44 protein-coding genes, 2 tRNA genes and 3 pseudogenes (2 of these 49 only partly in view) are annotated in these 42,375 nt (G+C 70.8%); 34 read left to right on the top strand and 15 right to left on the bottom strand.

Annotated elements, in window-relative coordinates:
- Position 1 carries a 1-nt sliver of a 4-hydroxy-2-oxovalerate aldolase gene (gene dmpG, locus ACPFP2_RS17745; RefSeq protein WP_424090279.1) on the top strand. The gene continues 1,127 nt to the left of window position 1, outside the view, so a 1-nt sliver of its 1,128-nt coding sequence is all that appears in the window; the start codon falls outside the window, past its left edge; the stop codon is cut by the window's left edge — 1 of its three bases falls inside, at position 1.
- Positions 1 to 771: the 3' portion of a 2-keto-4-pentenoate hydratase gene (locus ACPFP2_RS17750; protein WP_424090280.1), read on the top strand. Its footprint begins 3 nt before the window's first position; only the last 771 of its 774 coding nucleotides appear in the window; its start codon lies off the left edge, out of view; its stop codon occupies positions 769 to 771. Before dmpG ends, ACPFP2_RS17750 begins: the two co-directional genes overlap by 4 nt.
- On the top strand, positions 771 to 1,199 hold the full coding sequence (locus ACPFP2_RS17755; RefSeq protein WP_088979341.1) for a RidA family protein: 429 nt from the start codon (positions 771 to 773) through the stop codon (positions 1,197 to 1,199). The genes ACPFP2_RS17750 and ACPFP2_RS17755 overlap by 1 nt, the downstream gene beginning before the upstream one ends.
- A complete protein-coding gene (locus ACPFP2_RS17760; protein WP_424090281.1) occupies positions 1,196 to 1,720 on the top strand; it encodes a 3-hydroxyanthranilate 3,4-dioxygenase in 525 nt (174 codons plus the stop codon). The genes ACPFP2_RS17755 and ACPFP2_RS17760 overlap by 4 nt, the downstream gene beginning before the upstream one ends.
- Positions 1,720 to 2,730 carry an amidohydrolase family protein gene (locus tag ACPFP2_RS17765; RefSeq protein ID WP_424090282.1) on the top strand — a complete coding sequence of 337 codons (1,011 nt, stop codon included), beginning with the start codon at positions 1,720 to 1,722 and terminating at the stop codon, positions 2,728 to 2,730. The genes ACPFP2_RS17760 and ACPFP2_RS17765 overlap by 1 nt, the downstream gene beginning before the upstream one ends.
- A gap of 28 nt (positions 2,731 to 2,758) precedes the next feature.
- Positions 2,759 to 2,977, top strand: coding sequence for a type II toxin-antitoxin system VapB family antitoxin (locus ACPFP2_RS17770; protein WP_424090283.1), 219 nt, complete (start codon positions 2,759 to 2,761; stop codon positions 2,975 to 2,977).
- The gene (locus ACPFP2_RS17775; protein ID WP_424090284.1) at positions 2,974 to 3,402 is read left to right on the top strand and encodes a PIN domain-containing protein; all 429 of its coding nucleotides are present in this window, start codon (positions 2,974 to 2,976) and stop codon (positions 3,400 to 3,402) included. The genes ACPFP2_RS17770 and ACPFP2_RS17775 overlap by 4 nt, the downstream gene beginning before the upstream one ends.
- Before the next feature lie 77 nt (positions 3,403 to 3,479).
- Here ACPFP2_RS17775 and ACPFP2_RS17780 read toward each other — a convergent pair whose 3' ends face one another.
- Entirely contained in the window at positions 3,480 to 4,364 is an 885-nt protein-coding gene (locus ACPFP2_RS17780) for a dienelactone hydrolase family protein (RefSeq protein ID WP_424090329.1), read from the bottom strand.
- 285 nt (positions 4,365 to 4,649) lie between these two features.
- On the opposite strand from ACPFP2_RS17780, the gene ACPFP2_RS17785 reads away from it, so the two are divergent.
- The 3 genes from ACPFP2_RS17785 to ACPFP2_RS17795 are packed head-to-tail and all read left to right on the top strand — an operon-like array spanning position 4,650 to position 6,870.
- On the top strand, positions 4,650 to 6,113 hold the full coding sequence (locus ACPFP2_RS17785) for an amidase (protein ID WP_424090285.1): 1,464 nt from the start codon (positions 4,650 to 4,652) through the stop codon (positions 6,111 to 6,113).
- 54 nt (positions 6,114 to 6,167) lie between these two features.
- Positions 6,168 to 6,470, top strand: a complete 303-nt coding sequence (locus tag ACPFP2_RS17790) for a hypothetical protein (RefSeq protein ID WP_424090286.1) — start codon at positions 6,168 to 6,170, stop codon at positions 6,468 to 6,470.
- Positions 6,457 to 6,870, top strand: a complete 414-nt coding sequence (locus ACPFP2_RS17795; RefSeq protein WP_424090287.1) for a DUF5130 family protein — start codon at positions 6,457 to 6,459, stop codon at positions 6,868 to 6,870. The genes ACPFP2_RS17790 and ACPFP2_RS17795 overlap by 14 nt, the downstream gene beginning before the upstream one ends.
- A 67-nt stretch (positions 6,871 to 6,937) precedes the next feature.
- On the opposite strand, the pseudogene ACPFP2_RS17800 reads toward ACPFP2_RS17795, so the two are convergent.
- Together ACPFP2_RS17800 and pepN are read right to left on the bottom strand one after the other, a co-directional pair.
- A pseudogene (locus ACPFP2_RS17800) lies at positions 6,938 to 7,500 on the bottom strand (Uma2 family endonuclease).
- A gap of 81 nt (positions 7,501 to 7,581) precedes the next feature.
- The gene (pepN, locus tag ACPFP2_RS17805) at positions 7,582 to 10,128 is read right to left on the bottom strand and encodes an aminopeptidase N (RefSeq protein ID WP_424090288.1); all 2,547 of its coding nucleotides are present in this window, start codon (positions 10,126 to 10,128) and stop codon (positions 7,582 to 7,584) included.
- Positions 10,129 to 10,374: 246 nt separating this feature from the next.
- Between pepN and ACPFP2_RS17810 the strand changes: the two genes are divergently transcribed.
- The 4 genes from ACPFP2_RS17810 to ACPFP2_RS17825 all read left to right on the top strand — a co-directional run bounded on the left by ACPFP2_RS17810 (position 10,375) and on the right by ACPFP2_RS17825 (position 13,355).
- Positions 10,375 to 10,974, top strand: a complete 600-nt coding sequence (locus ACPFP2_RS17810; RefSeq protein WP_424090330.1) for a disulfide bond formation protein DsbA — start codon at positions 10,375 to 10,377, stop codon at positions 10,972 to 10,974.
- A gap of 259 nt (positions 10,975 to 11,233) precedes the next feature.
- Positions 11,234 to 11,542: a hypothetical protein gene (locus tag ACPFP2_RS17815; RefSeq protein WP_424090289.1), complete on the top strand. Its 309-nt coding sequence runs from the start codon at positions 11,234 to 11,236 to the stop codon at positions 11,540 to 11,542.
- 71 nt (positions 11,543 to 11,613) lie between these two features.
- The gene (locus ACPFP2_RS17820) at positions 11,614 to 12,816 is read left to right on the top strand and encodes a DUF1015 family protein (protein ID WP_424090290.1); all 1,203 of its coding nucleotides are present in this window, start codon (positions 11,614 to 11,616) and stop codon (positions 12,814 to 12,816) included.
- Positions 12,817 to 12,887: 71 nt separating this feature from the next.
- Positions 12,888 to 13,355: a ribose-5-phosphate isomerase gene (locus tag ACPFP2_RS17825; protein ID WP_424090291.1), complete on the top strand. Its 468-nt coding sequence runs from the start codon at positions 12,888 to 12,890 to the stop codon at positions 13,353 to 13,355.
- Between the two features lie 39 nt (positions 13,356 to 13,394).
- Here the strand turns inward: ACPFP2_RS17825 and ACPFP2_RS17830 are convergent, their stop codons facing one another.
- Together ACPFP2_RS17830 and ACPFP2_RS17835 are read right to left on the bottom strand one after the other, a co-directional pair.
- Positions 13,395 to 13,727: a hypothetical protein gene (locus tag ACPFP2_RS17830; protein WP_424090292.1), complete on the bottom strand. Its 333-nt coding sequence runs from the start codon at positions 13,725 to 13,727 to the stop codon at positions 13,395 to 13,397.
- 51 nt (positions 13,728 to 13,778) lie between these two features.
- A complete protein-coding gene (locus tag ACPFP2_RS17835; RefSeq protein ID WP_424090293.1) occupies positions 13,779 to 15,014 on the bottom strand; it encodes a GNAT family N-acetyltransferase in 1,236 nt (411 codons plus the stop codon).
- A gap of 101 nt (positions 15,015 to 15,115) precedes the next feature.
- On the opposite strand from ACPFP2_RS17835, the gene ACPFP2_RS17840 reads away from it, so the two are divergent.
- Both ACPFP2_RS17840 and ACPFP2_RS17845 read left to right on the top strand, forming a co-directional pair.
- Positions 15,116 to 15,655, top strand: a complete 540-nt coding sequence (locus ACPFP2_RS17840) for a hypothetical protein (RefSeq protein ID WP_424090294.1) — start codon at positions 15,116 to 15,118, stop codon at positions 15,653 to 15,655.
- A 313-nt stretch (positions 15,656 to 15,968) separates the two neighbouring features.
- The gene (locus tag ACPFP2_RS17845) at positions 15,969 to 16,766 is read left to right on the top strand and encodes a S1 family peptidase (protein WP_424090295.1); all 798 of its coding nucleotides are present in this window, start codon (positions 15,969 to 15,971) and stop codon (positions 16,764 to 16,766) included.
- Positions 16,767 to 17,029: 263 nt separating this feature from the next.
- Here the strand turns inward: ACPFP2_RS17845 and ACPFP2_RS17850 are convergent, their stop codons facing one another.
- Together ACPFP2_RS17850 and ACPFP2_RS17855 are read right to left on the bottom strand one after the other, a co-directional pair.
- On the bottom strand, positions 17,030 to 19,906 hold the full coding sequence (locus ACPFP2_RS17850) for an Hsp70 family protein (RefSeq protein WP_424090296.1): 2,877 nt from the start codon (positions 19,904 to 19,906) through the stop codon (positions 17,030 to 17,032).
- Positions 19,907 to 20,119: 213 nt separating this feature from the next.
- On the bottom strand, positions 20,120 to 20,305 hold the full coding sequence (locus ACPFP2_RS17855) for a hypothetical protein (RefSeq protein WP_424090297.1): 186 nt from the start codon (positions 20,303 to 20,305) through the stop codon (positions 20,120 to 20,122).
- 130 nt (positions 20,306 to 20,435) lie between these two features.
- On the opposite strand from ACPFP2_RS17855, the gene ACPFP2_RS17860 reads away from it, so the two are divergent.
- From ACPFP2_RS17860 to ACPFP2_RS17870, 3 genes are all read left to right on the top strand, one after another.
- Complete coding sequence (locus ACPFP2_RS17860; protein ID WP_424090298.1) at positions 20,436 to 20,939, top strand: DUF4760 domain-containing protein; 504 nt, start codon at positions 20,436 to 20,438, stop codon at positions 20,937 to 20,939.
- A 983-nt stretch (positions 20,940 to 21,922) separates the two neighbouring features.
- A complete protein-coding gene (locus tag ACPFP2_RS17865; protein ID WP_424090299.1) occupies positions 21,923 to 22,156 on the top strand; it encodes a hypothetical protein in 234 nt (77 codons plus the stop codon).
- A 161-nt stretch (positions 22,157 to 22,317) separates the two neighbouring features.
- Positions 22,318 to 23,232 (top strand): hypothetical protein, encoded by a 915-nt coding sequence (locus tag ACPFP2_RS17870; RefSeq protein ID WP_424090300.1) that lies wholly within the window; start codon positions 22,318 to 22,320, stop codon positions 23,230 to 23,232.
- A gap of 76 nt (positions 23,233 to 23,308) precedes the next feature.
- Here the strand turns inward: ACPFP2_RS17870 and ACPFP2_RS17875 are convergent, their stop codons facing one another.
- The 5 genes and pseudogenes from ACPFP2_RS17875 to ACPFP2_RS17895 all read right to left on the bottom strand — a co-directional run.
- On the bottom strand, positions 23,309 to 23,962 hold the full coding sequence (locus ACPFP2_RS17875) for an MAE_28990/MAE_18760 family HEPN-like nuclease (RefSeq protein WP_424090301.1): 654 nt from the start codon (positions 23,960 to 23,962) through the stop codon (positions 23,309 to 23,311).
- A gap of 39 nt (positions 23,963 to 24,001) precedes the next feature.
- Positions 24,002 to 25,102 (bottom strand): DUF262 domain-containing protein, encoded by a 1,101-nt coding sequence (locus ACPFP2_RS17880; protein ID WP_424090302.1) that lies wholly within the window; start codon positions 25,100 to 25,102, stop codon positions 24,002 to 24,004.
- Between the two features lie 194 nt (positions 25,103 to 25,296).
- Positions 25,297 to 25,767 carry an NUDIX domain-containing protein gene (locus tag ACPFP2_RS17885; protein ID WP_424090303.1) on the bottom strand — a complete coding sequence of 157 codons (471 nt, stop codon included), beginning with the start codon at positions 25,765 to 25,767 and terminating at the stop codon, positions 25,297 to 25,299.
- 21 nt (positions 25,768 to 25,788) lie between these two features.
- Positions 25,789 to 26,499, bottom strand: coding sequence for an XRE family transcriptional regulator (locus tag ACPFP2_RS17890; protein ID WP_424090304.1), 711 nt, complete (start codon positions 26,497 to 26,499; stop codon positions 25,789 to 25,791).
- A gap of 368 nt (positions 26,500 to 26,867) precedes the next feature.
- A pseudogene (locus ACPFP2_RS17895) lies at positions 26,868 to 27,011 on the bottom strand (helix-turn-helix domain-containing protein); the annotation flags it as partial.
- Between the two features lie 383 nt (positions 27,012 to 27,394).
- Here ACPFP2_RS17895 and ACPFP2_RS17900 point away from each other — a divergent pair.
- From ACPFP2_RS17900 to ACPFP2_RS17910, 3 genes are all read left to right on the top strand, one after another.
- Positions 27,395 to 27,652 carry a hypothetical protein gene (locus ACPFP2_RS17900; protein WP_424090305.1) on the top strand — a complete coding sequence of 86 codons (258 nt, stop codon included), beginning with the start codon at positions 27,395 to 27,397 and terminating at the stop codon, positions 27,650 to 27,652.
- Between the two features lie 22 nt (positions 27,653 to 27,674).
- On the top strand, positions 27,675 to 27,884 hold the full coding sequence (locus ACPFP2_RS17905; RefSeq protein WP_424090306.1) for a hypothetical protein: 210 nt from the start codon (positions 27,675 to 27,677) through the stop codon (positions 27,882 to 27,884).
- Between the two features lie 349 nt (positions 27,885 to 28,233).
- Positions 28,234 to 28,959, top strand: a complete 726-nt coding sequence (locus tag ACPFP2_RS17910) for a GntR family transcriptional regulator (RefSeq protein WP_424090307.1) — start codon at positions 28,234 to 28,236, stop codon at positions 28,957 to 28,959.
- On the opposite strand, the gene ACPFP2_RS17915 is transcribed toward ACPFP2_RS17910, so the two are convergent.
- Positions 28,944 to 29,423 carry a hypothetical protein gene (locus tag ACPFP2_RS17915; RefSeq protein WP_424090308.1) on the bottom strand — a complete coding sequence of 160 codons (480 nt, stop codon included), beginning with the start codon at positions 29,421 to 29,423 and terminating at the stop codon, positions 28,944 to 28,946. The two genes, ACPFP2_RS17910 and ACPFP2_RS17915, sit on opposite strands and share 16 nt — an antisense overlap.
- 149 nt (positions 29,424 to 29,572) lie before the next feature.
- Between ACPFP2_RS17915 and ACPFP2_RS17920 the strand changes: the two genes are divergently transcribed.
- From ACPFP2_RS17920 to ACPFP2_RS17945, 6 genes and pseudogenes are all read left to right on the top strand, one after another.
- Positions 29,573 to 30,001 (top strand): hypothetical protein, encoded by a 429-nt coding sequence (locus tag ACPFP2_RS17920; RefSeq protein ID WP_424090309.1) that lies wholly within the window; start codon positions 29,573 to 29,575, stop codon positions 29,999 to 30,001.
- A gap of 430 nt (positions 30,002 to 30,431) precedes the next feature.
- Positions 30,432 to 31,820, top strand: coding sequence for an FtsK/SpoIIIE domain-containing protein (locus ACPFP2_RS17925; protein WP_424090310.1), 1,389 nt, complete (start codon positions 30,432 to 30,434; stop codon positions 31,818 to 31,820).
- The gene (locus tag ACPFP2_RS17930; protein ID WP_424090311.1) at positions 31,817 to 32,374 is read left to right on the top strand and encodes a DUF2637 domain-containing protein; all 558 of its coding nucleotides are present in this window, start codon (positions 31,817 to 31,819) and stop codon (positions 32,372 to 32,374) included. Before ACPFP2_RS17925 ends, ACPFP2_RS17930 begins: the two co-directional genes overlap by 4 nt.
- 77 nt (positions 32,375 to 32,451) lie before the next feature.
- Positions 32,452 to 34,245 (top strand): annotated as a pseudogene (locus ACPFP2_RS17935) (replication initiator).
- A 20-nt stretch (positions 34,246 to 34,265) separates the two neighbouring features.
- Positions 34,266 to 34,484 carry a helix-turn-helix domain-containing protein gene (locus ACPFP2_RS17940; RefSeq protein ID WP_424090312.1) on the top strand — a complete coding sequence of 73 codons (219 nt, stop codon included), beginning with the start codon at positions 34,266 to 34,268 and terminating at the stop codon, positions 34,482 to 34,484.
- Entirely contained in the window at positions 34,484 to 35,776 is a 1,293-nt protein-coding gene (locus tag ACPFP2_RS17945) for a tyrosine-type recombinase/integrase (protein ID WP_424090313.1), read from the top strand. The genes ACPFP2_RS17940 and ACPFP2_RS17945 overlap by 1 nt, the downstream gene beginning before the upstream one ends.
- 54 nt (positions 35,777 to 35,830) lie before the next feature.
- Here ACPFP2_RS17945 and ACPFP2_RS17950 read toward each other — a convergent pair.
- A tRNA-Gly gene (locus tag ACPFP2_RS17950) sits at positions 35,831 to 35,904 on the bottom strand.
- Positions 35,905 to 36,140: 236 nt separating this feature from the next.
- Between ACPFP2_RS17950 and ACPFP2_RS17955 the strand changes: the two genes are divergently transcribed.
- From ACPFP2_RS17955 to ACPFP2_RS17980, 6 genes are all read left to right on the top strand, one after another.
- Positions 36,141 to 36,214, top strand: a tRNA-Pro gene (locus ACPFP2_RS17955).
- Positions 36,215 to 36,354: 140 nt separating this feature from the next.
- Entirely contained in the window at positions 36,355 to 37,701 is a 1,347-nt protein-coding gene (tig, locus tag ACPFP2_RS17960) for a trigger factor (RefSeq protein WP_424090314.1), read from the top strand.
- Positions 37,702 to 37,875: 174 nt separating this feature from the next.
- Positions 37,876 to 38,517, top strand: coding sequence for an ATP-dependent Clp protease proteolytic subunit (locus ACPFP2_RS17965; RefSeq protein WP_424090315.1), 642 nt, complete (start codon positions 37,876 to 37,878; stop codon positions 38,515 to 38,517).
- A gap of 14 nt (positions 38,518 to 38,531) precedes the next feature.
- Positions 38,532 to 39,194, top strand: a complete 663-nt coding sequence (locus tag ACPFP2_RS17970) for an ATP-dependent Clp protease proteolytic subunit (protein WP_091301299.1) — start codon at positions 38,532 to 38,534, stop codon at positions 39,192 to 39,194.
- Between the two features lie 209 nt (positions 39,195 to 39,403).
- The gene (clpX, locus tag ACPFP2_RS17975; protein ID WP_424090316.1) at positions 39,404 to 40,699 is read left to right on the top strand and encodes an ATP-dependent Clp protease ATP-binding subunit ClpX; all 1,296 of its coding nucleotides are present in this window, start codon (positions 39,404 to 39,406) and stop codon (positions 40,697 to 40,699) included.
- A 194-nt stretch (positions 40,700 to 40,893) separates the two neighbouring features.
- Positions 40,894 to 41,691, top strand: coding sequence for a carbon-nitrogen hydrolase family protein (locus tag ACPFP2_RS17980; RefSeq protein ID WP_424090317.1), 798 nt, complete (start codon positions 40,894 to 40,896; stop codon positions 41,689 to 41,691).
- Between the two features lie 24 nt (positions 41,692 to 41,715).
- Here ACPFP2_RS17980 and ACPFP2_RS17985 read toward each other — a convergent pair whose 3' ends face one another.
- On the bottom strand, positions 41,716 to 41,943 hold the full coding sequence (locus ACPFP2_RS17985) for a hypothetical protein (protein ID WP_424090318.1): 228 nt from the start codon (positions 41,941 to 41,943) through the stop codon (positions 41,716 to 41,718).
- Positions 41,944 to 42,375: the final 432 nt, after the last annotated feature.

The raw sequence follows: 42,375 nt of genomic DNA on the forward strand, positions 1-42,375 counted from the left end.
ATCGGGCCGGACGTCGCGGGCATCGCCGAGAAGCTGGGCGCGGCCGCCGACACCGCCACCGCGGTGCCGCAGCTCGCCGCCGAGACGGGCCTCGACGTCGACGCCGCGTACGCGGTGCAGACGGCGCTGATCCAGCGTCGCGTCGACCGGGGCGAGCGGGTGGTCGGGCTGAAGATGGGGCTGACCAGCCGGGCGAAGATGGCGCAGATGGGCGTGGACGAGGTGATCTGGGGCCGGCTCACCGACGTGATGCGGGTGCCCGACGGCGGCACGGTCGACGTCGCCGACTTCATCCACCCCCGGGTCGAGCCGGAGGTGGCGTTCCTGCTGGACCGCCTCCCCGACCCGGGTGAGCCGGTCGGCGCGTTCACCGACGCGGTCCGCGCGGTGGCCCCGGCGATCGAACTGATCGACTCCCGGTTCGCCGACTTCTCCTTCTCGCTGCCGGACGTCGTGGCCGACAACACCTCGGCCGCCGCCTTCGTGGTGGGGCCGTGGTCGCCGGTGCCGGACGGGCTGGACAACCTCGGGGTGCTGCTGGAGATCGACGGGCGGGTCGCGCAGACCGGGTCCACCGCGGCGATCCTCGGCGATCCGCGCCGGGCCCTCGACGAGGGCATCCGGCTCGCCGGGCGGCACGGGGTGCGGCTGCGGCAGGGCTGGGTCTTCCTGGCCGGCGCCGCCACCGCGGCCGTGCCGCTGCGTCCGGGCGCCCACGTCCGTGCCGTGGTGGAGAAGCTCGGCACCGCGTCGCTGCGGGCCTCGTCGTGATCGGGAGCGAGGCCCGGGTGGTGGCCGGCAAGGCCGTGCCGCGCGGGGCGTTCCCGCACGTCAAGGTCGCGGGCGGGTTCGTCTTCGTCTCGGGTACGTCGTCCCGGCGGCCGGACAACACCTTCGCCGGGGTGCGGGTGGACGAGTTCGGCACCACGGACCTCGACATCCGCGAGCAGACCCGGGCCGTCATCGGCAACGTCCGGGACCTGCTCCGGTCGGTGGGCGCGGACCTCACCGACCTCGTCCAGGTGACCTCGTACCTGGTCAACATGAACGACTTCGGTGGGTACAACGAGGTGTGGGCGGAGTTCTTCGACGCCACCGGGCCGACCCGGACGACCGTGGCGGTGCACCAGCTTCCGCACCCGCACCTGCTGATCGAGATCCAGGCCGTGGCCCTTCTTCCGTCAGGAGGTCAGTCGTGAGTGAGATCGCGGAGCCGTTCAGCTTTCCCGGGTGGATCGCGGAGAACCAGCACCTGCTCAAGCCGCCGGTGGGCAACCGGGAGATGTTCCCGGGCTCGGACGACTTCATCGTGATGGTGGTCGGCGGGCCCAACCAGCGCACCGACTTCCACGTCGACCCGTACGAGGAGTTCTTCTACCAGGTCAAGGGCAACATGCACATCAACCTGATGACCCCGGAGGGGCCGCGTACGGTGCATGTGCGCGAGGGCCAGATGTGGATGCTGCCGCGCGACACGCCGCACTCGCCGCAGCGGCCGGAGGCCGGCTCGATCGGCGTGGTGGTCGAGCGGGTCCGCGAGGAGGGCACGCTGGAGAAGTTCCAGTGGTACTGCCCGGAGTGCGGGCACAAGGTGCACGAGGTGGAGCTCCAGGTCCGCGACATCGCCGCCGACCTGCCGCCGGTGTTCCAGGCGTTCTACGCCGACGAGTCCGCCCGCACCTGCGACGACTGTGGCGCGCTGCATCCGGGCAAGGGCTGATGGGCGGACCGGTGGTGGACGTGCACACGCACGTCGTACCGAAGGGGTGGCCGGATCTCGCCGCGGCGTGCGGCGGGTCCGGCTGGCCCTGGTTGCGGGTGGACTCGGAGCGCGCCGCCATGATCATGGTGGGGGAGTCGGAGTTCCGGCCGGTCGGCGCGCAGTGCTGGGACGCCGACACCCGGCTGGCCGACATGGCCGCCGACGGCGTCGACGTGCAGGTGGTCTCGCCCACCCCGGTCTTCTTCGGCTACGACCGTCCCGCCGACCAGGCGGTCAAGGTGGCCCGGATCTTCAACGACCTCACGCTGGAGGTCACCGCGGCGGGCGGCGGGCGGCTGGTGCCGTTCTGCCAGGTGCCGTTGCAGGACCCGGACGCGGCTTGCGCCGAGTTGGACCGCTGCCTGGCGGCGGGGCACGCGGGCGTGGAGATCGGCAACCACGTCGGCGACCGCGACCTGGACGACGCGGGGATCGTGCAGTTCCTGACCCACTGCGCCCAGGTGGGCGCGCCGGTCTTCGTGCACCCGTGGGACATGCCCGGTGGGCCCCGGCTGGACCGGTGGATGGCCCGCTGGTTGACCGGCATGCCCGCCGAGACCCACCTGTCGGTGCTGGCGATGATCCTCGGCGGCGTCTTCGACCGGGTGCCGGAGACGCTGCGGATCTGCTTCGCGCACGGCGGGGGCAGCTTCCCGTTCTGGGTGGGGCGGGCCGACAACGCCTGGCACCGCCGCGGTGACCTGGTACGCGGTGTCTCCGCCGCGCCGCCCAGCTCCTATCTGGACCGGTTCTGCGTGGACTCGGTGGTCTTCGAGCCGGCCGCGCTGCGGCTGCTGGTCGACACGATGGGCGTCGACCGGGTGCTGCTCGGCAGCGACTATCCGTACCCGCTGGGGGAGCGGCCGGTGGGCCGGGTGGTGCATCGGGCGGACTTCCTCACCGACGCGCAGCGCGGCATGCTGCTCGGCGGCAACGCGCTGCGCTTCCTCGACACGAGCGGTATATAACCAGCAGGCGGAGATATATACTGCTTCGGTGAAGACTGTCATTGATCTCGACGACGAACTGCTCGAACGGGCCAGGCGTGAACTCGGCACCAAGAGCAAGAAGGACACCATCCATGCCGCCCTGCGGCTGGTGGCGGAGCGGAGCAGGCGAGTCGAGGCGATCCGTGAACTGCTCTCGATCGACCGTGACTGGACCGGCCTGCTGGAGGATGACAAGACTCCCCGGGGTGAGCAGGACGCGGCGTGAACCCACCTGCTGGGCTGTACCTGATAGACACGTCGGCGTGGGGCCGACTCCGGCAACCCGTCGTGTGGAAGCGCATCGCGACCATCCTCGAGGAGGGGCTTGCGGCGACCTGCGTACCGCTCGATCTGGAGGACGGGCGGAGTGTCCGCGACTTCCGTGACGCGATGGCGGTGCGGGCGCGTCGGGCGGAACTGATGGTCGACCTTCCGATCACGTCGGCGGTGGCCACCAGGGCGCGGGACCTGCAACTGGCGCTCACGTCCCGAGGACACCATCGCGCCGCCAGCCCGGTGGACGTGTTGGTCGCCGCCGCTGCCGCCGAGTACTCGGCCACCGTCCTGCACTACGACCGTGACTTCGACCTGTTGGCCGAGGTGGGCGGGCCCCGGTCGGAGTGGGTCGCCCCACCCGGCACCCTCGCCTGACCGCACCCTGGCTCGCCCGTGCGTGCGCCGCCCGGGTGCCGGACCCGTCACCCGGCTGACGGGTCCGGCTCGGGTGCTCAGGAGTGCGGGCAGGTGTCCCGGTACTCCTGGATCGCCGTGCCCCGGGGCGCGGGGCAGAGGAACTGCTCGTAGCGGGTGTCGTCGTCGACGAACCGCTTGAGCCAGGAGATGCTGTACTTCGCCACCGTCACGTTCGCCGACGTGGGCGCGGAGTGGCTGGCCGCGTTCAACTCCAGGTACGCCTTGTCGAGGGTGGCGGGCAGGCTGGTGTAGAAGGGCTCCGAGTGCGAGGAGACCGGGGCCACCGAGTCGTTCTCGGCTCCGACGACCAGCGTCGGGACCCGTACCGACGACCAGTTCTTCACGGTGTGCCAGCCGGTCAGCGGGATCGCCGCCTGCAGGGTCGGCCGGGTGTTCGCCGCGGACAGGCTGCCCCCGCCGCCCATCGAGTGACCCATCACGGCGAGCCGGTTGCGGTCGATGCGGGTGCGGACGGAGCTGGCGGTGGTGAGGTGGTCCAGGGCGGCCAGCAGTTGGGTGCCCCGGCTGGCCGGCTGGTCGTAGCGGGACAGGGTGTCGATGGTGATGACGACGAAGCCCTGCGAGGCCAGCCGGGGGCCGAGCCAGGCGACGCTCGACTGCGTCGCGGTGAAGCCGGGTGAGATCGCCACCGCGCCGAAGGTCCCCTCGGCGGTGCTGGTGGGGTAGTAGACGGTGCCGCCGCGGAAGCCGCTGACGCTGGAGGCGGCGATCGTGGTCTGGGCGGTGGCGAACGGGCCACGGGTCGCCTCGATGCTGGCCACGGTGGGGTTCGGGCCGCGCTGGTACGGGTTGAGCGCGGCCGGGGTGACGTCGGGTGCGGCGGTGCCGGCGGCCGGTGCGGCGGTGAGCCCGACGCCGACCAGGGCGAGGGCCAGCAGCGGCCGGAGGGCGTGGCGGATCCGTCGGCGTTCCGGCCGGGGCCGGACCTCGGGGGTGTGGAAGGCGGGGACGGGTTGCACGTCGGTTGCTCCCTGCGGCAGTGGGTGGCGGGTGGTCCGCCGTGGGGACCACCGGATCGATATCGATCGACGTTGATCGGTCTGGTCATCGTCCGCGCCCGCGCCCGGCGACCGGCAATCCCGGCCGGGTCATGTCAGGGAGATATGGGGTGAGCCGCCGGCGCGACGTGCCGCCGCCGGTCGTGTCGTACGGCCAACCGCACGTCGAGACGGCAGGATGACGGGATGGCCGAGCCGCACGACCTGACCGCGCTGGAGCAGGCGGCCGCCGTGGCGCGGGGCGAGCTCTCCAGCGTGGAACTGGTCACGCACCACCTGGCCAGGGTGGCCGCGCTCGGCGACACCGTCGGCGCGTTCGTCACCGTCACGTCCGAGCGGGCGCTCGCCGACGCCCGTGCCGCCGACGCGGCGCCGCCCGCGCGGCGCGGGCCGCTGCACGGCGTACCGACCGCGGTCAAGGACCTGACCCTCACCGCCGGGGTGCGCACCACGTTCGGCTCGGCCGCCTTCACCGACTTCGTCCCGCCGCTGGACGCCGACGTGGTCCGGCTGATGGCCGCCGCCGGGCTGGTCAGCCTCGGCAAGACCACCACCTCCGAGCTGGGCTGCTCGCTCTACTCCGAGGGGCTGGTCGCGCCGCCCGCCCGTAACCCGTGGGACCTGGCCTGCACCGCCGGTGGGTCCAGCGGCGGCGCGGCCGCCGCGGTGGCCAGCGGGCTGGTCCCGGTCGCCCAGGGCTCCGACGGCGGCGGATCGCTGCGCATCCCCGCCTCCCTCTGCGGCCTGGTCGGCTACAAGCCCAGCCGCGGCCTGGTCTCCGGCGGGCCGGTCGGCTTCGGCGCGTTCGGCCTGCCCACCAACGGCCCGATCGGGCGTACGGTCGCCGACGTCGCCGCGCTGCTGGACGTCATGGCGGAGCCGGTGCCCGGCGAGCCGTACCTGCCGCCGCCCCGGCCGCCGGGCGGCTACCTCGCCGCCGCCCGCCGGGCCACGCCCGGGCGGCTGCGGATCGGACGGTTCACCGCGCCGATGCTCGCCGACGAGCCGGTCCACCCCGACTGCCGGGCCGCCGTCGACCGGGCCGCCGACCTGCTCACCGCCGCCGGCCACGAGGTGGTCGAGGTGCCCCCGCCGCTCGGCCCGGCGGTCTGGCCGCTCTTCGAGACCCTCTGGTACGTGCTGGCGCTCGCCCCGGTGCCGCCCGAGCGGGAGGCCCTGCTGCTGCCGTTGACCCGCCACCTGCGCTCCCGGGGCGCGGCGGTCGGCGCCGGCGCGCTGATGGCCACCCTCGGTGAGATCCAGGCCCAGGTACGCCTCGGCGCCCGCCGCGGGACCGGCTGCGACCTGCTGCTCTGCCCCACCCTGGCCGCGCCGCAGGCCCCGCTCGGCTGGTTCACCGCCGACGGCGACCCGGCCGCCGATTTCGACCGGCAGCGGCGGTTCTCGCCGTTCTGCGCCGTCTTCAACGTCACGGGCGAGCCGTCCGTCTCGCTGCCGATCGGGCGGACCGCGACGGATCTGCCGGTCGGGGTGCTGTTGACCGGTCGCTACGGCGACGACGCCCGGCTGATCGCCACCGCCGCGCAACTGGAACACTGCAGTGACGGATGGGATCGGCACCCCGCAATCTGGCGGGGCGTCGACTCCGCTAACGTGAATGGCAGCGGAGTCGGGGGGTCGACACCATGATCGTCCTTCCGAACCGGATGCTCTGGTTTCTCTTTCCGCCTGGGGGCGTTGGGATTGTCTGTCACTGAGACTGCGCTGATCTTCGCCGGCATCCCCGCAGCGGTGGTGCTGGTGATCGCCGGGCTGGTCTTCGCCGGCAACCGCGGCGGCGGCGGTGGCGCCAAGCGCTACCGGCCGGGCCGCCGCTTCGACTTCACGCCGGTCTGGTTCCTCGGCCGTCCGGAGCAGTTGGCCGACTCGGCCGGCACCGCGCTGGCCGCGGGCGCGCAGGCGCCGGCGCTGACCAGCCACAAGCTCGAGAAGGCCGGCGTCGAGGCGCCGGCCGGTGGAACCGGAGGCGCAAGTGACCGTTGGTGAGAAGCGGGCCGAGGCCGGGACGGGTACCCCGCCCGAGGTGCTGGACGGGCCGTTCTCGACCCGTCAGCTGCTCCGCATCGACGAGGCGCTGCGTCTGGCCGACCACGGTACCGGCCTGGTCTTCTCGGTCTACGTGGGCGGCCTCGACGAGCCGATCCGCGAGCACGCCGAGCGGCTGCACCGCCAGCTCGCCGAGCCGGACAAGTCCGTGCTGGTGGCCGTGTCGCCCAACCAGCGTCAGCTGGAGATCGTCACCGGCCGGCACGCCCGCAAGCGCATCCCCGACACGTACGCCAAGCTCGCCGCGCTGTCCATGGTGGCGGCGTTCGGCGGCGGCGACCTGGCCGGCGGCATCATCCAGGGCCTCGACCAGCTCGCCAGCCACGCCGGCAAGGGCTGAGCCCGCACACCTCGTACGACGAAGCCCGGCCCGCGGAACTCGCGGGCCGGGCTTCCTCGTGTCCCGGTCAGCGGGGCCAGGCGCTCGGATCGAGCCGCATCGGCCACGGCTCGTCGATCTGCACCGGATCGTCCGGCCCGATCGTGCCGACGAGGTTGTAGTGGACGTCCTTGACCAACTCGTAGCGGTAGACCACGGGGCCGAAGTCGCCGCGCTCGACTCGCCAGTAGTGCGGGATGCCGGCCTCGGCGCAGAGCGGGGGCTTGGTCAACCGGTCGTGCCGCCGGCTGTTCGGCGACTCCACTTCGACGACCAAGGACACGTTCGTCGACTCCGCCCACATCTGGTTCCGAGGGGCGCCGGGCTTGAGTACGGTGACGTCCGGGATCAGGTTGCCCCCGGCACCCGTACCCCGATTTCACGGATCACCCGCCGGCCGTCCGGGACAGCCTGTCGCAACGTCATCCGGATGTCGTCCGCGAGTTCGTGGTGTTCCGGCCCGGCGGGTGGGGTCACGTGCAGGCTCCCGTCGATGATCTCGTAGCGGTTACCGTCCTCCGGAAGACCGGACAGGTCCTGCTCCTGCCACGGTCGCTCGGGTGGGCGCCACTCGTAGGTCGGTTGTGCCATCACGTCCACCTCCTCAGCCCACGATAACGGCCGGGGCCGGCCTGGGCTCCCGCCCACGCCGGCCCCGGCCGGGTACTGCCGTCAGGCGCTCTGCGCGTCGCGGGCGCGGGCCCGCAGCGCGCGGACCACGCCGTCGCGGCCCTCGGCGACCAGCCGGCGCAGCGACGCCGGGTGCCCCTCCTGCGCCAGCCAGGCGTCGGTGGCCGCCACCGTCTCCTCCTCGACCAGGTAGGCGGGGTAGGCGAGCTGCACGAACTCCTGCGCCGGCTCGCTGTCGCGCTGCGCCCAGACCTGCGCCACCGTGGCGAAGTACCGCTCCCGGTACGGCGCGGTCAGCTCCACCTGCGCCGCGTGGGTGAAGCCCTGCAACAGCGCCCGGTTACGCCAGTTCGGCAGCGCCTCCGGCCCGGTCAGCTGCGCCCACACCGTCGCCTTGTTCTCCGGGGTCGGCACCAGCGCGTGCGCGTACGCGGCCTCCCGCTCGCCGCTGGCCGTCCGGTCGCCGGCCAGTTCGGCCTCGATCTCGGACGCGCCGGCCGCCCCGTTGGCCACCAGCGCCTCGAGGACCGTCCAGCGCAGCTCGGTGTCGATGGTCAGCCCGGCCGGCACGTCGTTGCCGTTCAGCCAGCCGCGCAGCGTCGCCAGGTCCTCCGCCGAGCGGGCCGCCGAGGCGTACGCGCGCGCCCAGGCGAGCTGGAAGCCGCTGCCCGGCTCGGCGGCCGCCAGCGTCGCCCGCGCGGTGCGGGAGAGCTGCGCCCAGCCGGTGGGCGCCCACGCCGGGTCGGCGTAGTAGGTGAGGGTGGTGCTCGCCTGCCGCAGGGTGGCGGTGACCAGGTTGATGTCGGTCTCGGCGGGCAGACCGGCCAGCACCAGCGCGACGTAGTCGCGGGCGGAGAGTTCCGCGTCCCGGACCATGTCCCAGGCGGCCGTCCAGCACAGCGCCCGGGCCAGCGACGACTCGAAGCCGCCGATGTGCTGCACCACCGTCGACATCGACCGCTCGTCGAGCCGCAGCTTCGTGTACGTCAGGTCGTCGTCGTTGAGCAGCAACACGTCCGCGGCCGGCTTGCCGTGCAGGACGGAGAGTTCGGTCCGGTCGCCGGTCACGTCCACCTCGACCCGCTCCCGGCGGACCAGCCGCCCGTCGGTCAGGTCGTAGAGGCCCACCCCGATCCGGTGGGTACGCAGCGTCGGGTGCCCGGCCGGCGCCTCCTGGCGCACCAGCACCCGCTCGTACGCGCCGTCCGCACCGATCGTCACCTCGGGGCGCAGCGTGTTGACCTGCGCGGTCTCCAGCCACTGCGCGGCGAACTTGCGCAGCTCGCGGCCGGAGGCGGTCTCCAGCTCGGTGAGCAGGTCGTCGAAGGTGGCGTTGCCCCAGGCGTGCTTGCCGAAGTACGCGCGCAGGCCGGCCAGGAACGGCTCCTCGCCCACGTACGCCACGAGCTGCTTGAGCACGCTGGCGCCCTTGGCGTACGTGATGCCGTCGAAGTTGACCTCGACCGCCTCCAGGTCCGGCATCTCGCAGTAGACCGGGTGGGTGGAGGAGAGCTGGTCCTGCCGGTAGCCCCAGTTCTTGCGGATGGACAGGAACGTCGTCCACGCCTCGGAGAAGCGGGTGGCGTGGGTGTTGCACCAGTGGCTGGCCCACTCGGCGAACGACTCGTTGAGCCACAGGTCGTTCCACCAGCGCATGGTGACCAGGTCACCGAACCACATGTGCGCCAGCTCGTGCAGGATCGTGTTGGCCCGCTGCTCGTACTCGAAGTCGGTGACCTGCGAGCGGAACAGGTAGTGCGACTCGGCATGGGTGACGCAGCCGAAGTTCTCCATCGCGCCGGCGTTGAAGTCCGGCACCCAGAGCTGGTCGTACTTGGGCAGCGGGTAGCGCACCCCGAACTGCTCGTGGAAGAAGTCGAAGCCCTGCTTGGTGATGAGGAACAGGTCGTCGGCGTCCAGGTGCGGCGCCATCGAGGCCCGGCAGAAGACACCCAGGTCGATGCCGTCGTGACTGTCGCGCACCTCGTGGTACGGCCCGGCGCAGAGCGCGGTGATGTAGGTGCTCATCCGCGCGGAGGAGGTGAAGTGCACCGTCTTGAGCGCCTCGCCGGCCGGCTCCTCGCGCTGCACCGGCATGTTGGACACCACCCGCCAGTGCTCCGGGACGGTGGCGTGCCAGGTGTAGACGCTCTTCAGGTCGGGCTGGTCGAAGCAGGCGAAGACCTTCTGCGCGTCGGCCGTCTCGAACTGGCTGTAGAGGTACGTCTCCCCGTCGACCGGGTCCACCGTGCGGTGCAGGCCCTGCCCACTGTTGGAGTACGCGAAGTCCGCGTCCACGACGAGGGTGTTCTCGGCGGCCAGCCCGGTCAGGGTCAGCCCCTTCTCGGCCGACCAGCCGGAGAGGTCGACGGGCGCGCCGTTCAACGTCGCCGACCGCACCGACTCGGCGGCGGCCTCGATGAACGTGCCGGCGCCCGGCTCGGTGCAACGGAACCGGACCTCGGTCACCGACCGGAAGGTGCGGCCCTCGGCCTGCACCGCGGTCGACAGGTCCAGGCTGATGTCGTACCCGGTCACGTCGAGCAGGCGGGCCCGCTCGGTGGCCTCGACCTGGGTCAGGTTTCGCACTCCCGGCACTGTTCGTCTCCATCCCACTCTCGCCGCCTCGCGGCTGCGCCAGCCCGCCGGCCGCTCGTGGTGGCCGGCCCGAGCCGAGTCTTCCATGCACCGACGCCCCTCGGTGGTCGAGGTCACGCTCTCATTCGTTGAACGGTCGATGGTTGTCGGGGTGAGGATCGGGAACTACGGGCGCCGGTGCCGTCGGCGCTCCCGTCGTGAAGGGACCTCACTGTGACCGAGCGTGCCACTGTCGACATGTGGTTCGACCCGCTGTGCCCGTGGGCCTGGATCACCTCCCGTTGGCTGCTGGAGGTGGAGCAGGTCCGGGACGTGGAGATCCGCTTCCACGTGATGAGCCTGTCGGTGCTCAACGAGGGCCGGGACCTGCCCGAGGAGTACGTCGACCTGATGCGCCAGGGCTGGGGGCCGGTGCGGGTCTGCATCGCCGTGGAGCAGGCGCACGGCGGTGCGCCGCTGGCGAAGCTCTACACCGCCATGGGCACCCGGATCCACCTCGGCAAGGAGCCGCTCGGCCGGGAGATGATCGTCGGGGCGCTCACCGACGTCGGGCTGGACGCCTCGTTCGCCGACGCCGCCGAGTCGGGCGAGTACGACGAGGCGCTGCGGGCCAGCCACGAGGCGGGCATGCGGCCGGTCGGCACCGACGTCGGCACCCCGGTCGTGCACGCCCCCGGTCCGGACGGCGGCACGGTGGCCTTCTTCGGCCCGGTGGTCACCCCGGCACCGAAGGGGGAGGCCGCCGGCCGGCTCTGGGACGGGGTGCTGCTGGTCGCCGGCACCCCCGGCTTCTACGAGCTGAAGCGCTCCCGCGAACTCGGCCCGATCTTCGACTGACCGTGGCGAGGGAATGGGGTCGCCCGGTCGGGCGTGACTCTCCGGCCGGGCGAGGTCGCCGTCCTGCCGCCGATCCGGCCGGGTGACCCCGTTCCCGACCCGGCCGGGCGTCGGCACGCCGCCGTCCGGCTTCCGCCCCGGCTGTGCTGACCGGGGCACGGCACGCACGTCACCCGACCGGTGGCGGGGTCGTTTGACCCGGTGTCCCCCGCAGCGGCCCGCCGCGGCCGCACCCGGCCGACCCGGAGGCGCACACCCGATGGCCAAGCACCGCCGCCCGCCCACCGACGACCTGCCGACCGGGGAGGAGGTGGTCGGCGACGCCGCGTACTGGTCGGTCGACGACTGCCGCTGGCCCACGGTCCGGCCGCACCTGCCCGACGACATGGTCGACCTGCTCGCTCCGCCGATCGTGGTCGGCGTCGCCCGGGTCCCGATCACCTCCCGCGCCACCCCGCCCGCCACCGGCCCGGCCCGGCCGGGGCACCCCGTCGGCCCGGCCCGTCGGCCGGCGTCCGGCCTCGCCGGGCGGCACCGGCGGGCCAGGGAACAGGCCGAGCACGGGTGACCGGTTCATCTGGTGGACCGGGCGTGGGGTCCGCGTCGCACCAGCGGCCGACGCCGGTAGCGTCATCTCCCATGACGGTCGTGCATCCGATCGCCCGGGCCTGGATCACCACTGGCGGCACCGGCGCGCAGAACTACGACGAGTTCGCCGACGACGCGGAGATCACCGCGATCATCGAGGCGAACCCGCACAGTGCCCTCGGCATCGAGATGCCCCACCGGGCGCCGGAGAGCCTCGGGAAGTCCTTCCTCGACGCGCTTCCCGACGCGGTGGCCCGGCTCGCCGAGGCGAAGGCCGACGGCAGCTACACCCCGGCCGAGCAGGCCGTGGTCCTCTACCGGATCAGCGCGCCGGGGGAGGAGCCGGCGTACGGCCTCTTCGCGATGGTCGACACCGACCAGATCTCCACCAGCGCCGACGAGCCGGGCCTGGTCATCCGCAACGAGGACGTCTTCATCGCGAAGGTCCGGGAGCGGGTGGCGCTCGCCGAGGCGCTCGGGCACCTGCTCTCGCCCGTACTGCTGCTCCAGACCGGGCGGGGCGACGAGCTGCACGCCGCCCTCGCGGCGGCGACCGAGTCGGCCGGCGCGCCGGCCGCGACCGACACCGACCAGGCCGGGCGCACGCACGCCATCTGGCTGCTCGGCCCCGGCCCGGAGCAGGACGCGCTGACCGCGCTGGCCGGCGGTGGCGAGCTGGTGGTCGCGGACGGCAACCACCGCAGCCTGGCCGCGCAGACCGGTGGCCTGCCGCGCTTCCTCGCCGTGGTCACCACCCCGGCGTCGGTCGCCATCCAGCCCTACAACCGGCTGGTCAGCGAGCTGACCACCACCCCGGACGAGCTGCTCGACCGGCTCCGCGCCGCCGGCGCGGAGATCACCGCGATCGACGACCCGGTCGAGGTCCCGGCCGCCGGTGGCACCGTCCACCTCCGCCTCGCCGGCCAGGGGTACGCGGTCCGGCTGCCGCACGACGGCGGCGCCGGCCGGCTGGAGAACCTCGACCACGCGCTGGTCGAGCGGCTGCTGCTGCGCGAGGCGCTCGGCCTCGACCCCGGCGACAAGCGGATCACCTACGTCGGCGGCGACTACCCGGCGGGCTGGCTCACCGGTGAGGTCGACGCCGGCCGGGCCGAGTTGGCGATCCTCATCGCCCCGGTGACCGTGGACGACTTCGTCGCGGTGAACCTGGCCCGGGAGAAGATGCCGCGCAAGAGCACCTGGTTCACCCCGAAGGCGCGCGGCGGCCTGGTCGTCGCCGAGCTGCCCCGCTGAGCGTGTGACGAATCCGCCCCGGCACGCCGCCCGCTCGGCGTGCCGGGAAGCGGCCTGACAGACTGCGCGGTATGCGCGTCTACCTGGGATCCGACCACGCCGGTTTCGAGTTGAAGGTGCACCTGGCCAACCATCTGGCCAAGCAGGGGTACGAGGTGGTCGACGTCGGCCCGCACGCCTTCGACCCGGACGACGACTACCCGGCGTTCTGCCTGCACACCGGCCGACGGGTGGTCGACGACCCGGGCAGTCTCGGGGTGGTCATCGGCGGCTCCGGCAACGGCGAGCAGATCGCCGCCAACAAGGTCGCCGGCGTCCGCGCCGCGCTGGCCTGGAACATCGACACCGCCCAGCTCGGCCGGGAGCACAACGACGCCAACGTGGTGGCCGTCGGCGCCCGTCAGCACACCCTGGACGAGGCGACCGCCATCGTCGAGGCGTTCCTCACCACGCCGTTCTCCGGCAACGAGCGGCATTCCCGCCGGATCGAGCAGGTCGCCGCGTACGAGCGCACCCGCGAGCTTCCCGAACTGCCGTGAGCCCGCCGACCCGGCCGGTCCCGCCCAGGGCCGGTCGGGTCACCGACCCGAGCGGGGCAGATCCTCCCGGGGCACCCAGTTCCGCCGGATGATCACCAGTCGGGCCTCGGCCTCGGCCAGGTCCCCCTCGCCCGGCCGGGCGGCGTCCCGGGCCCGCATCGCCGCGCGGACGCCCACCTGCGACGCCCCGGAGCCGACCAGGCCCCGCAGCCCCCGCTCACCCTCGTCGCCGCCCGTCGGGCCCCGGCGGGCCCGAGGGGCGGGCGTCTGGTCGTGCACCTCGGCCGTGGTCGCGGTCGGGCCGTCGCTCTCCCCGGTCACGCCCTCGGGCTGGTGCCGCAGCCGGCGTCGCCGGCGCTCCACATCCGCCATCAGCCGACCGTACCGCCCCGGAGGCCGGCGGGCACCGGGGTCGGGCCCGGCTCAGAAGATGTCCATCGGCGCGGGGGCGCGGTGCCAGCCGAAGGCCGGACCGGCGGCGGCGAGCGTGCCGGGGCGCAGCTCCCGCACCCGGCCCGCGGCGGCCAGCGCGGTCAGCCCGGCCCCGCCGAGGTAGAGCTCGCCGAGGCAGCGCACGTCGCAGGCCAGCTCCGCCGGGTCGTCGGTACGGGCACAGGTCGCCCCCTGCGGGCCGCCGGTGAGCCGCCAGCGGCCGGTGTTCTCCGGCAGCAGGGTGTCGGTCACCTCGACCACCAGGTCCACCGCGGTGGCGTACCGGCGGGCGGCCAGCGCGGCGGGGACGTCGACCACCCGTACCCAGAGCGCGTCCAGCAGCTGTGGCCCGAGCTGGCGCGGCTCGTCGACCAGGCGCAGCAGCGGATCGTCCACGGCGGCGCGGAAGTAGGTGAGCCGCCGAGTCAGGTCGACCGAGAGCAGCGTCCGCCAGAGCGCCAGGTACGCGTCCGGGCCGGCGGCCACCACCTCGTCGACCTGGACCAGCCCGGTCGGTCCGGTCCGCTGCCACTCCTGCCTGCTGCGCCACAGCGCGTACCCGTCCAGCCCGTCCGGCCCGTCGTGCAGCAGCGCCCGGCGTGCCGTCGCGCCGCCCCGCTCGCCGGGCGGGTCGTTGAGCACGTACCGCCACCAGCGTTCGTCCCGGTCCGACCAGCCGGGGCGGTCGACGCGCAGCCGGTCGTACAGCCGGGCCAGCTCGGGCTGCACGGCCGCCGGCGCGGCCAGGCGCAGCGTGCCCGGGGCGGACGTCGGCTCCGGCAGCCGCAGCTCGGTGGTGGCCGGGCAGTCCAGGCTGAGGCGTTGCGCGGCCAGGCCGTAGCCGAACCGGGGATAGATGCGCCCCTCGCTGGCCCAGAGCACGGCGACCGGCTCCCGGCCGGCGTCGTGGATCTCCCGCAGCTGCCGGTGCATCAGCGTGCGGAGCAGGCCCCGGCGGCGGTGCGTGGTCGCCACCGCCACCATCGTCACGTGCGCGGCCGGCACGGTCGCGCCGGGCACGGTCAGCGCCCGGGTGAAGGCGGCGGCGTGGGCCATCAGGTTCCCGCCGTCCCGGGCCAGCAGCGACCGGTCCGGCTCGAAGACGCCCCGTGCCACCTCGCGGGACTCGGCGTTGTAGGGATCGTGGAAAGCGTCGCCGAGCAGTTCGGCGACGTCGTCGAAGTCCGCCGCCGTCGCGACGCGGACCTCCGGTGTCGGCTGGGTCACTACATGTGTCTATCCGATCATCGTGGGGGCGGCGACCCCTTTGCCGGCTGGCTACCCTCGTAGGCGGAGGCCGGTAACCCGGTCAGGGGGAGGACGACGAGATGGCAGACCAGACACAGCCGTGGGCCGAGCGGACCGTCGAGGTGCCGCCGCAGCCCGGTGTCGGGGTGCCGCCGCAGCGGGACGCGTTCCGCCGGGGCGTCGCCTCGGTCGGGCAGCGCCGCACGCCCCGCACCGAGCCGTTCCCGGTGGTGGGTCACGACGAGCACGCCTGGTCCGGGTCCGAGACGCACCGCCGGCCGATGAGCTGGTACGTCGCCCAGTGGCGTCGGGGCCGGGAGTGGAGCGTCGCCGGGGCGCTCTTCGCGTTCGTGTGCTGGGGGATCTGGGCCATCTCCGGCCGGGGCAACCTGGGCGCGCCCCTGCTGACCTTCGTGTTGAGCCTGCTCGTCGCGGTCGGTCTGTTCTTCCTCGCCCGGCTGCTCGGCCAGGTGATCTGGGAGCGGCAGCTCGGGCGGATCCGGCGCAGCGCACGCGGCGCGCACCTGGTGACGGCGGTCTTCCTGGTCGGTGTCGGGGTCGCCTACCTCCAGCAGACCGCGTGGGTCGTCCGCTTCTGGAACTTCATCACCGGCGGCTGACCGCTCCGGCCGGTGCACTTTCTCACCGGCCGCGGCGCTCTCGACGGCGGTACGGGCGGGCGGGTCGGCTTGCGCCGGGCCCGCCCGCGCGTCCGGTCGCGGGTCTGCCGCGACGCCGGTCGTTCTCCTCCAGGGCGGCGGCTGTCTTACCCCGCCGGAGCAGGTTCATCCGTGCCCGGGCCGGTCGACCCGCCGTCCCGGGCGACAGTCGTATGATCACAACAGTATGTTGAAGTTCATCTATGTCTGGTTCTAGGCTCCCGCCAACGAACCGGTGCTCCCACGGGGTGCGCCGCCGAAGGTTGGAGGCCCAGTGAACCGTTGGCGCAGACTCATCGGCCGGATGGCCGCCGCGATGGTGGCGGTGACCGCCGGATCCCTGGTGCTGGCCGCCCCGGCCACCGCCGCGCCCACCAGCGACGTCACCCCGTACGTCGTCGGCGGCACCCGGGCCGCGCAGGGCGAGTTCCCGTTCATGGTCCGGCTCTCGATGGGGTGCGGCGGGGCCCTCTACAGCCCCCGCCTGGTGCTCACCGCCGCCCACTGCGTGGGCCGTACCGGGACGAACACCAGCATCACCGCGACCCTCGGCGTGGTCGACCTGCAGTCGAGCAGCCGGATCCAGGTCCGGTCCAACTACGTCTACCGGGCCCCCGGCTACAACGGCAGCGGCAAGGACTGGGCGCTCATCCGGCTCGCCACCCCGGTCACCAGCCTGCCCACCCTGCGCATCGCCACCACCACCGCGTACGACAGCGGCACCTTCACCGTCGCCGGCTGGGGTGCGGCCCGCGAGGGCGGCCCGCAGCAGCGGTACCTGCTCAAGGCCAACGTGCCCTTCGTCAGCGACGCGAGCTGCGCCGCCTCCTACGGCGGCGACCTCATCCCGGCCGAGGAGATCTGCGCCGGCTACGCCGGCGGCGGGGTCGACACCTGCCAGGGTGACTCCGGTGGCCCGATGTTCCGCCGGGACGCCAACAACGCGTGGATCCAGGTCGGCATCGTCAGCTGGGGCAACGGCTGCGCCCGCCCCAACTACCCGGGCGTCTACACCCAGGTGAGCACCTTCGCCCCGCAGATCGCCTCGGCCGCCGCCAGCCTCGGCGGCTGAGCCGCCCGCCCCGGCCGGTCGAGCCCGTCCCGCCGGGCCGCCCGCCGGCCGGGGCGCGGCGAACACGGACCGGTGCGCCACCGACGGTCACTCCCGTCACCGGCGCACCGGTCCGCTGCGCGTGTGTCGGCCGAGCCGGTCAGGACCGGGCGTCGTGCCCCTCCGCGTCCGCCTTCGGGGAGGCCACCCGGGCCGCCGCCGGCGGTCTTCCGCGACCTCGGCGCGCGGGATGACGTGCCGCCGGCCGCCCCGCACAACCTGGCTCAGTCCACGAACCGGTACAGCACGAAGTCCTTCCCCGCGCCGCAGGCGATCACCTCGGCGTTCCACGAGCAGGACTCGCTGCGGACGTCCTTGAGCTCTCCCAGTTCGGTCAGCGCGCCGGCGGCCGACACCCCGGCGAGGCTGCGGTCGTCCTCGGCGCTGCTCGGCGGGTCGGCGAAGACCAGCAGATTCCCGGCGTCCACCCGGCCCGCCACGCCGTCCCGGTCCCGCAGCACCGCCTTCCCGTCGGCGTCGAACAGGGTGAAGCTGCTCGGGTAGTCCCGCTCGGCCAGCAGGTGCTCGCCGAGCGGGACGAGCGCCGTGGCCTTCGGGGCGGCCCAGCGCCGGCTGCCCTCGCCCTCGGTGGCCACCACCACCTCGGTCCGCTCCGCCTCGCCGGCCGGCGACTCCAGCAGGCAGGCCCGGTGCTCGCCGCAGACGACCAGCGTCTTCACCCGGCGCCGGTCGTCCGGCGCGGTGTAGAGCACCGACGGCTCGCCGAGGCTGCCGAGGTCGTACGAGAGCAGCCGGGTGTCCTCGGTGACGTACAGCCGGTCGTCGCGGGCCGCCACCGGGTCGTCGACGTCGGCGACGTTCGGCCGGCGGCGCAGCACCTTCCCGCTGTCCATGTCGATCACCCGGACCGAGCGGTCCGCGCCCACCTGCACGAGCCGGTCGGCGTCACCGAGCCAGGGCGCCCGGGGCGAGCCGCCGAAATGGGCGGGACCACCCAGCGCCTCCTCGGTGCCGACCGGCACGACCCGGGTACGGGCGCCGTAGTCGGTACGCGGGTTGTCCTGGTGCCACCGCTGCGTGCCGTCGCTCAGCCGCAGCCCGACCAGCCGGTCGCCGGTCCGGTCCAGCCACACCACCGTGTCCCGGCCGAGGAACAGTTCGTCGTCGCCCCGGACGCTGTGCCGCCAGCGCTCCTCGCCGGAGCCGGCGTCGAGCACCACCAGGTCGCGCGGGGTGCTGTCGCCGCTGGCTTCGGCGAGCAGCGCGACCGCACCCGGCAGGGCCCGGATGCCGTCCCACCGGTCCGCGCCGGTGCGGGTGGGCACGCGCCAGCGCTCCCGGCCGGTGCCGGCGTCGACCGACACCACCTCCAGCCGGTCGTCGTCGCGCTGGTGGGCGAGGTAGGCGCGGTCGTCCAGGACGGCGGTGAACATCGCCGTCGGCCGCTCCGCCCCCGCCGTCGGCCGGGCCACCTCGCTCAGGGTGCGGAACTCCAGCGCCGGGTAGCGGTCCCGGATCACCCAGAGCACCGTCGCGGCCACCACGCCGGCCAGCGCGAGACCCGCGCCGGCCGCGATCCACAGACGTCGCCGGCCGCGCCCGGCCGGGCCGGACGCGGGGGAGACCGGCGACCCCGACCCGGGTACGCCCGGCCGCCCGGGGCCACCCTGACCGAGTACGCCCGGCGCGCCGTGCCCGGGTGAGGCAGGCGGTGCCGGGGCGGGGGCGGGCGGGTGCCAGCCGGGCACGTCGCCGGCGGGCGGTGCGGCGTACCCCGGTGCGGCCCCGGCGGGCGTCACCGGCGGGGTGTGCCCAGCGGGCGCGGCGGCGAGGATGTCGCCGGGTACGGCGGCCAGGGTGCCGTACGGTCCGGCGGCGGGAGCCGGTTCGGGCCGGGTGCCGTGCGGGCCGGCGGCGGGTTCGGGTCGGGTGCCGTGCGGGCCCGCTGGCGGCGGCACCACGGGCGGCGGCGGGATCGCGCCGGCCGGGCGGGTGGCCTGCCGGGGCAGCGGCAGGTCGGTCAGCGCCCCTTCGGCGACCGGCAGTTCGGGCTGTTCCAGCACGGTCGGCGCGACGCCCAGCTCGGCGTGCAGCATCCGGGCCACCAGCGGCACCCGGGACGATCCGCCGACCAGGAAGAGCCCGGCGAGTTGCCCGGGAGTCAGCCCCGCCGAGGCGACCACGTCCCGGGTCGCGGCGACGGCCCGGGCCAGCAGGGGAGTGGCGAGGCGTTCCAGGTCGTCCCGGGTCAGCCGGACCGCCGCCTCCACCCCCGGTACGGCCACCGGCGCGACCTCGGCCCGGGAGAGCATCTCCTTCGCCCCGCGGACGTTGTCCCAGAGCTGCTGCCGGTCCCGCCGGTCGGTGGTGGTTGCCGGGTCGGTCAGCCGTGCCCACCGCTCGGGATGCGCGGGGGCGACCAACTCGCCGAGCCGCTGCACCAGGGCGGCGTCCAGGTCCAGCCCACCGAGGTCGGGCACCCCGCCGTCGGCGATCACGGTGAAGCCGGAGTCGCCCCACGGGTCGGCGCCCTCGTTGCGCACCACCGCGACGTCGAGGGTCCCGCCGCCGAAGTCGAACACCGCGACCGCCCCGCCGACCGGCACCGGCCGGCGCAGCACCTGGGTGTAGTAGCGGGCGGCGGCCACCGGCTCGCGCAGCAGACGGGTGCCGGGCGCGATCGGCCCGGACAGGGTGTGCTCGGCTGCCGTGGGCCAGCCGGCCAGCGCCAGCGCCTCGTGCAGCACCTGCCGGCGCGGCGCCGACCAGGCCGCCGGGTAGGTGACCACCGCCGGGGGCAGGAAACCGGTCGCCGCCACCGCCGACTCGGCCACCACGTGCAGCGTCGCGGCCAGCAGCTCCGCCGGGGGGTACGCCCGGCCGCCCAACTCGACGGTCTCGTCGTCCACCCGGCGCTTCGGGTTCGGCTCGTAGCCGGCCGGGTCGGCCTGCGCCAGCCGCTGCGCGTCCCGGCCGACGTGCAGCCGGCCGTCGACGTCGGCGTACACCCCGGAGGGGAGGATCGGGTGCCCGTCCACCAGCAGCGGCCGGGTCCGGCCGTCCGGCCGGCGCAGCACCGCCACCGTGTTGGACGTGCCGAGGTCGACGCCGAGGGCGAACCCGTCCTGCTGGCCTGCCACCGGTCGATACCTCCACGCCGACGAGGGATGCCGCAGCGCATCGTACGCAGCCCGCGCCCGCCGTCCGGGCCCGCCGGGTTCACCGACGCCGGACGGTGATCGCACCGGTACGGATGGCGGCGGGCCGCACCCGCGGCTCGCGCTGCCGGCGCAGCGTCGGGGGCTGCGCGGGCATCGACCAGGGCGTCACCGTCGATGCGTCCCGGCGTCCGGTCAGTGGTTCGGGCCGCGCGAGGCGCCCTGCCGGATCGCCACGCCGATCATCAGGCCACCGACCACGATCAGCGGGGGCCCGACGAAGTACGCGAACGGTGCGCCGAAGACGCCGACAACGGTCGTCGCCGCTCCGACGGCGACAAGTCCGCCGCCGACGGCGAGGCGCACGGCACGATGCGTCATGCCGTGATTCAAGCAGCCCACCGCCACCCGGCAGTCGAACGTCGGCGAGGTGCTTCCCTCCGCAGCCGATTCGGGCACGTCTTGACTTGAACTCCGACAATCGGATCAACTGTCCGTAACGGAGGATTCAGTGGAAGTTGCTGCCCTGGTCTTTTCGGTCCTGGCGCTTGCTGTGTCAGTTCTGATGACGCGACGCCAACTGACACTTGCCCGGCACAACAACTCTTTACCTGTCTTGATCGACCTGTTTCGGGAGCATCGCAGCGACCGGCTGGCCGACGCTCGGCGCTTCGTGCATTCGGGCTTGGACAAGTGCGACCTGAGCCAGGGATTCGCCGGGTTGCCCGAAGAAGAGCGCGAGATGGTTCGTGACCTGGCGTGGTACTACGACAATCTCGGGGCCCTGGTCTTGCATGAAGTCGTCGATGTAGAGATTGTGGCGGGATATCTCGGCGGCTCTGTTGTGGCGGTCTGGGAGAAGATCAGCCCACTCATTGAGGCGGAGAGGTTGAAGCGGGCAGACGATCCGGACCCTCGACGATGGCAGGAATACTTCGAGAACCTGAGGTTCTTGGTGCAGGAGGTTCCGCCGAGCAAGGCACGAGGATCTCGTGCGCTATGGAGACTGGGCTAGCTACCCGGTTGCCCGGTCACGCACGTCCCGGTAGAACTCCAGCTGTCCTACCAGAAGTGAGCCCAGGTCGACTGCCATCTGCACCTCCGGTGGTCGAAATCTCCCGCACAGTACCGACACGATTCGATCGGCGAGCGGCGGCGCTACCGGCACGCCATTGGCACGCAAGGTCGAATAACGCGGGAACGACTACGGCCCAGGCTCGGCTGGAGCGCCGTTGGCCTGGGCCGTAGTTGGTGGAGCGGGCGACGGGAATCGAACCCGCACCGTCAGTTTGGAAGATCGTTCTCGGCTGTTGTGATCTGTCCGGGCTGCCTGTTCAACGGGGCTTCCGTCGTGCCCGATCATGACCGCTGAGGACCCCTTGGGACACGGCTTACTGGCACGTGGTTGGCACGGCCGCGCGGTATGCGCCGCTGTCCGGCGGTGTGCGGCTTAACGCTTCGGGCCTCTTGGGCCGGGGGCGGCCTGCCGTGCCGCCGGCTTTTCGCCCGCCTAGACCCAGACACACGGTGGCAAGCCGCGAAGCGGCGCGGCAGCGATCGCCCCGCCCCTCGGCGCGGCCGACCACCCGGCGATCGTCACGGCCTGCCTGTCACCGTCTGCCCGGATGCCCGTGGACTAGCGATCCCCGGTGGCCCACGTCGTCCGAGTCGCGGCTCTGCACGACGGCATCGACCACCTATGGTGGTCCTGTGACGCGCATCCCACCGTGAGGAGACATCGCCGATGGCCCGCCGTGAACGCGCCGAAACCCTGTCGGCCGGTCTCGGCTGGCTGCCCGCCACCGTGTGTGACCCTTGCCGTCTTGTGGCCGGCGTTCAACGACGCCCTGTAGGCGGCGCCCTTGTCGGGCTTGGTGGCGTGGGCGGCGATCGGGGTGTAGTGGCTCGTCCAGAAGCAGGGCATGGTCGTCAACCACCTGCACTGGCGTGGCATTGAAGTGCCAGCGGGTGACAGCGAGCACGAGAGGCCGTGACGGGATGGAGAAGCTGTCTTCGGGCGGATGGGCGCCGGTTCGCAAGACTGGCCGTGAGAGCGAAAACGACTGGGTGAACCTACGGCAGGCGTACGGACTTCGGGTGGTGAACGAGGGCGGGCGTTATCTGATCGCCGCCGACTATCCGAACGGGTTGGTACTGACGGATCTGGTGGAGCCGACGGCCGAGTGGAAGGCGGTGGAGGCGCTGCGCCGCCTTGTGGAGGAACTTCGCTGAACGCGCGGGCCATGGCAGAACGCGTAGCTTCTGGTCCGTCCGCGCCGGCCGATGCCGGCCGAAGGCCGCCAGCAGGCCGAGGGCGGATGGACCGGCGCCGCGCTCACGCGGCGCCTTGATCCTAAAGAGAAGAAATCGGCAGTAGGAAAGAGTGGGGAGCAATGACCTCCAAACGTATTAACCCTGCCGTTTTTCCTCCGCTCAAGGAGGCGCTTACCCTGGCCTTCTGGTTCAAGCCCGACCTGCGAGCGTTTCTGACCTCGTGCCTCGGGCGGCGCGAACTAGTTGCTCATCTTGATTGGACTGACTACAAGCGCGTCGTGGTCAGCCAACTGGTCGACAGCCTTGCGGCCGACCAGCACCGTCACTTCGACGACTTGCTTAATCTGATTCTTGCGACTGCCGACCTCACCGACCCCGGGCACCTCAAGCGCGTCGAAGACGGTGAGCGAAAGTATGCTGAGGCAGTTGCAGCCGTCAAGACACTTAGAGGGGTGGTCGAGCCATACCGGCGCCTCAGGACGGAAGAGGAAGAGGCGAGCCGGCGCCGTGAGGCCGAACGAGCGCGGGCTGACATGCAACGAGCGATTACTGACAAGTTAGGCGAACTTAAAGCGGACTTCCAAACGATTGTTAGGATGCCGTTGCAAGCGCGGGGCTACGCCCTTGAAAAATTCCTCAATGGCTTATTCGCCGTCTTTGACATTGACGCGAAAGCTCCGTTCCGAATAGCCGGTGAGCAGATAGACGGGGCGTTCACCTTCGAAGGTGAGTTTCTCCTTGAAGCGAAGTGGAAGAACGAGCGCACCCCGCCAGCTGATGTTGATTCATTTTCAATGAAGGTGAGCAGGAAGCTCGACAATACTCTTGGTCTGTTCTTGTCCATGAATGGATTCCAGAGTAGCACCATTGAAATCCATTCGCGCAACCGCGCGGTGGTTATTCTTATGGATGGCGGTGACTTAAGTGCTGTTGTTGACAACCGGATAACCTTGCCTGAATTGCTACGGCGGAAGCGTCAGCACGCAGCCCGCACCGGCGATGTGTATGTGAGCGCTTACACGTTGCTTGGTTGAAGGGTGGGCATTCCGTCTGCTGGATAAACGGTTGGCCCGGGACGAGGGGACGCGAGTCTTGTTAAGCGCATGCCGCTCACGATCCCCTCTGCTGAGGTATCAGGCTCGACCGATAGGACTGGTCTCGCGAGGCGTCAAGAATCAATGCGCGAAGATGATCCATCATCTCGACAACTTCGGAATGCAAGGAGACGATCTCGTCGGCAGTAGGGAACATTTCGCGCCCATGGGCGATGGAGTTGCGCGAGTCGCACAATGACCTGTCTATTAGCTTAGATTTAGTTTCAAAATAAGCTAGGGGGAGTCCTGCTGAACCGAGGATTTCGCAAAGAGTGACGTAACGAAGGTTCGACTTGGTGTCGACCATAGAGTTCTTGGGGAGGTGAGCTCTTGCCTCCTGCGGGCGACGGACGACATCAAGCAGCGCTTCTGCTCCTGCATCATCGCCAGTGTTGGAACGCCTCATCAAGGCCATCAAGGCGGTCTTCAATAGCCCATCGTTCAAGTCTTGAAATCTGAGCCGTCTCTTGGCGACGTAATCGACGTAACACTGGCAGGACTCCTTGACGAAGCCTTCCCAATGGGCATAGATGATTGCGACGCAACTCCTTGCAAGTGCGCGGGCAAGGGGGGACTCGCGAGATTTCTTGCTGGCCGACTCCATGGCGTCTACAAGAGTCTTCATCTCTATTCGACGCCAACCAAACGACGCGTCCAGCGTGTCTTGCACGTCGTCCACAGTCCGGGGTGCCATAGAATAGTGCCCTAACTAGCGGCCAAAGAATTCGCGTGAGCGATTCACAAGGCGTGGCACTCGACGGCGCGGACTTACTCCCGTTCCGGAGTTATCTCGGAACTCTCGCGCCGTCCATACCTGTTCCACCCGAGCCCTAAGTTCAGCGGGCGGTGACTGCTCCCATTTGTCTATGTGTGCAGCGACTCCAGACGTCACGAATTCAAAGGAGGCGATCGAAAACGGCCCGAGGTGCCGATCTCCGTCGAATCTACGGAAAGCGTCCTCTCCTAGTGCAAGGTTCAGCACGCGGAAGGTGCGCCGGAACAACTCGGGGGCGATCTTCGATTCCCTTGTTCCGTAGTCCTTTGCAGCGCTTCTCATCCAGCGGGTCAGGTAGTCGCCATATTCTTCGCGCATCTCCGTGTCGCCGCTGCCAAAATCCGCTTGGCAGAAGAATCGAAGAACTAGCTCTTGGCGGTAGGCTTCAACTTTCTTCTGATCGGAGAGTGGGACTGCGTTTTGGAAGTCGGAGGATTCCGCCAGGCTTGCGAGCTCGTCGAACATCCGGGGGTTCAACATAACCAAGAGGCAGTTTCGTGCCTCCTGAGGTGATAGTTCCGTGCCTGAGTTGAGTCGCTGGAACATGTCGTACTTGGCGTTCTCGTCTGACTCTTTTCGGATGATGCGGAAGTCTAGCTTCGCCCGTTTGAAGTCCCGACGCATTGCGTCTGTGAATACTCTCCCGGCTGGCCCCGAAACCTCCCACCTGTAACCAGCGAGGTCGGGCAGGTATTCCGTCTCGCGGAGAGTGGTGGGCGGCAATAACTGGTTGTTGTGATCACGGTAGACGCCTACAAACTCAAAGATGGTAGAGAGTCTCTGGACGCCGTCGATCACATCCCAGATTCCATCGTCGCGCTGTGAAACGAAGATGGCAGGAATTGGAATGCCTAGCAAAATTGACTCGACGAGGCGAGATTTTTGGTTGTCATCCCACCGGAAGATCCGTTGGAACTCGGGATGGATGTCGATATCGCCATCGCGGTACAGGGATAACACCTCACCGATTGACATGGGGTATCCATCGGTGTGGATTTCTTTTGCTCTGGCAGCTATCTGTTGCTCTAGGGTCACCTTGGAACACGCTCCTCGAAGGCCGTCCTGCCGGGCCTTGCAGCTTACTACTTCCTGAGTCGATCTAGCGAGCGTCAGGTGCCGTTCCGGAGGAACTAGGTGGACGAAAGGGCCGAATCTGGTTGGATCATCGATGATTTGGTATAGTCCGCCTGGATTCCCTGCGGACCTTGTTTCCTAACTGCTTCAGATGCTTAGCTCTCCGAGCCATGTTCTGCGTAGGCGGTACGTCCGCACTGTCGTGCTGCGATGGCCACCCGGATCCGGCGGGCAAGTCGGTTGGGTAAGAATCCGTGAATTTCATCGCTGGCGGCGAAGCGCCATTCTTCGATTTCACCGTCGACAAAGGCGATTAGGTGTTGATCTTCGTCGCTCAGGACCCCAGCGTCGAAAATAAAGAGGATCTTGTCACCCTCGCCTACAACGGGTGCCCAGTCGACAACCAATAGTGAACCGATGTCGACGTTAAGATTAAGTTCCTCGCGGATCTCGCGAATGCATGCTGAACGGGGCGACTCGCCCGGTTCAACGTACCCGCCCGGTATATCCCAGTGCTCTTTGTAGTTGGGGCGTACGAGGAGCACTCGGCCTTCGTCGTCGAAGAAGAGGGCGCCTGCGGCGACGCGTGGGGTTGCCATCGGTGGCATCTCATTGGCCGTCACCATGGCAGCCTAGATGGGCTCGGTTCAGTCGAGCACCTTGAGCCGACGAGCCAGGTCGACCAGCTCGGCCGGCGGCTTGCCGCGCTGCCGGCGTACCCAGGTCAGGGCGAGTTGTCGGCTGAGGAAGTGGTGTCGGACCTGCTCGGGTGCCATCTTCTCCGCGTCGAGCAGTACGGCCTGGGCGTCGTCGATGCGGTTCCAGGAGCTGTAGGCGCGGGCGACTTCGAGGGCGTGCCGTACCCGGCGTTCCATCGGTAGGCCGGTGGTGTCGACGCGCGGGCCGAGGTCGACGGCGACCTGGAGGTCACCCAGCTCGGCGGCGGTCGCGACACGGTGGATGGCGACGTTGGTGGGGCCGAACGCGGTCCAGAGGTGGTTGGCATCCGCTCCGAGCTGGCCTGCGGCGTGGTCGGCGGCGTCGAGGAAGGTGCGGGTGGTGGCGGCGTCGTTGGACCGGGCGGCGGCCATCGAGCCGGACAGGAAGAGGGTTCCGTAGACGGAGAGCAGCGCTGGTGTGGCGTGCTTGAGGTGGGGATCGAGGTAGCCGGCGGCGTCCTCGGTGAGGCGTACGGCCTCGGCGTAGCGGCCGGTGGCATGCAGGGCGTGACCGACGGAGCGGAATAGGGAGCCGGTGACGAGAGGGTCGCCGGTGGGTCGGACGGCGGCCAAGCCGCGGTCGGCGGCGATCCAGGCGAGGTCGCTCTCCCCGAGCTTGGTGAGCTGGGTCGCGGCCAACTGGTAGGCCAGTCCGAGTAGCCGGCGGGCCTCGTCCTGGTCGTCGCCGTCGTGGTATCGGCGGCGGCCTGGGCGCGGTGCAGCAGGTCGGGCAGGCGGCCGGTGACGTACCCGAACCGGGAGTCCTGGTACGCGTCCCAGAGGGCGCCGACTTGCTTCCTGAGCATCGCCACGCTCGGCGGCTCAGCGTCCGTGCCGCCGCCGATCGGGGCAATGGCACGGTAGTTCATCAGCGCGGCCCGTAAGGCGGGCACAGTTTCGGTGCCGCTGTCGCCGGTCCAGTCGAGCAGTGAAGGTTCGCCGAGCAGGTCCCCAAGGGATACGTCCAGGACTTCGGCGAGGGCCTTGATGACGGAGAGTCGGTCCAACTCGATGCGGTTGTTCTCGATCTTTCCGAGCCAGTCGGCGGTACGGCCGATGAGCCCGGCCAGGACCTCTTGGGACAGACCGCGCCGCCGGCGGTACCAGCCGACGCGTTCGCCGATGGTCAGGGTGTTCGTCATCCCGCGCATCGGTTCACTGTCTCCCCTCGGGCGGCTGCGACCCCGGAAGGATTTTCCGGGCTGCTGGGCGCTTTGTGCCACAACCTGTCTGCATGACGGGGCTGAACGTATCGAGCAACTGCCAATCCTGCTCGGGCGCGGGCTGGAAGTACACCGTTGCCCGTGCCGCCATCCGAGGGATGGGGCGGGGGTCGGAGCGGACTCGTTCCCTGGCCCGGCGGTCCTGCCTGGACTGCGCGGGTTCCGGTCGCTCGGCGACCTGCTGAGGCTGGCCCGGGGTGGGTGCTGGCGTGGGACCGCGAACCGAACGACGACCCGTGAATGGCCCGCCCGCCTCGGCGCTTCGCACACCGGCGCCACGTCGGCCGGGTGTCCCGGCCGTGGGTGATCTGGTGCTGATCGACGGCCGGGCGTCGGTGCAGTTCGGCGGCGACCGAGCGTTGTGGCTGCGGGTCACCTCAATCTGCGACAAGCCGACGTACCACGGCTGGGTGTGGCTCACCGGCTACTCCATCGACCCGGCCACCGGTAAGGCGTTGGCGCGGCGAGAGGTCTTCGTACAGATCGCCGGCCTTCAGATCCAGCGACGCACGACCGAGAGCGCGCCGCCTCGCAACGTGGCGCCGGTGATGAGGAGACGCGGTGTTTGACGTTCGGATACGACTCGGTGCGGTGCTGAAGATCGACGCAGCCGACCGTCTCCTGCCGTCGGACGGACCGGTGACGTTGTGGGTGACCGGGGTTCGGCTGGTGGCCCACCAACCTGCGGACGAATGGATCTGGGTCGAGGGGATCAGGCTCGGTCCGTCCGGCCGCCGGGGTCCGCAGACGCGGATCCTGGTGCGCGCAAGCAAGCTCCCGGCCGATGAGGCGACTCGGTGAGCACTTACCTGTCCAGTGCCGTGCGCGACCAGCTCCGCGCGGCACAGGCGCACCTCGACCAGCACACACCGTCGAGCGCGGACGGGCGTTGCGCCGCCTGCGGTGGGGAGGGCCAGTGTGCCGAGCGTCAGGCAGCGTTGCGGGTGTTCGGCCGGTACGGCTGCCTGCCGCGTCGATGGCCGGGCGCGTCCCGGCCGGAGTCGGTGGGAGCGCCGTCGTCCTGGTCAGGGTGGTTGGCCGCAGCGGTGGAGCATCCGACGCCGAACGGCTGAGCTGACTTGTTCTGTCATGCAAACAACTCATAAGCTGCTGAGATTCATGCAGCGTTTCATAGGTGGGGTGGCCCGCGATGGCGTACGAGATTCCGACGCCGAAATACCTGCGCGTGTTGAACACGCTGCGGAAGCGCATCGAGGACGGCGACTACGCACCCGGTGCGGCACTGCCCTCGGAGAACCAACTCTGCACGGAGTTCGGGGTCTCCCGCCCGACGGTGCTCAAGGCGCTCGGCATCCTCAAGCAGGACGGCTGGATCGAGTCGCAACAGGGCAAGGGCAGCTTCGTACGCGGCCGACCCGCCTCCGGCCGCACCTCACCCGAGTACGCCCGGGACGCGGTGGAGCTGGACGAGACCGGCGAGACGGAGATCCTGCACGTCGGCCCGGTGCTCGCCTCACCGCGTATCGCAGCGGAGTTGCAGATCCCGGAGGGCACACCGGTCTACGAGCGGCGCCGCCGGACCATCTCCGAGACGGGGCCGGTGGACCTGGTGGCCACGTTCGTACCGGTGGACATCGCAGCCGGTACCGACATCACGAAGCCGGACCCGATCCCGGGCGGCCTGCTCGACCTCATCGCCCGCCACAAGGGCCTACGGGCCGACTACGCCACCGAGCGAATGACCGCCCGCCGGGTCAGCGAGGTCGAGGCAGAGGCGTTGGACGTACCGGCCGACGAGTCGGTGATGAGCGTCGTCATCACCGTGCACCAGGCGTCCGGCGACCCCATCATGACCTCGGTCCTGGTCATGCCCGGCAGCCGCCACGAGATCGAGGACACCTACGCGCTGTCGTGAGTGGCAGCACCCACGGGCCGGCCTCGATTCGCGATGGCCTGTTCCACTCCTCGACGCAAGCGCCTCGACGCGCCGGGGAGACGGCGTAGCCGGCGAACCTCGTCCGGCGTCAACTCGGGGCGCCCGGCCAGGGTGATCGCAGCGGCGTAGGGCCGGGCGTCGCGCTGGGCAAGGAGGGATGCGACCTCGTTCAGGACGTCGAGCAGGACGGCACGGTCTGCCTGCGGATGTCCAGCGACAACCCGGAGCAGGTGATTCCGCTCCCACCGGGAGAACTCGCCCGCCAGCAGCCCCGTCAGGGTGGCTGCGTCGGTACGGACGTTCGATGCGACTGCCAGTCGCACGAAGGAGTACGGGTTGCCGGCGAGGGCCTGTAAGCCGTCGACGTCGACCCGTGGGTCGGTTGCGAGAGCCAAGTAGTCGCGTGGGCTGCGGGGGCGGGGTAGCAGCGCCTCGATGTCCACCCTCCACCTCCTTTGCCGCTCAACTCTCCACATTGTGCAGCGGGCTCGCATTCAGCCTTGCTTGTGTTTACAAGCTGACGTAGCTTGTTAGCTCAACCGGTTGTCAGGAAGACGGCTGGTAAGGCTAGGAGGCTGCGTAAGTGGTTCCGATGACGTTGAAGGTGCCGGTCCCGTCCGAGTACGTCTTTCCCGCCGGGGCTTTGTGCCTCGGGGTGTCGCCGCAGATCGACTTTGAGCGGCGTGGTGAGGCGGACAACCAGGCGCGGGACAAGGAGTCCGGGGAGCGGGTCTGGGTGGTGCGGGTGATGGACCTGGACCCGGAGGCGGGGAAGTTCGGCCGGTCGACCGAGGTGAAGGTCAAGGTGGTCGCGGCGCAGCAGCCGGTGCCGCCGCCGTCGACGGTGCCGGGTTACCCGCCGGCGGTGGAGTTCGAGGGCCTGACCTTGGCGCCGTATGTGGATTCGCAGCGGTGCAAGCCGGGTCGCTCGTCGGGTGACTGCCGCTCGCGGATGGCGTACTCGCTGCGGGCTACGGCGATCCGGCCGGCGTCGGCCATGCCGGGTTCGGTGGCGGCCTGACCGGTTGTCGTTTGGCGCGCGGGGCGGGTCGTTTCCCCGCCAAGAGTCCCGGCCCGTCCCGCGCTCTCCCATCCCTCATGTGTGAAGGAGGGCGTGATGCCCACCGTAGTTCCCCCTGCTCTGATCCCCTTGCAGGGCCGCTGCTTGTCGGGGCGGTGGTCCTGATGTCCCGTACTCGCTTGGTCGGCCTACGGCACGCCTACCGGGAGGTGGAGGCCGCGCTCCGGTCGGCGCTGCGGCTGTCGCCGGCTTCGGCCCGGGTGTGTGCGATCCGCTGTCCGCACTGCTGCCGGTGGGTGAAGCCGCGCCGGTTCGATCTGCGGCGGATGTCCTGCCGCTCGTGCATCTCGACCCTGGCCCGTCCGGATCGGGGCGGTGACCTGTGCCTCTGATCAACATCGTCCCTGGGGAGAAGATCCCCGTAGCGCCGATGAACGTGCGTCTTCCCGCGTGGCGGGTCCCGGGCTGGCTGCTGGTGTTCTGGTGGCTGGCCCGGGGCCTGTTCCGGCTGACCGTCCTGGCGGTGCGGTACTGGTGGCTCACCGCCCCGGCCGTCCTCGCCCTGTGGGTGCACGCCGAGTTCGGCGGCCTGGTCCTGGCCGGCGTCGTCCTCACCCTCGTCACCGGCTGTGCCGCCTGGTGGCGGTGGCATCCGGGGTCGTGGTTGCGGTTCGGCTGGTACCCGCTCGTCAGCCGGGTCCGTGCCCTGGTGGTGTATCGGCGGCGGTGGGCGTCGGTCATGGCGACGTGTGGCCTGGCGACGGCATTCGCCGGTGACCGGTACGTGCCGCAGCTGCTGCGGGTGCGCTGCGACCGTTACGGCGATGAGGTGACGGTGCGGATGTTGCCGGGGCAGATCCCCGACGACTGGGGGCAGGCCGCGGAACGCCTCGCCTACGCCTTCCGTCTCCGTACCGGGCAGGCCCGCTCGGCGGCCCGACCGGATCGGGTGGTGCTGCGGTTCGTCCGCCGTGACCCCCTCGCCGGTGTCGTGGCGCCGCTGCCGGTGCCCGAGGCGCCGGACCTGGACGGGCTCGCCCTCGGCGTCGGTGAGGACGGGCAGCCCTACCGGCTGCGGCTTGCCGGCTCGCACGTGCTGATCGCGGGGGCGACGGGGTCGGGCAAGGGCTCGGTGCTGTGGTCGCTGATCCGGTCCCTGGCCGGCGGTATCCGGTCGGGGCTGGTGGAGCTGTGGGCGTTCGACCCGAAGGGCGGGATGGAGTTGGCGGCCGGGGTGCCGCTGTTCGCCCGGTTCGCCTACGACGACCCCGACGGCATGGCCGGCGTGCTGGAAGAGGCCGTGAAGCGCATGCGACTGCGGGCAGCGCGGCTGCGTGGGGTGACCCGTCAGCATGTGCCGACGCCGGAGGAGCCGCTGATCGTCCTGGTGGTCGACGAGTTGGCCGCGCTGACCGCGTACATCACCGATCGGAAGGTCCGCGACCGGATCAAGGAATCCCTCGGGCTGCTGCTGTCGCAGGGCCGCGCGGTCGGCGTGCACGTGGTCGCCGCACTCCAGGATCCGCGTAAGGACGTGCTGCCGTTTAGGGACCTGTTCCCGACCCGCATCGGGCTGCGGCTGACCGAGCCGGAGCAGGTGGACATGGTCCTCGGCGACGCCGCCCGCGACCGGGGCGCCTTCTGCGACCGCATCCCCGAATCGGCGCCCGGCGTCGGGTTCGTCGTGCTCGACGGCGTACGCGAACCGGTCCGGGTCCGCTTCGCCTACCTCACCGACGACGACATCCGCCAGCTCGGCCGCGAGTACCGCCGGCTCTGCGACGACACCGACAACGAGGGCCAGGAGGTGACCCAGTGAAGGCTGACACCGAACGTCTGGAGGGCGTGGTCCTGGTGCTCATCGTCCTGACGGTGGGCGGGCTGGCCGGGGCGGCGTCGTTCACCCACGTGCACGACTGGACCATGGCCAACTCCCCCACCGGTACGGGCGACTGGTTCGGCTGGGCCAATGCCGCCATCTCCGAACTGCTGCCCCTCGCGGCGCTGCTGACCATCCGCCGACGCCGCCGCACCGGCGGCCCGGTCGGCTACCCGCTGTTCCTACTCGTCTGCGCCGTCGCCCTGTCCCTGGCGGCCCAGATCGCGGTGGCGAAGCCGAGCCTGTCCGGCTGGCTGCTGTCCGCCGTCCCCGCCCTGGCATTCCTCGGCCTGTCCAAGCTCGTCTTCTCCGCCACCCCCGCCGCTGCGGTGCCCGTCGACAAGTCGGCCGACGCCAGCGGCTGGGGTGAGGTGCCGCCCGGCTACGACCCGGTGGAGGATCACGCGCCCGCCGCTGTCCAAGGCGTCGACGAGCGCCCGGTGGTGATCGCCGAACAGGTCCCGCAGACGGTGCCGCCGGCGGTGCCGGTCTAGCGGCCGGGGCTGGTGCCCGTGCCGGCGGCGGCGTTCCCGGCACGCAACGGCACGCCGCAGCCCTTGGCGGGTGACCGGTGAGCCAACTGCCACTCATCCCCGCGACCCCGGCCGGTGACGGTGTCGAGCGGCCTCGGCCGGGGTCGCGGGCGGACCGGATGCGCAAGCCTCTGGCCAAGGACGCGCTGAAGCAGCTCGCCGAGCAGCACGGCGTCTGCGTCCGCCCCCTCGCCCTGCGCCGCACCGACACCGCCACCGGCCTCACCGAGGTCGTCGAGGTCCCCTGCGGGGCGACCCTCGCCGTCAAGTGCAAGCCATGCGCCGAGCGGGGCCGCCGGCTGCGTATCCAGCAGATCCGCGAAGGCTGGCACCTGGCCGACGAACCCGCCGTCCGCCCCGACAAGCCCGGTGAAGACGTGCTCGCACTCGTGCGGGTGCGGGCGCACCTGGAGTTCGAACGCGAAGCCGTGCAGTACCAGCCGATGACCCCGGACGAGCGGGCCGCCCACCTGACCGAGATCGACGCCGCGATAGTCGAGCTGGACGAAGCACTCGCCGAAACCAGCCTGCGCGGCCACCTCACCCCCAAAGAGCGCGACGAGCGGCCCCGGCGCAAGCGGTCCACCCGGCGGCGGCAGGACTCACCGGACCTGCCCCGGCTGCCCGTCGACCCACGCACCGTCGGCCGCGCCTACTCCGGCAAGACGGGCAAGACCCACCGGCCGTCGATGCTCATCACCCTCACCCTCGGCTCGCACGGGCCGGTGCACTCCCACCTCCGGCGTGGCGCCTACATCGCCCCGTGCGAGTGCGGCCAGCGGCACGGCCCCCACGATGACGTGCTCGGCACCCCGGTCGACCCTGCCAGCTACAACTACCGGCGCGCGGCCCTGGATGCGATCCACTTCGCACGGGTCCTCGACCGGTGGTGGCAGAACGTCCGCCGGGCCGCCGGCTGGAACGTTTAGTACGCGGGTGCCGTCGAGCTGCAACGGCGGCTCACTCCGCACGCGCACTTCGCCATCCGGGGCACGCTTCCGCGTCGGCTGCTCAAGCAGGTCGCGGCGGCCACGTATCACCAGGTGTGGTGGCCGTCCTTCGATGAGCTGGTTTACACGGTCGACAAGCCGCCGGTCTGGGACCTCGACCAGCAGGCTTACGTCGACCCGAAGACGCGCGAGCCGCTGCCCACCTGGGGTGAAGCCCTCGACGTTCTGGAGGAACCCGACAGCCGCCCCGCCTACGTGGCCCGGCTCGGGCGGATCGACGCCCGGGGCATCGAGCAGGGCACGAAGGACGCGGAGCGGTCGATCCGCTACGTGACGAAGTACGTCACCAAGGATCTGACCGACCAGGCCAAGCCGCGCTCGGACGCCCAGAAGGCGCACTTCGACCGGCTGCACGCGGAGCTGTCGGTGCTGCCGTGCTCGCCGACGTGCGCCAACTGGCTGCTCTACGGCGTCCAGCCCGATGGGGTCAAGGCTGGCTTGACCCCCGGCCGGTGCACCGGGAAGGTCCACCAGCGCTCCACCCTCGGCTTCACCGGCCGCCGCGTGCTCGTCTCCCGGCAGTGGTCCGGCAAGACCCTCGCCGACCACCGGGCGGACAACCGGGCCCGGGTGCGGGCCATCCTCGCCGGGGGCATGGCCGACACCGAGGAGCACGACCAGGCGGCCGACGAGGCAGATGGGGCGAAGCGGTACCGGTTCGAACTTGCCCGACCCGAAGACCCCGACGTGCCACCGCTGGAACACCGACTCCTGCGCGCGATATCCGCCCGCATCCGCTGGCGCTCTGACCTCGACACCGCACGGCTACGAACAGCCGCCGCCGTTTCAGCAACCGATCAACCCGCCGCGCTCGCGGCCTGAACCCCGGGAGGAGCAACCGCATGCATGACGAGCTGTTGACCGCTGACGAGGTCGCCGCTCGCCTCAAGGCAACCCCGCGATTCGTCCGCCGGCTGGTCGCCGAACGACGGATCGCATTCGTCAAGGTCGGCCGCCTGGTGCGCTTCGAGGCGTCGGCCGTGGCCGCCTACATCGACAGCAACCGGGTCGTGCCGATGACTCGGGCGCACTTGCGCGACTACCTGGGGGAGGTGGCCTGATGGCGGCCAGCAAGGGCCGGCGGCGTTTCGGCAACATCCGGCGGCTCCCCTCCGGGCGGTTCCAGGCGCGGTACGTCGGCCCTGACGGGTTGGAGCGAAAGGCGCCGCACACCTTCGAAACCGAGCGCCAGGCGGCCAAGTGGCTGACCGTGGTGGAGTCCGAGATCATCAAGGGGGAGTGGACGGCCCCGGAGGCGGGAGAGATCAAGCTCGACGCGTACGGCCGGAAGTGGATCGCCGAACGGAAGCTCCAGCCGCGCACCCGGGAGAACTACGAGGACCTGTTCCGGCTGCACATCCGTCCGCACCTCGGCGCGCTCGCCTTGGGCGCGATCAAGCCGCAAACCATCCGCACCTGGCGCAGGAACCTGCTCGACGGTGGCACGACGGAGCCGCAGGCGGTCAAGGCGTACTCACTCCTTCGGGCGATCCTCAACACCGCCGTCAAGGAGGACGAGCTGATCCGGCAGAACCCGTGCCGCATCCCGGGCTATGACCGCTATCACACGCCGGAGCGGCCGGTGGCGACCGTCGCCCAAGTGCTCGCGCTCGCCGAGCGGATGCCGCCCCGGTTCGGCGCGCTGGTGATCGTCGCCGCCTTCTCCGGGCTCCGCTGGGGCGAGCTGGCCGCGCTGCGGCGCTCGGACGTTGACCTTGCGGCCGGTACGGTCCGCGTCCCGCGCAAGCTGGCGGCGCTACGCAGCCGGATGGAGTTCGGCCCGCCCAAGTCGGTGGCGAGCAACCGCACCGTGACCCTGCCGTCGGCGGCCCGGACGGCGCTCGCCGAGCACCTGGCCGAGTACGTGGGGGAGGAGTCGGAGGCGCTGGTCTTCACGGGGGACAAGGGGGCGGTGCTGCGTTCCGGCAACTTCCGTCGCGCGGTCGGCTGGGCGGCGGCACTGCGGGCGGCTGGCATGCCGGAGGGGTTCCACTTCCACGACCTGCGACACACCGGCAACAACCTGGCGGCGGCGACTGGGGCCAGCACCCGGGACCTGATGCACCGAATGGGTCACGCCAGCATGCGGGCGGCCCTGATCTACCAGCACGCCAACAGCGAGCGGGACCGGGAAATAGCCGACGCCATGGACCGCCGGATCGTCAAGCAGGCGAAGCGCGCGGCGGCGCCGGCCAAGGCGAGCAAGACCAAGGGCAAGGCGACCAAGGAGCAGCCGGCGGCGCGCAGGGCGACCAACGGCACGAAGCTGAAGCGACCGGCACGCGAACCCGCCTCGGACGGCACGGGCGGCGCTACTGGCACGCCAATGGCACGCAAGATCAAGAAGAGCTGAAACGAGAACGGCCCAGGGCTCGGCGGGAGCGCCGCTGGCCTGGGCCGGAGTTCGTGGAGCGGGCGACGGGAATCGAACCCGCACCGTCAGTTTGGAAGACTGAAGCTCTGCCATTGAGCTACGCCCGCATACGCCCCGACACCGCCGGGACGCGCCGACAGCCTACCCGGTCCGCCCACCCGGTGCGCAAAAGGCATGTCCCACGCGCCGGCCATGCCCGCACGACCCGCGCCGGCCCGGCCGCAAGACACCAGGACCCTGCCGGCCCCCGACGCGACAGGCGCCCGGTTGCTGCCGGTTCGGCGCGTTGGGGCCCGCCCCGGCACCTCGCACCGGTCCCCAAGGCATACACTTCTGGTCGCCACGGGGTGTGGCGCAGCTTGGTAGCGCACTCGCTTTGGGAGCGAGGGGCCGTGGGTTCAAATCCCGCCACCCCGACTGTCGTCCGCGGCCGGGCGCCGGGGCATCGCTGTTTGCGCGGTTGCCCCGGGCGCTGCCGGAGCGGCCGGCCGGCTCGCCTACACTCGATGGGCTGAATCACGCCCAGACTCAACTGAGATCCGTCAAGGAGTACGCCTGTGAAGAGCACCGTCGAGACTCTGAGCCCGACGCGCGTGCGGCTCGCCATCGAGGTGCCGTTCGTCGAGCTCGAGCCGAGCCTCAAGAAGGCGTACCGGGAGATCGGCCAGCAGGTCCAGGTTCCCGGCTTCCGCCGGGGCAAGGTGCCGGCCGCCGTCATCGACCAGCGGGTGGGCCGGGGCACCGTCCTCAACGAGGCGGTGCAGGAGGCCATCCCGCAGACCATCCTCGCCGCGGTCCGGGAGCACGACCTGAAGACCCTCGGTCGCCCGGAGGTCGAGATCACCGAGTTCAACGACGGTGACTCGCTCAACTTCACCGCCGAGGTCGACGTGCGTCCGGAGATCACCCTGCCGGACCCGGCCACCGTCGAGGTGACCGTCGACGAGCTGCAGATCGACGACAGCGAGATCGACGAGCAGGTCAAGGGCCTGCGCGAGCGGTTCGCCACGCTCAAGACCGTCGAGCGGGCCGCCCAGGAGGGCGACTACGTCCAGATCGACCTGAACGCCACCGTCGACGGCGAGGACGTGCCGGGCGGCCAGGCGAGCAACATCTCGCACGAGGTCGGCAGCAAGCAGCTCCTGCCGGGGCTGGACGAGGCGCTGGTCGGTCTCGCCGCCGGGGAGAGCACCACCTTCACCACCCAGCTCGTGGGCGGCGACTTCGCCGGCCGTGACGCCGAGGTGGCGGTGACCGTCCGCACGGTCAAGGAGAAGGAGCTGCCGGAGCTGAACGACGACTTCGCCCAGATGGCGAGTGAGTTCGACACCATCGAGGAGCTCCGCGCCGACGTGCGCGAGCGGGTCAGCCGGGGCAAGCGGGTCGAGCAGATCTACGCCGCCCGGGACAAGGCCCTCGAGCAGTTGGTCGCCGCGGCCGAGGTGCCGGCGCCGGAGGGTGTCGTCCGCGAGGAGGTCGAGAGCCGCAAGGCCGCCATGATCGACCAGCTCGAGCGGATCGGCGCCTCCCTGGAGGAGTACCTCGCCGCCGAGGAGAAGACCGAGGAGCAGATCGACGCCGAGCTGAACGAGGCGGCGACCGAGGGCGTCAAGATCCAGCTCCTGCTGGACACGCTGGCCGACGCCGAGGACATCCAGGTCTCCGACGACGAGTTCGGCCACGAGATCGTCCACCGGGCGCAGCGCGCCGGCATGGCCCCGCAGCAGTACTACGACCAGCTGGTGCGCTCCGGCGCCGCCGGCGCCGTCTTCGGTGACGTCCGCCGCGGCAAGGCCCTCGCCGCCGTGATGGAGAAGATCAAGATCAAGGACAGTGCCGGCAACGAGGTCACCCTCGACGCGCTGCGCGCCGAGAGCGAGCAGGCGCACGACCACGAGCACTGACCCGTCCCTGGTCGGCCGCCGTCCGCCCGTTGCGGTGGACGGCGGCCGAAACCCTTTTCCGGGTACGTCGGAGGGGACAGCTGCGCTGATAGCGAACACTGTCCCGACCGGGAGTCGATCACCCGGCTGAGCGGTTAGTGTCGGGTACGACGGTACGGAGAGCGAAGGGCTGCCATGACCGACATGCACATCCCAGCGAAGCCGCTCCGGGCGATCGAAGCCCGCGGTGGCGACTCAATTGGCAACCTCGACGACTCGGTCTACAACCGGTTGCTCAAGGAGCGCATCATCTTCCTGGGCAGCGAGGTGAACGACCAGGTGGCCAACCGCATCTGCGCGCAGCTGCTGCTGCTCGCGGCGGAGGACCCGGACCGGGACATCTTCCTCTGGATCAACTCGCCGGGTGGCTCGGTCTACTCCGGCATGGCGATCTACGACACCATGCAGTACATCGACAACGACGTGTCGACCGTGGCGATGGGCATGGCGGCCTCGATGGGCCAGCTGCTGCTCTGCGCGGGCACCAAGGGCAAGCGGTACGCCCTGCCGCACGCGCGGATCATGATGCACCAGCCGTCCGGCGGCATGGGCGGCACCGCCTCGGACATCGCGATCCAGGCCGAGCAGATGCTCTACACGAAGCGGATGTTCCAGGAGCGGGTCGCGTTCCACACCGGCCAGGCCCAGGCCCAGATCGAGGCGGACTCGGACCGTGACCGTTGGTTCACCGCCAAGGAGGCCATGGACTACGGCTTCATCGACAAGGTGATCACCGGAGCCGCGCAGGTTCCGGAAGGCGCCGGGACCCTGAGCTGACCGAGGAGCTGACGATGACCGACCTGAGCCTGCCGCCCCAGTTCGCGGCCGTGCACAACCGCTACGTCCTCCCGTCGTTCGTGGAGCGCACGTCGTACGGGGTCAAGGAGTCCAACCCGTACAACAAGCTCTTCGAGGACCGGATCATCTTCCTCGGCGTCCAGGTGGACGACGCGTCCGCCAACGACGTGATGGCGCAGCTGCTGACGCTCGAGGGCACCGACCCGGACCGCGACATCATCATGTACATCAACTCGCCGGGTGGTTCGTTCACCGCCATGACGGCGATCTACGACACCATGCAGTACGTCCGGCCGGACATCTCCACCGTCTGCCTGGGCCAGGCGGCGAGCGCGGCGGCCGTGCTGCTCGCGGCCGGCACCCCGGGCAAGCGGATGGCGCTGCCGAACTCGCGGATCATCATCCACCAGCCGGCCACCGAGGGCGGTTACGGCCAGGGCTCGGACATCGAGATCCAGGCCCGGGAGATCCTGCGGATGCGGACCCAGCTGGAGGACATGCTCTCCCGGCACTGCAACCGTCCGATCGAGAAGGTCCGCAAGGACATCGACCGGGACAAGATCATGACGGCCGAGGAGGCCAAGGAGTACGGGCTGGTCGACACGATCCTGACCAGCCGCAAGAAGGGCCTGCTCGCGGCCAACGCCGCGAGCTGAGCCAGACCGGGTCGGAGGTCGGTCGGCGCGTCGTTCCCGGCCGACCTCTGACACACCCGTTTTGGGGGTCGGAGAAACCTCCGCCAGCGGGTAACGTCGGGTCCGTACCGCTGTGCCGGTCGGACCGGCGGCAGGGATTCAGACGGACGGGCGCCCGGCGCCCGCAGGTCAGGGCCGGGTTCCGGCCGACGAGTGCAGGGAGAACGTAGGTGGCACGGATCGGTGACGGCGGCGACCTACTGAAGTGCTCCTTCTGTGGCAAGTCCCAGAAGCAGGTCAAGAAGCTCATCGCGGGCCCAGGGGTCTACATCTGCGACGAGTGCATCGATCTCTGCAACGAGATCATCGAGGAGGAGCTGGCCGAGTCCGGCGAGGTGAAGTGGGAAGAGCTTCCCAAGCCGATGGAGATCTGCCAGTTCCTCGACAACTACGTCGTCGGGCAGGAGCAGGCCAAGAAGGCGCTCGCCGTCGCGGTCTACAACCACTACAAGCGGATCCAGGCCGAGGCGGCCGGCGCCCCGGGCGCCGGCAACGACGGCGTCGAGCTGGCCAAGTCCAACATCCTGCTGCTCGGCCCGACCGGGTGCGGCAAGACCCACCTGGCGCAGACCCTGGCCCGGATGCTGAACGTCCCGTTCGCGATCGCCGACGCCACCGCCCTGACCGAGGCCGGGTACGTCGGCGAGGACGTGGAGAACATCCTCCTCAAGCTGATCCAGGCTGCGGACTACGACATCAAGCGCGCCGAGACCGGCATCATCTACATCGACGAGGTCGACAAGATCGCCCGTAAGTCGGAGAACCCGTCGATCACCCGGGACGTCTCCGGCGAGGGCGTGCAGCAGGCGCTGCTGAAGATGCTCGAGGGCACGGTGGCCAACGTGCCGCCGCAGGGCGGGCGCAAGCACCCGCACCAGGAGTTCATCCAGATCGACACCACCAACGTGCTGTTCATCTGCGGTGGCGCCTTCGCCGGCCTCGACCAGATCATCGAAGCCCGCACCGGTCACGGCGGCACCGGTTTCGGCGCCCGGCTGCGGTCGGTCTCCGAACGGTCGACCGACGACATCTTCAGCCAGGTCATGCCGGAGGACATGCTCAAGTTCGGGCTGATCCCCGAGTTCATCGGCCGGCTGCCCGTGATCACCAACGTGCGCAGCCTGGACCGCAGCGCCCTGGTGCGCATCCTCACCGAGCCCCGCAACGCGCTGGTCCGGCAGTACCAGCGCCTCTTCGAGCTCGACGGGGTGGAGCTGGAGTTCGAGCCGCCGGCGCTGGAGGCGATCGCCGACCAGGCGATGCTGCGCGGCACCGGTGCCCGTGGCCTGCGCGCCATCATGGAGGAGGTCCTCCTCTCCGTGATGTACGAGGTGCCCAGCAACCCGGACGCCGCCCGCGTGCTGATCACCCGCGAGGTGGTCCTGGAGAACGTCAACCCGACGATCGTCCCGCGCGAGTTCACCGGTCGCCGGGCCCGCCGGGACCGCGAGGAGAAGTCGGCCTGACCGGCCACCGCCGCACGCACTGACGACGGGAGCACGGCCACCACATGGGGCCGTGCTCCCGTCCGTCCGGGAGCACGGTGGTCGGCCTCCGGCACGACCCGTGCGGTGCCCCCATCGTGCTGCCGCCGGTCTCCACCGGCGGTGTTTCTGTCTGACGCTGTCGCCGGCCCGGCTCCGGTCGTACGCTGATCTCCATGCGCGTCGCCGTCTGCCAGCTCAACGCCCGCGACGACCGCGCGGCCAACCTGGCCGCTGCGGAGGCCCTGCTGGTCAGGGCTGCGGCGGCCGGCGCCGATCTCGCGGTCCTTCCCGAGTACGTCGACTACCTCGGCCACGCCGCGGGCATGCCGGCGCCGGAGCCGGTGGACGGCACGGTGGGGACGTTCTTCGGGGCCGTCGCGGCTCGGCTCGGCATCTGGGTCGTCGCCGGCTCCTTCCACGAGGCCGGCCCGGATCCCGAGCACACCTGGAACACGTCGCTGGTCTTCGACCGCTCCGGCGCCCTCGCCGCCAGCTACCGAAAGATCCATCTGTACGACGTGGAGATCCCCGGCCGGGTGTCCTACCTGGAGTCGGCGACCGTCGCGCCGGGCGACCAGCCGGTGGTCGTCGACGTCGAAGGGCTGCGGGTCGGCCTGTCGATCTGCTACGACCTGCGCTTTCCCGAGCTCTACCGGCAACTCGCCGGTGACGGGGGAGCCCACCTGCTCGTCGTGCCGGCGGCGTTCATGATGCACACCGGTCGGGACCACTGGGAGGTGCTGCTGCGGGCCCGGGCGATCGAGAACCAGTGCTTCGTGGCCGCCGCCGGACAGACCGGCGACCACGACCCGGGCCGGACCTGCTTCGGGCGCAGCATGGTGGTCGACCCCTGGGGGACGGTGCTCGGCCAGGTGCCGGACGGCCTCGGGCTGACCGTCGTCGACCTGGACCTCGATCGGCTGCGCGCCATCCGTGCGGAGCTGCCCAGCCTCGCCAACCGCCAGCTGTAGCTGCCAGGGTCTTCGACGTACGCCCTAGTCCTGGAAGAGCACGCCGAGCACGGTGAGTCCGACGATTGCGGCGGCGGTCACCAGCAGGGCGGTGCCCATCCGCGACCGCCCGCGCCGCGCCAGCCGCGCCAGCGACAACAGGACGACGACGAGCACGACGGCGCCGATCACCAGCTGCCAGAAGGGCAGCAGCAGTCCGAGCAGCGCCTCTTCGGCGAGGGGGACCGCAGGGGACCGCGACACGTCATCCATGGCAGCCACTCTGGCACGCCGCCGGCTCCGCCGGCCCGCCCATCGCGGTGGGACACGCGGTCCGGGTGGAGGAGCCCGACGACATCGCAATGACGATCATTGATTTGCCTTCTGAGGGCGGTCCGCGTAACTTTCTCTCTGCACGCGGGAGGCCGGACAAACCGGCGGAGAGCGGGCACCAGGCTCGTGGCGGAGACGCCGAGCGGGGCTGAGGATCGGGCGGTGCGAGACACTCCGGAAGACGGGGTTGCGATCGCGAAACCGACCGGGTAGAGTGCGAAAGCCGGCAGGGAGCCGGGCGGGTGGCCGCGAAGCGGCGATCGGCCGGTCTGCCGCTTCCCACGACAGAAACGACCGCCGGATACGGCGTGCGTCAGCGTGGAACGGACCGAACCAAGCTGGTCTCCTCGGATACGAGGTTGACAGCGAAAG

The organism is Micromonospora citrea, assembly GCF_049629545.1.
Lineage (GTDB): Bacteria > Actinomycetota > Actinomycetes > Mycobacteriales > Micromonosporaceae > Micromonospora > Micromonospora citrea_A.

Bases quoted from the DNA above. Each gene is read 5' to 3' on its own strand.
- ACPFP2_RS17765 (WP_424090282.1), top strand. From the start codon at position 1,720: ATGGGCGGACCGGTGGTGGACGTGCACACGCACGTCGTACCGAAGGGG.
- ACPFP2_RS17785 (WP_424090285.1), top strand. From the start codon at position 4,650: ATGGCCGAGCCGCACGACCTGACCGCGCTGGAGCAGGCGGCCGCCGTG.
- ACPFP2_RS17810 (WP_424090330.1), top strand. From the start codon at position 10,375: ATGTGGTTCGACCCGCTGTGCCCGTGGGCCTGGATCACCTCCCGTTGG.
- ACPFP2_RS17815 (WP_424090289.1), top strand. From the start codon at position 11,234: ATGGCCAAGCACCGCCGCCCGCCCACCGACGACCTGCCGACCGGGGAG.
- ACPFP2_RS17820 (WP_424090290.1), top strand. From the start codon at position 11,614: ATGACGGTCGTGCATCCGATCGCCCGGGCCTGGATCACCACTGGCGGC.
- ACPFP2_RS17825 (WP_424090291.1), top strand. From the start codon at position 12,888: ATGCGCGTCTACCTGGGATCCGACCACGCCGGTTTCGAGTTGAAGGTG.
- ACPFP2_RS17830 (WP_424090292.1), bottom strand. From the start codon at position 13,727: ATGGCGGATGTGGAGCGCCGGCGACGCCGGCTGCGGCACCAGCCCGAG.
- ACPFP2_RS17840 (WP_424090294.1), top strand. From the start codon at position 15,116: ATGGCAGACCAGACACAGCCGTGGGCCGAGCGGACCGTCGAGGTGCCG.
- ACPFP2_RS17855 (WP_424090297.1), bottom strand. From the start codon at position 20,305: ATGACGCATCGTGCCGTGCGCCTCGCCGTCGGCGGCGGACTTGTCGCC.
- ACPFP2_RS17865 (WP_424090299.1), top strand. From the start codon at position 21,923: ATGGAGAAGCTGTCTTCGGGCGGATGGGCGCCGGTTCGCAAGACTGGC.
- ACPFP2_RS17870 (WP_424090300.1), top strand. From the start codon at position 22,318: ATGACCTCCAAACGTATTAACCCTGCCGTTTTTCCTCCGCTCAAGGAG.
- ACPFP2_RS17885 (WP_424090303.1), bottom strand. From the start codon at position 25,767: ATGGTGACGGCCAATGAGATGCCACCGATGGCAACCCCACGCGTCGCC.
- ACPFP2_RS17910 (WP_424090307.1), top strand. From the start codon at position 28,234: ATGGCGTACGAGATTCCGACGCCGAAATACCTGCGCGTGTTGAACACG.
- ACPFP2_RS17920 (WP_424090309.1), top strand. From the start codon at position 29,573: ATGACGTTGAAGGTGCCGGTCCCGTCCGAGTACGTCTTTCCCGCCGGG.
- ACPFP2_RS17925 (WP_424090310.1), top strand. From the start codon at position 30,432: ATGAACGTGCGTCTTCCCGCGTGGCGGGTCCCGGGCTGGCTGCTGGTG.
- ACPFP2_RS17940 (WP_424090312.1), top strand. From the start codon at position 34,266: ATGCATGACGAGCTGTTGACCGCTGACGAGGTCGCCGCTCGCCTCAAG.
- ACPFP2_RS17945 (WP_424090313.1), top strand. From the start codon at position 34,484: ATGGCGGCCAGCAAGGGCCGGCGGCGTTTCGGCAACATCCGGCGGCTC.
- ACPFP2_RS17965 (WP_424090315.1), top strand. From the start codon at position 37,876: ATGACCGACATGCACATCCCAGCGAAGCCGCTCCGGGCGATCGAAGCC.
- ACPFP2_RS17970 (WP_091301299.1), top strand. From the start codon at position 38,532: ATGACCGACCTGAGCCTGCCGCCCCAGTTCGCGGCCGTGCACAACCGC.
- ACPFP2_RS17980 (WP_424090317.1), top strand. From the start codon at position 40,894: ATGCGCGTCGCCGTCTGCCAGCTCAACGCCCGCGACGACCGCGCGGCC.
- ACPFP2_RS17985 (WP_424090318.1), bottom strand. From the start codon at position 41,943: ATGGATGACGTGTCGCGGTCCCCTGCGGTCCCCCTCGCCGAAGAGGCG.